Origin of the sequence: Gilliamella sp. B2828 (assembly GCF_026537125.1) — a bacterium.
Lineage (GTDB): Bacteria > Pseudomonadota > Gammaproteobacteria > Enterobacterales > Orbaceae > Gilliamella.
Genome location: NZ_JAFNMU010000017.1, coordinates 1 through 44,712 on the forward strand (window position 1 = coordinate 1; position 44,712 = coordinate 44,712).

Below are 44,712 nucleotides of genomic sequence, written 5' to 3' on the forward strand. Positions count from 1 at the left end.
TGATGAATTGAAAATAGTTGTCTATCATTCAACAAACTTTTACTGGACAGAGACTTCAAATGCAGTCAATTGTATGAACCGTTTTTACCGGATTTTATTTTTACGGGGGGAGGTGGCGAATTTCTAAAAGTTTTGTCACCTAAACCACTCGTAATGGTTTAGTTTCATCATTAATAGAAATCTTCTTATAATAAAAAAGAAAATTCGAATGGAAAGGGCAATCAGAGAATGATGATGGCTATTGTTTGAGCTTAATTTCTCCAATTACAGCTTATTCAAATAACTCACATCTAGAATGGTTATTTGATCCAGATCCTGCGTATAACATCATACCATCCATACTTGAGAAGTTATGTAGTAATGCATCAGAATCTAAAATTGTAAGGTTAGCTGTATCAGTTGTTCCATTTTAGGCTAATGCCAGAGAGATTCGAGTTAATGCAATAGAGCGTAAATTATGATATTTAGCATATGCCGGTAATATTAGCTTTTCTAATTAACACATTCTAACTTAGCTCTAATTTAGACCTTTCGAGAACCTTTGCGTATTTTTAGCACATCTTGCAAGGGTGTTTGGTTGAATAAGTTTTTATATTCTCGATTAAATTGTGTTGCACTTTCGTAACCGACTTTTAAACTCGCTTGAATCGCTGTCATATTCTCGCTGACCATTAAACGCCGACCTTCATGTAATCTAAGTTGTTTTTGAAACTGCAATGGGCTTAAACTTGTTACTTTTTTAAAATGACGATAAAAGCTAGAGAGTGACATATTCGCTTGATTGGCTAATTGTTCCATTTTTATCGGCTCTCTAAAATGTTCTTTTAGCCAATCTATCGTATTCGCAATACGATAACTTCTTGTTTCTGGCATACAAATTGATATTAGCGCTTCACCAAATGGACCGATTAAGAGTAGATAATGAATTTCTTTTATGATTAGTGGTGCTAAAACCGAAATTTGTTCAGGTTTATCCAGCAACTTAAGCAATCGATAAAAAGCATTGATTAGATCATCTTCCGCCTTTGAGATAATAATACCATTAAAACTTTGTTGCGAAGGTTTATTTAATTCCGGGTATTGTATTAATAACTCTTTAATTAAATTATTATCAATCAAAAGTGACAATGAAAGAAATGGGGCGTTTGTCGTCGCATTTTTAATTGTATTTATCGTTGGAATATCAATCGAGGTTATAAGATAATCACCTTCTTTATAATGATAAAGTTTGGTGCCAAGCAGAGAGCTTTTTTCACCTTGTATTATCATTGTGATCATAGGTTGATAAAAACAATTTTCTAAACAAATATCTTTATTTTTGCCAACTTCACGCCTATAAATGCCAAAGTTTTTAATTTGTGTTGGATAGTCACCCACAGTTGGCATTCTTTTTAGCATTATTTTTTTAATTTCTTTTTTTAACATAGAGATTTCTCTATTTATTTAGATTTCTCTATTAGCATATGATTTCTGATAGGATTAGGCAACTTTTTGGCAGGATCGGCTCTATTGGATATTATTATCAGATCTTATAATAATCAAAAACGAAGTGAAATACATTCGTATCAGTATCTAACATTAATAAATTATCTATCATTTTTAGTCGCACTTAATAGTCAAAATCTAGGGTGGTTAGCAAAAGTTTGCAGTATTAACTAATTGTTTAAGGGCAAAGGCTATGAATATTTTAACACCAAAACAAGGATCGATTGTTACTATTTCCGCTTTTATGTCTAAAGGCGATATGATTGGCTTAAAGCAAGCTTTCATTGATGGATTGAATCAAGGATTAACCATCAATGAAATTAAAGAAATTTTAGTTCAACTTTATGCCTATGTAGGTTTTCCAAGAAGTTTAAATGGTTTGAGTGCCTTTAAAGCGCTACTAGAAGAACGTCAAAAAGAAGGCATTACTGACACAGTTGGTTCTACTTCGGCACCATTACCGACTAATTTAAGCGCTTTAGAATTGGGTACAAAAATTCAAACAAAAGTTGTAGGCAAACCGGTTACGGGTGGCATTATGGATTTTTCACCTACTATTGATCAATTTTTAAAAGCCCATCTTTTTGGCGATATTTTTGGTCGAGATATTTTGAGTTATGAAGATAGAGAGATAGCGACATTAGCTGCGCTATCAACCTTGCAAGGTGCCGATAGTCAGATTAAATCTCATGTTCAAATTGCGCAAAATGTCGGGGTATCTTCCACTCAATTAGATGGCATTGCGAATATTTTAAAATCAAAAATTGGTGAAATCGAATTTGAACGATTCAACCGTGCAGTAAAAGGCCAATAAAAAATTACAACCAAATGGATATAGTAAATATATCCATGTTTCACAAAATAAGTTTTATTACACAGATAGCTTTAAATCATTTCCTGACGAGGATAGTTATTATGAAAATAATCAGTCAATCTGAATTTGAAAAACATAATTTATTTGGACAGGGTGAGCCGAATGTAAATTATGCTAAATATTTTATTGGTCAATCTTATCTAAATTTATTAACAGCAAAGTCTCCTTTATTAGTTGCAAATGTCACATTTGAACCTGGCTGTCGAAATAATTGGCATATTCATCATGCATCACAAGGTGGGGGGCAAATTTTATTATGTATAGCTGGTAGCGGTTGGTATCAAAAATATGGGGATAAGCCAATAAGTTTAGAGCCCGGTATGGTTATCACCATTCCTGCGAATGTAAAACATTGGCATGGCGCTAAGATTGACTCATGGTTTAGCCATATCGCTATCGAAGTGCCGGGTGAGGATACCTATAATGAATGGTGTGAAGCGGTATCTGAAGAAGATTTCCAAAAATTATGCTAATTAATTAGATTTAAAACATTAATTTCAATGTGAGATATTGACATGAATGATATACATTCTCAAATTACAGTTCCACCTCAGACAATTCAGTTAGAACAACGTTGGGATAAGATTTTTCTGCAAAGTGATAAAGTTGAGCATTTTAAAGTCACGTTTAAAAATCGTTATGGCATTACGCTTGCCGCAGATCTATATCGCCCAAAAAACAGCCCAGATAAATTATCTGCTATTGTTGTCGCAGGACCATTTGGCGCTGTAAAAGAGCAGGTATCAGGTTTTTATGCGCAAACTCTAGCAGAGCGAGGATTTATTGCTTTGGCATTTGATCCCTCTTTTACTGGTGAAAGCAGTGGGTTACCGCGTAATCAAGCATCAGTTGAAATCAATACCGAAGATTTTAGTGCCGCTATTGATTATCTTGGATCTATAGATTGCGTTGAGCGGGAGCACATTGGCATTTTGGGGATTTGTGGTTGGGGTGGTATGGCTTTAAATGCCTCATCGATTGATACACGAATTAAAGCAGTAGCAACCGTTGTCATGTACGATATGAGTCGAGTTATTTCTAAAGGTTATAATGATAGCATGACAGAAGGGCAACGATTAGCAATGAAACAGTCATTGAATAATAGCCGTTGGGACGATTCACAAAATAGTTATGCCACGTTGAATCCAAGAAACAACATTACCGTTGATCAAATCACGGATGAAACACCACAATTTATTGCAGATTATTCTCTTTTTTATACCACTAAACGTGGTTTTCATATTCGTTCTGTCAATTCAAATCCGAATGGTTCATGGGTGTTAAGTATGCCACTTTCATTTATTAATCAGTCGTTATTGAATCATGCCCATGAAATTGAGTGCCCAACATTAATTATCGCCGGTGAAAAAGCGCATTCTCGTTACTTTTCAGAAGATGCGTTTAAAATGGTTGGCAGTAAAAATAAAGAATTAATGATTATTCCTAATGCGGTGCATACTGATTTATATGATAATACCACCAATAAAATTCCCTTTGATAAATTAGAACATTTTTTTAAAGATAGTTTGATATGAGATTTGTTATAAATGTCTGTATTAAATACTATTTACATTGAAATACAGTAAGTTAACAGTATAATTAATTTATTATTTTAACGGTAAAAAATGAGAGAAATTCATAGATAGTTTTAAGTAAATTATGCTCAAATTCTGCTGATAAAATAAATACATATTTATTGCGGTTTGCTATGGCTTTAAAATACTTGCTCATGATGATATGTTCTTTTTCATTTTAGCGCTATTTTCAAATGTCTTTCAAGGTACCAGTAAAAAATGCAGTACAGGAAAAATGTAATAAACACAAAGTAAAAATTTTAAGTCATATTTTGAAAGTGTTTTCAATTATATTTAAAATCGAATTTGTTTTAAAAATTTGCTAGCCTCAATTTGATAAATCGTAGAAAAAAAGTATAGTGATGTTAATATAACTATATGTAATAACAATGAATGTTTATTCATTTCTTTCAACATATTAATCCTGATTAAATAGAACAAAATTTATACTTTTTACTTAATATACATAATATACATAATTATAAGTGCACATAATCCTAATTTTTAAGTAAATTCTCGAATTTATGAAAATACATTTTCTTTAATCTTCCAAATAATCAGAAACGGAAAAAATACCTCCCAGTTTTTTGTTAAAATCAGTTTAGCTAAATACTTTGAACTGTGACAAATTTATCATCAATTTGATTGTAAATTTACAAAATTATCGATAGTAGCTCCCAATATCATTTTTTTGTCATTATCTTTTACTCTCAGAATGGATTTCGTTATTTATATGATTTATAATGTTTTTATAGAAATACAAAATACTGCATATTTGAATATAGTAATATTAAAATTGAACAAGTCATAGGGTGATTACCATAGGAAAGTTAACTAGTTAACTAGTTAACATAATAAAGGAAATGTAAAATGGCATTGATACTTGAGAATAGTCAACAAAAATTAACCTACGATGATATTATTGAATTTAACCGATTATTTGATGAAAAAATTCCCTCTTCTTTTCTCGATTTTTTCCATGAATTTAATGGCGGTGATTTTCCTAACGTAAATGATCATAATTGTGAATATTTGAGTGGTTTTTATAGCATAAAATATGGCAATTCGACTATCACTAGAATTTATAATGAATTTTTGTTAAATAATCCAGAATTGCAATTCATGTTACCTTTTGCTTATGATCATAATCTTAATAGTTATCTCATCTCATTAAAAGAGGAAGATTATGGAACTATTTATTTATGGTCAAATGAAGCGCAGGGCATAGCTCATGTTTCAGATTCCTTTGATGATTTTATTCAGTTATTTGATCAATTTATCGATGGAGTTAAGATAAAACAAGTCAGTAATAATATAAAAAATCGGTTAATGCAAACCTTTATCATAGTCGGAACCATTTTAATTGCTTGGTTTATTTTTTTGAAAAAATAAACAATTATATTTGTTTACCTTACAGCAGATTTCTTGCAATACCGCAATATCGGGATTACAAATCATTGTTATTTCCCATTGTACGGTATTTTGTATACGGGTAAGGAGTTTGATCTTTATCGGTCATTACTGCGACTTTGAGGGGTTGAAGCGACAGCATTGCTACCTGTAACCAAGGATTAACGTTTTATTGTATTATTATTGCACAAATTTTGTTGGCAATCAGATGATAATTTAAAAAATGGTTCTGTTTGTTCAGCTAGACAAGAATAGATAATTGGAGAGTATTATTAACCGTTGGTACATAATTCACCGTTACTGGTTTTATGGCGGTAAAAGTTATTAATTATTATAATGGATAAATTGTGAACGGCTTCCATAACCAGCATCAATTGATTTAGGTTAACTTATAGAAAATTACTCTTTAATTTATTTGTAAATAAACTATTTTCATAATGCTTAGATAATGAAAATGGACAAAATAAAACCAACTCTTAGCTTGATTTATTGCTGCATCAGCGTTTATATATAGGAGGTGATAAGTGTTGTACTTATCATTCATATAATTTTACTGGAGGAGCTTATAATGGTACAAAAATTTGCTGCATACGGTAGTGATGTGTCAGCGGGCACTTTCAAATGTGCTGATTGTGGCTATGTATATTCAAATCAGAGTAAAAAATCGTTGCCTCCTTGCCCAGATCATAACAAAAAACCTCATAGTAAAAATGGGTGGTATGTTATGTCTGGTCAAGGTGATTCAGTTAAAGATCCTCACCCAAATAAGAAATAACTTTTTTTGTTATAATTTAAGGTAACCAATGTGTTACCTTTTTTATTTTATATGCACGCCATTGCTATAATTCTTAAATACTCTTTTTATTCTTAAATTTTGTGTAATATAATTATCATTTTGTATTTATTTAAGTAAAAACATTAAAATTTGCTAAGAAAAATAAAGCATTACTCTTATTTACCGAAGAATATAGGCATGCACAGGCTGAGAGAAGCATAAACTTCACCGTAATAAGAGGAGTGATAAAGTAGGATTAAAGGATAAAATAATGAGAAATTTGTTTAAATTAATCGTTTTAGGTGCTGGTGTGATGTTTTTTTCATCCGTTTATAGCAATAATGATTTGCCTTTGGTTAATAAAGTAAGTTTAGCAATTGTTGAAAGCGCCAAAAGATCCCTATTAGGTGAAAAAGGAAAATTTCCCTTTAAAACCGAAGATGGAACTGAAATTACTAATATTAGCTACAATAGTAATAATATTTTATTTGAATTTAACATCCCATCTGACAGTCAAACCATACTTGCTCAGCATATCGCTGAAGATCTTAGAATGAGATTTAATCAAGAATTTTGTCATAATGAAGATTTGATTAATGTACTGAATTATTACGATATCCATTTTTTATTCCGCTTTAAATATACTGATCATCGAAATGTACCAGCAATACTTTCGATTAAAGAAATTTGTCAATGAAATGAACTAACTTCAAAATAATCTCTATTAATTCGATGGTTATAAAACTGGTTTGGTAAGTTGATAATGAAAGGTATGGATTAAAATTTAATAAATAAAGTGATTTTATACTCAAACGTATAGTTCACCTCAAACTTTTTTACAAATTTTTCATGATTTTTGAAATAATCCAAATAGCAATAGGGAATATCATTGGTTAGTAAACCTCATTTTCATCTTGTCGAACCTAAAAATCAGTGTTATTCAAATTAATCATTTACCCCCTCATCATTATTATTAGATAAGGGGGACTAAAAGAGGGAGGTTGAGTGACAAACGTTACTTCTTAGCTACAAAAACTGCCCGCATTGGTGCTGGGTAGCCTTCAATGGTTTTACTTGAATCGTTTGGATCTAAGAAATCCGCTAATGAATCTGAAGTCATCCAGTCAGTTTTACGTTGTTCATCCAAACTTGTTACTGATTTATCAACCATCTTAATCTCAGAAAATCCACATTTGTGTAACCAATTCATCATAGTTGGTACCGATGGAATAAAGTAGACATTGCGCATTTGAGCATAACGTTCACCTGGCATTAATGCTTCATGTAGCTCACCATCGATAACTAAAGTTTCAAGTATTAGCTGCCCACCATCAACCAATTGATCTTTCAATTGAAATAGATGATCCAAAGGAGAACGTCTGTGATATAAAACCCCCATTGAAAAAACCGTATCAAAAGCATTGAGTTTAGGCAACTCTTCAATGCCAAGCGGTAATAAATGTGCACGTTGATCATTACCCAACAATTTCCGAATAGCTTCAAATTGACAAAGGTAAAGTGCCACAGGATCAATACCAACCGCTAGTTTTGCGCCTGCGCCAACCATTCGCCATAAATGATAGCCACTATTGCATCCCACATCCAATACAGTTTGTCCTTCAAGATTATTAATATGAGTAATTAACCGTTCCCATTTCCAATCTGAACGCCATTCAGTATCGACATTAATACCGTAAAGATGAAAAGGACCTTTACGCCAAGGCATCATATTCTTAAGCAATTGAGTTATACGTTGTTGGTGACCGTCTGAAATGGGGTGGTTACTTTCGACCGTGACACTGTTTAATAGATCAATTTGATGAGGTTCGATCACAGGTAAATGTTTGACGCTATTGACCCATTGATTAAAACGGTTATCAATATTATTTTTTTGCCAATTGGCAAGTTGTGCTGGTAAGACTTCAAGCCATTTGTTAAGTTTATTTTTTGCGATAATCTGGTAAAAATCACCAAAATCAATCATTCTTTTTCCCTTTTTTATTAAATTAATGCGTTACTTAATGGCAATTATTGAGCCAAAATTGAAACATTGAAACCAAGTGTCAATGTGTTTAAAACCCGCATCGGATAGACGCTTTTTATGGATTTCGATGGTATCAGTTAGCATAACGTTTTCTAGCATATTACGCTTTTGACTAATTTCCAGTTCACTATAACCATTTGCACGTTTAAAATCATGGTGCATATTAAACAGCAATTCATCAACGGTTGAATCATTAAAGCTAAATTTTTCGGACAGCACTAAAACACCGTTAGGTTTCAATGCTTGATAGATTTTATTTAAAACTTGTTGGCGGTTTTCTGGTGTTAAAAATTGTAAAGTAAAATTGAGTACGACCATTGAGGCATTTCGAATTTCAATATTGCAAATATCGTCACAAATCACATCGACAGGAGTATCAGCTTTATAAGATTCGATATGTCTTTTACAACGTTCAACCATTGGCTGTGAATTATCAACAGCAATAATACGACAGTTTTTATTATTGACATTACGACGAATGGATAGGGTTGCTGCTCCTAATGAACAACCTAAATCGTAAACTTTTGAATTAGGCTGAACAAATCTTTCTGCGAGCATACCAATCATGGAAATAATATTTGAATAACCCGGTACTGAACGTTGAACCATATCAGGAAATACTTCAGCCACTTTTTCATCGAATGTCCAATCGCCTAACTTATCAATTGGTGTGGAAAATAATTGGTCTTTTTTAATATCCATAAAACTTATTAGCGCTAATGAAATAAATTCTGTTATCATAACATTTTTTGAGTTCTATTGTTTGGATAATTATGACTATTGCAGATCTCATAGCCATTTCTATCGCTATCATCATGTGTGGCTCAATGGCTGTCTATTTAGGAAAACGATGGCAATTTTGGTTTAACTTTTCTTTAACAAGTTATTATCAAATGGCTTATTGGACAGTTGTTGTTATGGTGGGATTATCTTTAGTTTTATCAAGATTATCTGAAAGCATTTCTACTTATTGGTTACCCCTAATTTTAAATGCCGTTAGTGCGATAATGATTTGCTGTCTTTTAGTTACAATACTATTTGATATTGGGCGCTGGATCAGTAAAAAAAAATTAAAACCTCAATTAACAACTAAATTTGTCTATTTTATCGCTGTGTTTTCATTATGTTATTATGGTCATGAAATGGCGATAGAGCCTAGTATAGTTAACTACCAAGTTAAAATTGATAAAAAGGCAAAGGTTAATAAACTGCGTATTGTGCAACTGAGTGATATACACATTAATGACATGACTTTTCCTGATAGGATTCAACAAATGGTTGATAAGGTAAATCAGCTCAATGCAGATTTTATTGTCATTACAGGCGATACATTGGATAGACAGCTAAAACCCTTTGTAGATAAAGGTTTTAATAAGCAATTTCAAAGGTTTGAGTCAAAATATGGTACGTATATTATTTTTGGTAATCATGAATATTTGAATATTAAACACGAAAGCAATCATGAACAAGATATTATCAATGCTTATGAACAAGCCAATATGAAAGTTTTAAAAGATGATGTAGTTTATCTTGAGGAAGTAGGTATTACATTCATCGGTCGGGATGATTTTTCTTCTTCGCGTTATGATATTAAACGAGCATCATTATCAGACCTTATAATGTTTGCTGATACGAATAAACCAATAATATTGTTGGATCATCAACCACATGATCTAAATGAACCCGCAAATTTAGGTGTCGATTTAATGATTTCCGGACATACTCATGCTGGGCAAATATTTCCTATTAACCTTATTGAAAAATTAATCTATCAAAACAGTTATGGGATATATAAAAATATAAAACAGAATTTTACTAGCATTGTAAGTAGTGGATTTGGCTTTTGGGGACCTCCCATTCGACTAATGACACGTTCCGAAATAGTGGAGATTGAGGTAATTTTTGATAAAAAATCCACTCAATTAATCAATTTTTCTCAATAGGAATTTAAAGTTTGTCTTATCAATATATTGTTAATAATGATCAGTTAATTGATTATTGTTTAAAAATCGAAAACAGTACCGCTTTAGCTTTGGATACTGAGTTTGTTCGTACCCGAACGTTCTATCCTCATTTAGGACTTTTACAAGTTTTTAATGGTCAATACGCAGCACTCATTGATCCGATTAATATTACTGATTGGCAAGCTTTTTTGAACATTTTAACTAATTCTAATATTGAAAAATATTTTCATTCGTGCAGCGAAGATCTTGAAGTTTTTTTTCATCAATTTGGTTCCATTCCAACACCTATTATCGATAGCCAAATATTGGCTTCTTTTTTGGATAATCCATTAAGTAGTGGTTATGCAAACCTAGTTAATAAATATTTACAGGTAGATCTCGATAAAAGTGAAACGAGAACTGATTGGTTAAAAAGACCGTTGACGGATAAACAGTGTGACTATGCGATTAATGATGTGTTGTATTTGTACCCCTTAATCCCTATTTTGAAAGCACAATTAAGTTCAAAAGGGTATTTAGAATCAGCTTATCAAGAGTGCCAAATGGTCATTGCCCGTAAATGTCAAACAACAGATCCAAATGATGCTTATTTAAATATCAAGAACAGCTGGCAATTAAAAGGGCAAAGTCTCGGGCAATTATATAAATTGGCTCGTTGGCGTTATGAATTGGCGAAAGAACAAGATATCGCACTGAATTTTGTTGTACATGAAAAGACATTATGGAACATCGCTCGATATTCACCAACATCATTAGTTCAACTTGGTACTTTGGGTTTAAAAGGTAAAGAAATTCGTTTATATGGTCAAAAAATATTAAATATTTTGTCAGAACCGGTCCCACAATTATCGCCAATTTGTAGGGTAAGCAGTTATCCTGATTATAAAAAAATCAGTGATGAATTAAAACAAGTCGCACAAGATATTTGCACTCATACGGGGCTTAATCAAGATTTATTACTATCACGGCGGTTGATTAATCAATATGTAAAATGGCAAGCGGACAAAAAGGGCAATCAACCAGAATTGTTATCTGGTTGGAGAGGGAACTTATTTAAACAATACGGTTTATAACCTTATTAAATACCGGTTATGAGCATTTAAGCAAGCTCACTTAACATTGATTCAACAATCAATGATGATTGAGTTGCGGCTAATTTTAAAAAAGATTGGAAATCAACTGCAGATTCACTATCTCCATTATCTGAAATCGCACGAACTACAACAAAGGGAATTTTAAATAACCAACAAACGTGTCCAATTGCTGCTGCTTCCATTTCAACCGCAATTGCGTCAGGGAAGGTTTGCTTTATTCTTTCTAAATTGGATTTACCATTAATAAAAGCATCACCACTTCCAATTGATCCTTCAACAGCATTAACACCCTGTTTTTGGATGCAGGTTTTGGCTAATAATTGATATTTTGGATCAGCTTTAAAAGTGACAGGGCAACCGGACATTTGACCTGGTTTATAACTAAAAGCGGTTAAATCAACATCATGGTAAAATACATCTCTCGAAACAATAATATCTCCAATGTTTAGTTCAGAAGAGAGTCCTCCTGCTGATCCAGTATTGATTACAGCATCAACTTGATAATTATTTAATAATAATGTAGTGCCAGAAGCTGCAGCTACTTTACCAATACCCGATTGCAGTAAAACAATTTCACAATTTGCGATTTTTCCAAGATGAAAGTCACATCCTAAATGGCGTTCGACATGGTAATGGGTTATTTTGCTTTTGAGTATAGTAACTTCTTCTTCCATTGCTGCAATAATGGCAATTTTCATCTGATCCTCTTGGCTTACATTGAGTAACTTGAATTTAGATGTGCTATCATAATTGCAATAAACAAACTTGACAATATGTGAATATAATGGAGCAAACAAAATTGCGAACGATTTTTATTACTGGTTGTTCTAGTGGAATTGGCTTAATTTCCGCTACTGCCTTAAAAAAACGTGGATATCGTGTCATTACCTCATGCCGTAAAGAATCCGATCAGAGAAAACTTATTGAGCAAGGTTTTGAATGTATTTTGCTTGATCTAGACAATCCTGAATCAGTTAATCGAGCTGCACAAGAAGTATTGGCATTAACTGAGGGTAAGTTATTTGCCTTATTCAATAACGCTGGTTTTGGGCTTTATGGACGATTAAACACGATGAATCGAGAGCAGTTAGAATCACAATTTTCGACTAATTTTTTTGCAGTGCATCAGTTAACTCAGTTGCTATTGCCAGCCATGTTATCACAAAATACAGGTCGAATTATTCAAACAAGTTCAATTGTTGGCATTATAGCAACACCAGGCCGAGGTGCTTACAGTGCAAGTAAATATGCATTAGAAGCTTGGTCTGATGTGCTACGATTAGAACTGAGTAATACAAATATTAAAGTTTGTTTAATTGAGCCAGGTCCATTAAACACTCATTTTTCTAATAATGTTAACCAAACAGAAAAAGAAAATATTGTGAAAAATCCTCCGATAGCAAAACGTTTTACTTTGCCTCCTGAAGCGATTTTACCTTATCTGTTTCATGCGTTAGAACATCCAAAACCGAAAATTCGTTACAGGGTAACAAAAGTAACCAAAATTGCTGCCATTGCTAAACGTTTGCTTCCTGACAGATTAATGGATAAAATTTTAAAGAACAAATAATAACTCATCATATTCCCAGGACATAATATGCAAAACCAATTCATTTTTGATGTTAATGAGCAAAATATTCAAAAGATCATTGAAAGCTCTTCTAAAAATCCTGTATTATTTTATTTTTGGTCTCCTAGGAGCCCAAATTATGAAGCGATGACAGAAACATTAACGAAATTAGCAAATAAACATCATGGGCAGTTCGTTTTAGCCAGTGTAAACTGTGACGATCAGCAGATGTTAGCTGCACAATTTGGCTTACGCGCTATCCCTACTGTCTATTTATTTCAAAATGGACAACCTGTTGATGGTTTTCAAGGTCCTCAATCAGAGGAAACGATTAGCGCATTTTTAGAGAAAGTCTTACCAAATGAAGATGAACTTAAATTAATTGAAGCACAAACCTTGTTTAATGAAGCCAAATATGAACAGGCTTTACCATTATTAAGACAAGCATGGAAAACCTTGACTGATCATTTAGGTAAACCAAGAACGGATATCGCCTTAATGTTAGTGAAAGCCCAAATAGAACAAAAACAGCTAAGTGAAGCTAAAGAAGTTTTAGCTACAATTCCACTACAAGATCAAGACTCGGATTTTCATGGATTGCAAGCTGAGATTGAATTGCTTGAACAAGCAGCCAACTCACCAGAATTACAACAACTTCAAACTGAATTAATCAATCAGCCTGATAATGTTGAACTGATGATTCAATTATCATCTCAATTAATGCAGGTTGGGCGGCATGAAGAAGCACTTGAGTTATTATTTAAACCATTAACTCAAGATCTCAATGCGGGAGAAGGGCAAGTAAAAAAAACCTTACTTGATTTGCTTGCGGCTTTGGGAACGAGCAATCCTCTAGCAAGTGTTTATCGTCGTAAACTTTATACCCTGTTATATTAATTTTCATTAAATCGAAGCCCAAATGACTTTTTGTTTTTTATGTGGTTACTTTAACTATTTTAACCTTGGTTGTACAATAAATTGACAGTGTCGACCTTTATAAAGATTGTATAAAAGTAAAATATCTAAAAGTAAAGTTAATGGATTAAATAAAACAGGAATGAAATAGATTAAATCTAAGATATTCAGAATAAATTTATTGAAGTGAAGAGATTCAACAATGATAATATTGTTGAATCTTTTTTATTTTAATGTTCAATAATTCGTGGAAAATCCTCATTGCTACGCAATGTTAAAATTTCAACACCGTTATCCGTCACTAAAAGAGTATGTTCATATTGGGCAGAAAGTCCACGGTCTTTCGTTTTTACTGTCCAACCATCTTTCATTGTGCGAGTTCGCCAACCTCCGGTATTCACCATTGGTTCAATTGTAAAGGTCATTCCTGACTTCAAAATCACTCCACCATCATCAGCATCATAATGCAGAACTTGTGGTTCGTCGTGATATACTTCGCCAATGCCATGCCCACAATATTCGCGGACTGATGAAAAACCGAATTTATCAACATATTTTTGAATTGTCTTACCAATTTCTTTTAGACGAATACCAGGTTTGATAATTTTTATCGCTTCATATAAACTTTGTTGAGTTACTTGGCAAAGTTTTTCACCTGCGACCGTGGGTTTACCTGCTATATACATTCTAGAAGTATCACCATGATAACCATCTTTAATGACAGTTACGTCAATATTCAAAATATCCCCATCTTTTAATTTTTTATCAAAGCTTGGAATACCATGACAAACGACATCATTGATTGAAATGCAAGTAGTATGTTGGTAACCACTATAACCAATATTGGCGGGAATAGCTTTTTGAACATTGACAATATATTCGTAACAGATTTTATCAAGCTCACCAGTACTAATACCTGGTTTAACATAAGGTTCAATCATTTCTAAAACTTCAGCAGCAAGCTTACCTGCTACACGCATTTTTTCAATTTCTGCGGGGGTTTTTAACTTAATAGACATTAAAGTGTTCCTGTAATTTTCATGGCAATATCCTATCATATACCGTTGTTTCGTCAAATCATCGCGATTAATAAATTAGTTTAATGAATTAAATACATAATTTTTCTGTAAAGAAGTTTCAGGTTAATGCTGTGTTTTAGTATAAAATTGAAAACTAATATTTATTAGCAAAGTTTAAGTATATAATTATTGATTATAAAAAAAGGTTATATAGTGATGCAATGTAGTTATTATCAACAAAGTAAATGTTCATCTTGTCAGTGGATCAAATATCCATATCTCACTCAACTTAATATGAAACAAAATGAAATTTTAAATCAGTTAATTCCATTCAAACCTTTGGAAGTTCAATCTCCTTTTGCTGGTAGCGAAACAGCTTTCCGTAATAAAGCTAAAATGGCTGTGCTTGGCACGGTAGAAAAACCGATTTTAGGTATTCAAAATGGCGATGAAAACGTTGATTTGTGTGATTGTCCTCTTTACACTCACAGTATGCAAAGCATTCTTAAAATTGTACGCAGTTATATTCGCAAACAAGGCTTAGTACCTTATAATATTAATAAGCGGAAAGGCGAATTAAAATTTATTATTATCAATGAGAGTGTCAGTGATGGCGAGCATAAATATATGCTAAGGTTCGTTGTAAAATCAGATAAATTCGTTCAAAAAATAAAAAATACTTATGAACAATTACAAGATAAAATTAGAAATCTTCTTGTTGTCTCAATCAATATTCAACCTGAACATGCGGCAATTTTAGAAGGCAGTGAAGAAATTATTCTGACTGATAACGCCTTTTTACCTATGATGTTAAATCATATTCCTCTTTATATTAAGCCAAAAAGCTTTTTTCAAACAAATACGTATATTGCAGAAAGTCTCTATAAAACAGCGAGTACATGGGTTGCAAGTTTGCAGATTAATTCAATTTGGGATCTTTTTTGTGGTGTAGGGGGCTTTGGTTTAAGTTGTGTCAATAATGCTACATCAAATGATATCAAATTAACAGGTATTGAAATTAATTCTGATGCAATAGAGTGTGCAACAAAAACAGCAGAAATTTTAGATTTTAAACATTTGACATTCAAATCACTTGATGCAACGCACTACGCCATTGCGACACAAGATATACCCGATTTAGTACTACTTAACCCTCCTCGTCGTGGAGCAGGTAAAGATTTGATGCAATACTTAGAACGTGTTAAACCAAACTATGTTTTATACTCTAGCTGTAATTTGACCTCCTTAACTGAGGATTTAAGACATTTAACCCATTATCAAATATTAAAAGTTCAGTTATTTGATATGTTTCCTCATACATCACATATGGAAATTTTAGTTTTACTAGCGAAAAAAATTTAATTCGATTTTGATTAGTCGGTAATGGCTAATCAATGTTCTTCAAATTTATTTTCCTTATTGATTTTAAAGAATTTAACAGTAATGACACTTTTATTTTAATAATTTAATCATACTTTTGCGCATCTTTATAATTAAACTTTTCTTTGTTAATCCATTTCACATTACAAGTATTTAATACAAACAAAAATGATAATAATTATTATTATCATTGATTGCCATTAAAAAATTTGTTAGATTAATAGAAAAATATGATAAATATCAAAATTTGGACCATTAATTAATATGTTTTATGGTGTCAGGATGAAAGTAAATAATATTTTTTTAACGTTCTTTATAGCTTCAATATCCTTGCCAGTATTTGCGGATACAGATGAATTGGAAACGATTACTGTGACAGCTAGTCGACAAAAAAAAGCAAAATTAACCATTCCTGAAACCGTTGATATCATCAGTAAAAAGACTATTGATGATCATCAAATGACAACAATGGAAGATTTAGTCCGTTATCTTCCTGGTATTTCAGTAAATAGACAGACATCTGGAACAGATCCTTTTGGCAATTTGGGCGGGATCCGAATTCGAGGAATGGCCGGAAATCGGGTACAGTTGCAAGTTGATGGTGCAAGGGTTATCGAAGGGTTACAAGACGGTAATCGGAATTTTATCGATTTATCAACAATTAAAAATGTTGAAATTGTGCGTGGACCTGGTTCTGTTTTATGGGGAGCTGATGCATTGGGTGGAGTAGTTGCATTCAAAACTATTGATCCGATGGATGTATTGAAAAATAAACCTTATGCAGTACAAATTAAAGGTGCTTATGATAGCTTAAATAATCAAAATACGAAAACAAGCATGCTCGCATTAGAATTGATGCAAAATTTAGAAGCACTTATCCATTTCAGTCGGCGTGACTACCAAGAAATAACGCTAAAAAAAGCTAAAGCGAATGGCGGTATTTGGGGATGTCCTCGAGGTGAAGAGGCAATCAGATGTAATAAACTGAATCCATTAGATGCTAAAACTGAAAATTTGTTATCAAAATTGGTCTTTCATAATGATAATCATGAAACGAAATTGACTTTTGAAAATTTCCGTTCTAACTCTTTAGTTAAACAATTATACGATTATGGTCTACAATTATCCGGTACCTTTAATGGCGATTTTAAGAGAACACAAATACAGTTAAGAAAGCGTTATGCGATAGAAGACTCCTGGTCTCCAGTTTTTCCTTTTGTAGATCAAATTAAAACGATGATCTCTTTTTCTCCTCAAGAGCGTTACCTAAAATCTCGCCATCAACAAATCGATAGAAAGGGTAATTCCATTTATACTTATATCACTAATGATTATAAAGAGAAATTTTGGCAAATTGATTTACAATTCAGTTCTAATTTTGATCTCTTCGGTACAGAACATGATTTAGTTTATGGATTCCAGGGAGATATTACCCACAGTGATTATCGTAATGAAAATTCAAAAAATGGTATAACAACCATCGGAGGTGGATTTAATTTTGCTAATTCTAAAACTCGACGAGCAGACGTTTATTTGCAAGATGAGTTTTATATAATTACTGAGCGTTTTCAAGTTAAACCTGGCTTACGTTATGCAACCTATAAAATTAAGCCTGAAATTGATAACTATTATTCTATTATTCCAGGAAAAGAGCCACATATATTAACTTCTTATCGCTTGATTCCTCAATTAGGAACAATATTTAACATCACAAATCAATACTCTGTTTATGCCCGCTATGCAGAAGGCTTTAAAATGCCAACTGCTCAACAGTTATATACTTCTTTACCTTCAGTATCGATGAATTTGATCCCTAATCCAAATTTAAAACCCGAAAAAGTTAAATCCTACGAAGTAGGGGTAAGGGGTGATTATTCCAATGGTTGGTTTAGCTTTGGTGCTTTTAAGGCTGACTATAGTAACTTTATTAAAAACTTTATTCGTGTAGGACCTAAAGATTATATGTATAAAAATTTATCAAAAGTAAATCTTTGGGGATTGGAATCATCTACCGAATGGCGGCTTTCAAGTAACTGGACATTAAATACTTCTGCATCTTATCAATATGGTAATAAGCTTGAAAATTTCGGAAAAAAGAAATCCTATTTTAATGAGGCAATGCCTTTACAAGGTACAGTAGAGATTAAATGGCATATTCCTGAATACAATATTGAGACTGAAATACTTGGAACGTTTGCGAAAGCTGTGACACGCGTATCAAAAGATAATTTTGCAAGCGATGAAGTATTTAAACCTAAAGGTTATGCTGTTTATGATGCTTACCTGAATTGGCATTCCAGTAAAACTATCACTTTTAGGGTGTCTGTATTAAATATTTTCGATCGACGTTATTTTAAGTGGCCAATGTTTAGTACTTATTATAAAAATCCACAAGATAATATAAAAGTAACCAATCCGATTGAGCTACAAACTGCACCTGGTAGAAACTTTACTGTTGATGTGGTAATGAATTTTTAACCGAACTTTGGAACAACAAGGGAGCCACCAGTTCAGATTGAAAAGTAAAATAGGTCGCTCAAATTATTTTCTTATTTCCAGAGATTGCACAAAAGTTACTTGATTAAGATTTCAATAGATTCTCTAAAGGCAAAAAACAGCGCTTAATTTTTGCATGGATTGTATTACCTAAACCTGATTGTATATTAATGAATGGAACGGCAAATGCATTAGATAAATATTCAAAACATCGATCACTTAAATTGTTACAAACTAACTCATTAACGAGCAATTTTATTATAATTTCTCATTCAGATAACATTTTATTTCAAATTATGTAAACAATTAATATTATAAAATATGGTGTAATAAGCTAAATAAAATATACAATTAAATCAGATAAGGAGCTTTTATGGCAGAATCCAAAACTAATAACGTTCAAGATACAATAGATAGCTTACATGAAACAGTATTAACAGTTATCCTGTCGACTATAAATAAAGATGGAGAAGTGGAAACCAGCTATTCACCTTATTTTTTTGATGGAAATGATTATTATGTACTTATTTCTAATTTAGCACCACATGCTCAAAATATGAAAACAAATCCTCATATTTCTTTTATTATTATTGATGATGAAGCTAAAACAAAAAATATTTATGCTCGTAAGCGTTTAACTTCTCAAGCAATAGCTGAAATTGTTGATAAAGATTCTAATGTTTTTGAGAAGGTCATCGATCAAATGGCGAAACGAGTCAGTAAAATGGTTTATATGCTTTGTGAAATGAATGATTTTAACTTATTTAAAATTAAACCAATAAAAGGTCGCGTTGTTATTGGTTTCGGTAAAACCTATCTTATCGATCATCAAAACAAAATGATAACGCCTGTCGATGAAACTTATGTTGCTAACCAAAAAAAGCAAAGCGATAATTAGCACATCACAAATTATTTTAAACAATAGAGTCGGTAAATTATCGACTCTATTGACGCTCATTATATTTTTGAAAAGCAGATGAATGTTCATTTGTCGTGTTTATCATTAACAAATCTAATATTATGGAAAAATAGATGAATTGATCTTTTTTGATGAAAATAAACATTAATTTATTGGTTATGTACTGTCAAAATAGCCTATGGAAGGCTGTAATTTATGTTAATATGGCAAAAATCAATCTTATCTAAGGAAACGCAACATTATGATACCTGATGTTTCTAAAGCACTTAGCTGGTTAGAAAAACACTATACTATTTTACAAGGCATTCAACGCGGTGTTGAGCGAGAAACTTTACGTATTTTACCTGATGGTTCCATATCAAAAACACCTTTCCCAACCAATATTGGCTCGGCACTTACTCACCCTTGGATCACAACTGATTTTGCCGAATCACTGCTTGAATTCATTACACCAGTGAATACCAATATTGATTACATGTTAACGTTTTTGCGTGACTTGCATCGCTACGCTAGTATTAATATTGGAGAAGAGTTGATGTGGCCCTTAAGTATGCCATGTTTTGTAGCAACTGAAGATGACATTATTTTGGCACAATATGGATCATCGAATGAAGGGCGTTTCAAAACGGTTTATCGTGAAGGTTTAAAAAATCGTTATGGCGCAATGATGCAAACCATTTCAGGTGTTCATTATAATTTTTCATTACCCATGGCATTTTGGCAAGCTAGAGATGGAGTAAAAAATACTGAAGAAGGTAAAGCTGTAATTTCTGAAGGCTATTTTACTTTGATTCGAAACTATTATCGCTTTGGGTGGGTTATTCCTTATTTATTTGGTGCCTCTCCATCTTTGTGTTCATCATTTATTCAAGATCCAGAAAAAGCAAAATCTTTTATTGAACAAACAAATGGAAATTGTTATCTGCCTTATGCGACATCGTTAAGATTAAGTGATATTGGCTATACAAATAATGCTCAAAAGCAGTTAGGTATTACATTCAATCATTTAGATACTTATGTTGAGGGTCTTAAACGAGCTACACATACCAAATCACCTCACTTTAGTAAATTAGGTATTAAGGTAGATGGTCATTATCGTCAATTGAATGATAATGTCTTGCAGATTGAGAATGAGTTTTATGCACCAATTCGCCCTAAAAGAGTTCCAAGATCTGGAGAATCACCTTCTGATGCTCTTATGCGTGGGGGTATTGAGTATATTGAAGTGCGAGCTTTGGATATTAATCCTTTTTCACCTATTGGTATTACCGAAGAACAAATTCGTTTCATCGATCTATTTTTAATTTGGTGTGCACTAGCGCCAGCTCCAGAAATGAGTAGTGAGGAACTTGAGTGTTCAAAAATAAATTGGAATCGAGTCATCATGGAAGGGCGTAAACCAGGATTGGAAATAGGTATGGGCTGTGGCAGTTATCGAGAACCATTATCAAAAGTAGGGCATAATTTATTTAAAGATCTGCTTAGAGTTGCGGATGTTTTGGATCATAATGATAAACACCAACAATATCGAAAGGTTTGTGAAAAGTTAGATGTCATGTTTGACCAACCTGAATTAACTTTATCTGCTAGAACCCTTGAAGCTATCAGTGATTTAGGCACTTCAAAATTTGGGTTAGTGCTCGCATCTCAATATAAAAAACAACTTTCAGCAGAGCCTTTAGCAATATTGACTGATAGCGACTTTGTTCAACAGCGCATTTTGTCTATTAAAAAACAACAAGATAAAGAGAAGAATGACACCTTATCTTTTGATGAATATGTGAAACAAAAAACAAATATTTAATATGTTCAAAAAACGCAATTATACATTAAGATATCAGGGAAATAGCGATGTTGAATTGATATTACCTAAAAATCACATAGTGGTTACTAAGCCACTGATTGATAGAGAGTATTTTTCAATTTTGGTTTGGAATATTTTTAAACAAAAAAGGGCGGAATGTATTAATATTTTGGAACTTTATGCCGATAAAGCTAAAATAATTTTACTACAAGAAGCCCAAACTACTACTCAATTATTGAATTTTATTTCACGACATAACAAAATAGCCGATCATGTTCCAGCTTATTGTTTAAACGATATTTATGCAGGTGTTATGACTATAACCGACAGTTTACCTACATCGATTTTGTCATTTAAGGAGAAAGAACCACTGATTCGGGTTCCTAAATCGGCGTTAATAACAATCTACCCTATTCAACATTCTACCCAACAATTATTGGTTGCAAACATTCATGCTGTCAATTTTAGTATTGGAGTTAAAGTTTATCGCCAACAAATGCATATTTTATTAAATCGTATCAGTGAGCATCATGGACCGGTGATATTGGCAGGGGATTTTAATGCGTGGAGTAAACAGCGACTAGATTTATTATTTTATTTAGTGAGTTCAATTGGTCTTAAATCAGTAAATTTTAGCATTGATATTCGAAAAACATTTATGGGAAGACCTTTAGATTTTGTCTTTTATCGAGGATTACAGCTTGATGCAGCGCAGATAATTAGTACAAATGCATCAGATCATAATCCTCTATATGTAAATTTTAAATTGGATTTGCATTCACAAGGTTAATTGTTAAAACATCTCCTTCTTTGACTCTTTGATTTTTTAGTTTGTTCCATAACAGCAGATCGGTAATTTTAACTCGATAATTTTGCGCAATACTATAGAGGTTATCACCCGCTTTCACCTGATAGGTTATTTGTGTATTGTTGCTGTTATTCTCTACAATTGAACTCACGGTTTTATTACTTAAATCACTATGCTGAATTGCTGATGATTTAACTTCAAACGGCATCGGAGCATGTGGTATATCTTGCAAAAGTTCAGTTATTTCGTTTGCTACAAGATTCTCGGCTTGTAATTTTTGATATAAACTTTTCGCATGAGTATGTGGAACAAGCAAATGGAAAGGACCATTTAGGGTTTGTTGTACATAGCCCGCATTATAGGTCGTTAACTCATTGAGTGACAGCCCTGTATATTTAGCAATTTTAGCTAAGGAAATGTTTTTAGTTATATCAATTCTGACAAGTGAATTCTCATAATTACAATCAGGTAATTTAACTCCATATCGAGCATTATTTTTAACAATATCAACTATTGCTAAAATTTTAGGGACATAGTGCATTGTTTCGTTTGGTAATTCTAAAGACCAATAGTCAGTTGATAATCCTCTCGCTTGGTTTTTTTCAATAGCTTTTCTTACACGTCCTTCACCAGCGTTATAAGCAGCAAGAGTTAATAGCCAATCGCCATTAAAGCGTTCATTTAGGTTTTGCAATAATGAAATGGCTGAACTTGTTGAAGCAATTAAATCACGGCGAGCATCAAAATAATGACTTTGTTTTAAGCCGTACTCTTTTGCTGTTATAGGTACAAATTGCCATAAACCAGCAGCTTGAGCGGATGAAGTCGCTAATGGATCATAAGCACTTTCAATTAATGGCACTAAAGCTAACTCAACAGGTAAATTATTTTTACGTAATTGATTAATTATATAATAAACATATGGCTCTGATCGCAATGCGATAGTTTCAAATCCTTGAGGATCACGTAATAATCGCTCTCTTTCAGCTTTAATGCGACTATTCTCTGGAACATTAACATTAATCTGATTGTTCATATACTGCCATGGATTCTGAGTGATAGATACATAATTACTATTACTGACAGTTTGTCTATTATTAGCTACGGTATTTTTTGAGTACTTTATTCTAACAACTGCATTATGGCGTGGTCCACTATACTGCTGACATGCACCTAAAAAAGAGCATAACATTGTAAATATTAATAATTTTTTCATTAGACAGACTAAATTCTATATTGTTTAAGATTACTATTATACCTAAAAATTATCTTTTAGGCTCCTAAAAAAAACAAACAACTCTAATTCATTGTTGAAATTAAATTTATCTTGTAAAGATTTTTCTTCGCATCGTAAAAATAAATTAATTCGTTTTTCGTTATTTAATGTAGAAGGTAACGTCACTGATCGATTACTCATACTATTAAAATAATGATTTATTTCCTTGTCATCAGGAACCATACTCTTAGCAAAATTTAAATTCGCTAAAGTAAGTTCATGTCCTGCACAAATAAAAGTATCATCAGGGAACTGTTTTAATTTTTTAAGCGAACACAACATTTGTTGATAAGTTCCTTCAAAAATTCTTCCACATCCAGCAGAAAATAATGTATCACCACAAAACAGATAAGGATGACAATAATATGCTAAATGCCCTAAAGTATGTCCAGGTAAAGGAATCACTTTAAAATAGAAATCACCAATACTAACTTCATGTTGATTAGTTAGATTGGTGATTGGTAACTTAATTTCACTGGGACCATAGATAGTTGCATTGGGATATTTGTTTTTTAGCTCGCTCACACCTCCAACGTGGTCTATATGGTGATGAGTAAGTAAAATTGCAAGTGGCAATAATTCATTTTGATTAAGATAATTAATCACAGGTTCGGCAGTACCTGGGTCAACGATGATGACCTGTTTACATGAATTTTCTAATAACCATATATAGTTATCTTTTAATGCCCGAATGGTATGTAAGTGAAACATTGATGATTGACTCCGTAAACATTACTGATTGCAATTGATTAAAAATTTACACTTATTATCAGTACTCTAATAAAACATACAAATTTAATACTCTCATTGTTTACTTTTTATCAGATAACGATTGCTCAAATACAACATCGGATAAGTTCGGTGTTTCTGCCATGGATTTTGCAATAATATCACAACGTTCATTCTCGATATGTCCAGCATGGCCTTTTACCCAAATCCATTCAATTTTTTGAGTTTGGACCAGTTCGTCTAATCGAATCCACAAATCTACATTTTTAACCGGTTTATTATTGGATGTTTTCCAGCCGTTTTTTTTCCATCCATGGATCCAATTGGTAATCCCGTTGCGAACATATTGACTATCGGAATAGAGTTTTATTTGGCAAGTTTGTTTTAATTGCTCTAAGGCAACAATAGTGGCTAATAACTCCATGCGATTGTTTGTTGTTTTAAAAAAACCTTGAGATAAGATTTTTTCGTTTTGCTTATATTTTAATATTGCGGCATATCCACCTGGACCAGGATTACCAAGGCAAGAGCCATCTGTGTATATTTCAATTTGTTTTAACATTTTAATAATCTTTTAAAATAATCAACTAAAAGTTTGAATATGGATTTGATATAAAATAGTAAAGTATTTGTACTAATTTGATTAAATTATTCACTTCAATTTTTGAAGATATCAACATCAAAGAATTTTAGTGCTAGACTATATCACTATTTTGTTTTTCCCAACATTGATTAATACATAAAAAGAGAATAATGTGATAACTAATTGTAACCGCCAAATTGTATTAGATACAGAAACCACAGGTATGAATCAAGATGGCAATAATCATTATGAAGGACATAAAATTATTGAAATCGGCGCTGTTGAAGTGGTTAACCGTCGATTAACTGGCAATCATTTTCATGTTTATATTAATCCTGAGCGCTTAATTGATGAAGAGGCGTTTCGAGTTCATGGTATCAGTGACCAATTTGTGAAAGATAAACCGATTTTCAAAAATATAGCTCATGATTTTATTAAATTCATTGATGGTGCTGAGCTCGTGATTCATAACGCTTCATTTGATGTGGGATTTATGGATTACGAATTTCGTCTTTGTGGACTAGATTTTAAAACTGCCGAGCATTGTATCATAACTGATACTTTGGCTATGGCAAGACGCATGTTTCCGGGTAAACGGAATAATTTAGATGTGCTTTGTGAACGCTATCAAATCGATAATTCTCATCGAACCCTTCATGGCGCTTTACTTGATGCCGAGATCTTAGCTGAAGTCTATTTAGCCATGACTGGTGGGCAAACAACTTTATCTTTTAGTTCGGATGAACATCTTTCAAGTTTAACAGAAGGCAGTGCTATTAAAAGAATAGAACGTACAAATAATCCATTAAAGATCATCAGAGCCACCCAAGATGAGCTTTCTGAACATGAGTTAATTATAAAGAAAATCGAAAAGAAAAGTGGTAAGGCCATGTGGAAAATACATTAATGATGTTTTTATATGCAATTAAACCATGATTTAAAAAATATGATTGACGAATAAGAAAATAATCTTTAATATCACGCCTACTTTAATGTTGTTCATTAAAGGAATCAAAAAGCGGAGCGGTAGTTCAGTTGGTTAGAATACCTGCCTGTCACGCAGGGGGTCGCGGGTTCGAGCCCCGTCCGTTCCGCCAATTCTTAATCTCATCTATTCTTTTCATTCTAAAACAATTAAGCAGTAAATTTCTTTATAGCTTCTGTATATGCATTTTTATTAATCATTTTTGGTCGTACAAATATACCTTCATAAACTTTAATGTTTTATATGCTATAGCTTATGTTTGATAAGATCAAAACAGTGAATTTTGTGTTAAGATCAATAATAAGCATAATATTGAAATATTATGATATTATTCTAACTCTAATTAAGTATATTTTACCTATTTTTAAATCGTTTTGATTCTAACAAAATACAAAACAATTTAAATACGTTTTTTATCTACAATAAAAAGACAAAAAAGATGAAACTTCTAATGGCTATAGTCAGTTCAGAAGAGGGATGATGAGGCTAATAGATGCATTAGAAAGTAGAGTATGAAAATGTTACTTTAGATTCAACGCCAATCGAATATTCAATTTACTCAGAGCTAAAATTTATAATGTTAAAAAAAAGTTTATTTATATTTTTAGGAAGTCTTTCTTTTGTTTTAGGAACAGTTGGCATTTTTGTGCCAATTTTACCTACAGTACCCTTCTATTTATTAACGGCTTATCTTTGGCTTAATAGTTCGGATCGCCTTTATGCTTATTTTACTAAAAGTAAATATTATCAAATTTATATACAAAAAATGTTTATTGAGAAAAAAGCAACACAATCAAGTTTATTTAAAATGCTGTTAATGGTGTTTGTTGCATTATTCATACCTTTTGTTATCTTTAACTCTTTACATGTTAGAATCATTCTTGTTATTGTTTTTTTAGCACACCTAATATTTGGTTATGTTATTTTTAACAAAAAATAAATAAAGGTAATCGGGTTAGGAATAAGATTAAATTACGTTAAAAAGTTAAAGGGCATATAAGTTACCCTGTAACTTTTTTAATGAATGCCTTTATTATTGTTTTAGACTTTTTTTAATTTCTATCGCAAGTAAAGGATTCCACATTGCGCCTGTGGCACTCATTACCGCAGTAGCGCCAGCTTTTATAAATTCATTATAATGTTCGCTTGAACTTACACCACCAACACCAACAATTGCAAATTTTAATTCCATTTGTTGACGATATTTAGCTAAACGAGTCACCATATCTAAACCAGCCCAACGAATAGCATCGCCACAGATTCCACCTTCTTTTCTATTCTCACCTAATGCAGGATAACCATTTGTATCAACTGGTTTGGCAGAAAGGGTATTAATAGTACTTAAACCATCAATAATTGAGCCAACTCGTTTTAATAATGACACTATTTTTTCATCATCAGGAAAATAGGCTAATTTTAGAATAAGAGGGCGATCAGGTACCGCTATTTTTATTTCATTAACAATGCGTTCAACACTATCCACATCGAAGCAAAGTAGCTTACTTGCGCCTTCGTTAGGGCAACTGAGATTCGCCTCAAGAATGGGTGAACCCGTTTCTCTGACTAATTTTGCTGCTAAGGCATAGTCTTTTTCAATAGCACCATTGCCTTGAGTACCTTGAAAGCTTCCGATAACACATTGACCAGTTCCCGCAGCTTTAACTGCTTCAGCCATATCTGGTTGCCAAACGTCTGGCGCAAAAGATGGAACGCCAAAAGAGTTAGTAATTGACAATGGTTGACTATAATTGGTATCAGCTAAGACTGTGTCAAGATTACAAGATAATTTACCTTTAGGGTGTACGGACAAAACATTGGGTAAAGGATGGCATTTATGCATCTTTGTTCTTACTGTTTTGTACACACATAAATCAAATCCATATACGAAAGCTGCTTTGATATAATTTGCATTTAATAATGGACCAGCAGGCATTCCAAAAGGTAAGTTTACATCAATATTTAGAAATTTAGTCCGCTGAGTTGGTACTTGTTCTGCCTTATCTAATTGATTGAAAAGTCCAAAAGGTCCTTGAGCATAATTATCTTCATAACTAATACTTGGATTATAAAAAGGGATCAAAGATTTCATGCTTGCTCCTGTTGTTTTTATACATAAATTGAATTTGTTTGATAATCTGAGATGAAAAGGAAAAAAAGAGAGGGTTAAAATAAAAAATCCTCCGAAATGGAGGATCATTAATTACAATAGAAAAAGAGTGATGTTTTAAAATTGCTTTCATTTTGTGTGTCTGTACCACAATCATCTACCGTCCCTTTCTACGTAAATTGTCAGGCATTTTAACCGATTAGAATTAAAGTTCAAGAATTAAGTAATAATAAAATTACAAGTAAATGAAATACTTACAGTGTTATTTTTTAGACTAATAATTCATATTTATTAATAAGAAATGGAAAACTGGTATAAAATGAACAACATTTAATTTTTTAAAAAGTAAATAATTTTATAATTTTTTAATAAATTTGAAATAATTTCTGTCGAAAAAATGATACAAAACTTACAAATGAAGCTATTGTCTGTAGAGGATGATGATTAATAATGTTATTATTGCCGTTATAAATAAATTTTAGTAATTATCAGGTACATAAAATGACAAAAAAAAATGCTTTTGAACCATTAACCTTACCTAATGGCATTGAATTAAAAAATCGCATAATTATGGCACCAATGACTACTTGTTCTGGATTTTATGAAGGTTCTGTAACTTCTGATTTAATTGAATATTACCAAGCAAGATCTGGAGAAATTGGTACCATTATTGTTGAATGTGGCTTTGTCGATAAAAAAGGTTTAGCTTTTCCTGGCGCTATTGGATTAGATAGCGATGATAAAATTGAAGGATTAGCAAAAATAGCTCAAGCAATCAAAGAAAAAGGTTCTAAAGCAATCATTCAGGTTTATCATGGTGGTAGGATGGTGGAGCCTAAGCTTATCGGTGGGCTTTCTCCTATAGGGCCTAGTTCAATTGCCGCACCAAGACCTGAAGCTGCTACACCAATAGAATTAACCGAGAACGAAGTAGATGAAATGATCGAGAAATTTGGACAAGCTGTTAGACGAGCTATCCAAGCAGGTTTTGATGGTGTAGAAATTCACGGAGCGAATACCTATTTAATTCAACAATTTTATTCACCTAATTCCAATCAACGCAATGACAAATGGGGGGGTAGTCGCGATAATCGTTCAAGATTCCCTTTGGCCGTTTTAGACATTACTCACAATATTGTTAAGCAGTTTGCGAACTCTGAGTTCATTATCGGTTATCGCTTTTCACCAGAAGAGTTAGAAATACCAGGCATTCGATTTGATGATACAATGTATTTGCTTGAGAAATTAGCCGAAAAAGGACTAGATTATGTTCATTTTTCAATGGGGGCTATTTTAAGATCATCCATTGTCGATATTGAGGATCCAACACCATTAATAAAAAAATATGTTGCAATGCGTTCTAAGACATTAGCTAAGATCCCCGTTGTAGGTGTGGGAAATGTAATAAACCAAATCGATTTAGAAACTGCCTTAGAAAATGGTTACGATTTAGTGGCAGTTGGCCGAGCCTGCATTGCCTATCCTGACTGGACTAGTAGAATTAAAAACGGTGAAAAACTTGAGTTATTTATTAATAGTGATAAGCGAGAAGAACTCAACATTCCTGTTCCTTTATGGAGTTTTTCATTAGTTGAAAGTTTAATTCGAGATGTAAACTTGAATAACAAAAAATTCAAACCAGGTAATTATCAAGAAAAAGTCAATGATGAGTCCTTTGAATTTACGATCAATGTTGAACTAGCAAAAGACTATATTAAAGATATGCAATTGGTTAATGCCAATAATTTTGATAATGATGTGTTGAGCAATTTTAATGAAATAAAAGAAAGAATCATTACTTCAAATAGTCCTCATGTCGATATCATTTCTGGTGCTACAACTCAATGTGAAGCTTTCAAAAAAGCGGTAACTAAAGCTATGGTTCAATCCAATAAAGATGCCATTCTAGCCGAAGGTGGTGATCCGAATGATAAATCCTATGATATTGTTGTTGTTGGAAGTGGAGGAGCAGGTTTAGCTGCAGCAATTCGTGCGCATGACTTAGGTGCAAATGTCGTAATTATTGAAAAAATGTCAGTAATTGGTGGAAATACTAATAAAGCTTCGGCCGGTATGAATGCAGCTGAAACAAAATTCCAGAAACTAAAAGGAATTAAAGATAGTAAAGATCTTTTCTATAAAGAAACAATGACTGGAGGAAAAAACAAAAATAACCCTGACTTATTAAGGTATTTTGTCGAAAATGCACCAGATGCTATCGATTGGTTAGATACAAATGGTATTACTTTAAGTGGTATTACTACAACTGGAGGAATGAGTATTGATCGAACTCATCGACCAGAAAGTGGAGCAGCGGTAGGTGGTTTTTTAATTAGTGGATTAGTTAAAAATATTAACAACCGTGGTATTGAAGTCATGCTTGATACAAATGTTACCGAAATTGTAACAGAAAATCATAAAGTAACCGGGGTAAAAGTTATTCAAGAAGATGGTTCAATTTATACAATTAAAACAAAAGCTGTTGTTATTGCTACGGGAGGATTTGGAGCAAATCTAGAGATGATTGAAAAATATCGACCAGATCTTAAAGGTTTTGTAACAACTAACCATAAAGGTGCAACAGGATCGGGAATTACAATCCTTGAAAAGCTTGGTGCTGGTACAGTGGATATGAAAGAAATTCAAATTCATCCAACTGTTGAACAAACTACCTCTTATCTTATTTCCGAATCGATTCGTGGTGGAGGAGCAATATTAATATCACAAAATGGAAAACGTTTTGTTAATGAACTCGATACGCGTGATAAAGTATCCAATCATATCAATAATCTAACTGAACATTACGCTTATATCTTATTCGATCAACAGGTTCGCGATGAGAATAAATCAGTGGAGGAGTATATTTCACGTAATTTAGTAATTCAAGCCAATACTCTTGATGATTTAGCAAAACAATTAAGCATTGATTCTAATACATTAACCGAAACAATAAAACGTTATGATAATTTTGTTATAAATAAACATGATGAAGATTTTGAACGAACAACAGGTATGCGTCACCCTATCAATAAAGCTCCATATTATGCGATAAAAATTGCACCCGGCATACATCATACAATGGGAGGAGTAACAATTAATGCGGAAACACAGGTTTTGGATACTCAAAATCATGTTATTGAAGGCATCTTTGCTGCTGGAGAAGTAGTTGGAGGCGTTCATGGCGCTAATCGTATTGGTGGAAATGCTGTTGCAGATATTATTATCTTCGGTTTACAGGCTGGCACAAAAGCTACAGATTATATTCATCATTATTAAATTAGTAATTTGAATATATCCCTATTTTGATAGAAGAGATGGTTCTATTGAAGCTTAACTATTTTTAAATAAGAAGGAAAATTCAATGCACACAATAAAAAAGCCACCTGTTAAATGGCTACCATTTATTATTATTGCTGCTATTTCGATCATTTTATGGTTATTTGTATTGCCTCCTGATGGGATTAGTACAGAAGGATGGCGAACAAGTATTATATTTGTAGCAACTATTGCCTGTATTGTTGCTGAAATTATGCCTATTGGCGCAATTGGTTTACTGGCAATTACCGTATTTGCAGTATTAAGACCATCTGGCGCAACTTCTGCTACAGAATCAATTAAAATCGCCTTAAGTGAATTAAATAGTACATTAATATGGCTTATTGTTATCGCTTTTATGATTGCTCGTGGTTTTATTAAAACTGGATTAAGCAAAAGGATTGCTTATTACCTTGTTAAAATTCTTGGCCGAAATACTTTAGGCTTAGCCTATGGTTTATCTGTTACCGATATTGCTTTAGCTCCGGCTATTCCAAGTACCACTGCTCGAGCCGGAGGGGTTATTTATCCAATTGCGGAAGCCTTATCCATTAACTTTAATTCGAATCCAAAAGATAACTCAAGAAACCGTATTGGCACTTTTTTAATGCTAACTATTAGCCATATTAATGATATTACTTCGGCTATGTTTTTAACGGCATTTACTGGAAATTTGCTCGCAGCTAAATTAGTGACATCTTCGCTTGGCATAACATTAGGTTGGGGTCAATGGTTTATTGCTGCTCTTGTTCCCTGTTTAGCCTCTTTTATTGTTATTCCTTTAGTTATCTATTTTTTAACTAATCCAGAGCTTAAGAAAACACCTGAAGCACCAAAATTAGCTTCTGAAGAACTCAAAAAAATGGGTGCAATAACAGGTAAAGAAATCATAATGGGAAGTACTGTAATACTGCTTTTAGGCTTTTGGATTTTTGGTGATAAGTTAAATATAGACTCAACCACGACAGCTTTTATTGGTTTAACCCTCTTAATTTTAACAGGTGTATTGAATTGGGAGGATATTAAAAGTGAAAAAGCAGCTTGGGATACCTTAATTTGGTTTGCCGCTTTACTTATGATGGCAGGACAAGTTAACAAACTTGGTGTAACAAAGTGGTTAGGTGATACAATAGGTAATGCAATAAAAGGGCATTTAGGTGAAAGTAGTTGGGTACTGGTTATTATTCTATTATGTACCGCGTATGTTTATTTACACTACTTTTTTGCCAGTGGTAATGCACATATTGCTGCTTTATTTCCTGTTTTTTTATCTGTTGCAATTGCACTTGGTGTACCGCAAATGATAGCCATCTTTGCGTTAGTTATTTGTACAAATTATTTTGGTTCAATTACACAATTTGCTAATGCTAGAAATCCATTATTATTCGCTGAAGGTTTTGTTCCAGTAAAAACATGGTGGAAAGTTGGTTTTATATGCAGTATTGTGAATTTAATTATTGTTTTCACCATTGGTTTATTATGGTGGAAGATGATTGGATTAGGCTAATCAAGAAAGATTTTTAATATAAAGAAATGTTTTTACGGCTAGTTTAACTAGCGGTAAAAACATATTAATCGAATTTAGTTAAATAGTTCTATTGATAACTTCCAGTCATTAACTGCATTCCAATATTTTTGTTCTTGTTCTAAATCAAGCAAAATAAGTTTATTATTTCCAATAAATGTCTCATCAATTTCTAAAGTAATATTTGTTATTTTATCTTCATCTAATTTCAAACGAAACGCATTTAAATTCAGGTCATTATTACGCTGATTATTGATTAATATTGATAATCTCAATATCTGCAATAATGGGATAATATGTTTATAGTCAAAAAGACTAAAATACGGCAAATTATCAATATTTATTGATTTCCTATGATAACGAACAAGAGAAGATAAAAGAAGTTGTTGTTCCTCATTAAATCCTGGAAGATTACTGTTTTGTAGAATATAACTTGAATGTTTATGTATAGAAGAAAAATTAATTTTTAATCCTACTTCGTGTAATTGCGCTGCCCAGTATAATATTGATTCTAAATGAATTGGAACAGTAACAGAAGACTGCCTTTTCCATTGTGAAAATAAATAGTTAGTGGTTCTTACAACCTGTTTTGCATGTCGCTCATCTATATTATAATGTTGAGAGAGAGACTCAGCTGTTGATTCTCTTATATCTCGAAAATTGATGCCATCAATGAGTTCATACAATACCCCTTCACGTAAGGCACCAGGACAATATTGTAAAGCTCGTAACTCTAATGCATCAAAAACACCACTGAAAATAGCCAGGCCGCTGACAAAAACATTTTTTCTTTCATCAGAAAGAGAAGGGTATTGAATATCAAGGAAAGATTCAAATTCTAAAATATAACTAATTAAATCATTTAATCGTTTTTGAGTTATAATTCCGTCACTGACACCCAAATCCAATAGTATTTTGTAAATGGATTTGATCGTACCAGATGTACCAAAAGCAACCCTAATATTCTGTTTTTTTATGGTATTAATAATACTTTCTATTTGTTGTGTTGCTGCAAGTTTGGCTCGTTGAAAAGATATTTTATCGATCTTTTTTTGAGAAAAAAATTGCTTCGTATAAGTGACACATCCCATTGGACGACTTGCAACGATGTAAGGTTTAAGATTATTACCTTTACCAATTGCTATCTCGGTCGATCCACCACCTATATCTATAACAAAGTTGGTACTGGTTTTGCTTGTCGATTCTGTAGTCATCATGCCAAGATAAATTAAGCGAGCTTCCTCTTGACCTGAAATAATTTCGACAGGATAGGGTATTATTTTAGCCGAAGCCGTTAAAAATGCCTGTTTATTTTTAGCAATGCGCAATGTGTGTGTTGCGACAATCCGAACATTTTCAATAGGAAAACCCTTTAATCGCTCAGCAAACAAAGCAAGGCATTCTACACCACGTTTAATACTTGACTCGCTTAATTCATTGTTATCATTTAATCCAGTAGCTAAATGAATATTTTTTTTACATTTATAAATGATTTGTGAAATGCCATTTACACTACGAGCGATGACCATATGAAAACTGTTTGACCCCAAATCAATAACCGCATATTCATTTAATTTAGTCACTTTCCTAATTCCTTACACAAGCGTTTCTAATTGCTTTAAATAATCATAAATAGCATGTTGCGCCCTAATTTTTTTCTTATTACCTCTTAATACATAATTATTAGTATTATCTTTATCAATAATTCTGGCTTTTACATTATCATTACATTGGATACTAAAAATATCATGAATTGTAGATTTTAAAATGGGATCAAAAATTTTAACGCCAACTTCAATACGATTATCAAGATTTCTGGGCATCCAATCTGCTGAAGAGATATAGGTATCTTTTTTTCCTTCATTTTCAAAAATATAAACACGAGCATGCTCTAAATATTGATCGACAATGCTTGTTATAAAGATATTTTCACTTAAATCCGGTATTTGCGGGACTAGTACGCATGTTCCTCGAACAATCATTCTAATTTTGACTCCTGCACACGATGCACGATAAAGTGCATCAATCATTTCTTTATCCGTTATTGCATTAAGTTTTAGATAAATACCTGCAGATTTTCCTGCTTTAGCATTGGTTATTTCTCGCTCAATGAATTCATGGAAACGTAAACGTGTATTTTGTGGAGAAACCAGTAAGTAATTAAAAGATACAGGTTTAAATGGATTTTCAATAAAATTGAAAACTTTTTTTACTTCGTCTGTTATAACAGGATCTGCTGTTAATAATGAAAAATCGGTATAAATTTTAGCGGTTCTTTCATTAAAATTACCCGAACCAATATGAGCATAGCGAACAATTTTATCATTTTCCTTACGATCAATTAAAAATAACTTGGCGTGAATTTTTAATTTTGGTTGTGAGTAAATAACTTTAATACCACTGCTGATCAATCTTTTAGCCCATTTTATATTTGCTTCTTCATCAAAACGGGCTTGTAATTCAACAACCACAGTGACTTTTTTTCCATTGTTAGCGGCATTTATTGCAGCATGAATAAAACGAGAATCTTTTGCAACTCGGTAAATATTCATTCTTATGTGTGTCACGGCTGGATCGAAAGATGCTTGTCGCATGATTTCTAATACATGTCCAAATGAATAATAAGGATAATATAGTAATACATCACGATCTTTGATTGCTGCAAATGCATTTCTAAATTGTTTGAATCTATTATAAACAAGATTTGGGACTTGTTTATTCAACAAATTTTTAATGCCTAAATCAGGAAATTTCACCAAATCTTTAAAATTCGGATATCTTCCTCCTGGCATTGCATCTTGCTCCGTCAATCTTAATTTGTTAATGAGCAATTCAAATAATGCTTTTGGCATGTCTTTTTGATAGGTAAATCGGACAGGTTGTGCTGTTAATCGTTGTTTTAATCCTTGAGACATCAGTTCCAGTAAACTATCTAATTCTGTATTCAATTCATATTCAGCATCCCGATTGATATTAATAGAATAAGCATTTAGTTCTAATGCATCAAAAAAAACTTTAAATATGTCTGGTAGGCAATAGCGTAAAATATTATCCAAAAATATAATTGATTTATTTTTAGTAGACACTTCAGATGGCAATAAAACAAAACGCGAAACATTATCCGTAGGTAGTTCAAGTAAAGCATAACTTATATTATTTTCACAAATTATTTCAACTGCTAAATATGCATGATCGTCTTTTAAGAATTGTATCAGTTCAGTATGACTATCAAGAAGGATAGGTGTTATATATTGTCTTAGGTTTTTTTTGTAATAATTTTTTATCCAATTTTCTTGATAAGAGGATAATTGTCTTTCATTAATCAGAAAAATCTGATTTCTGGCCATTTCAAGTAATAATTCGTTATAAAGCTGATCAAACTGAAGTTCCAATTGAATGACTTTTTGATTAACTTGGCGTAAAAGTTGTTTTGAATTTGATGAACCTTGAGATTGTTCTTGTTCAATCAATACATACTTTTTTAGATTAGCAAATTGCACTTTATAAAATTCATCAAGATTGCTTGAGTATATTCCTAAAAATCGAATACGCTCAATAAGCGGATTACTTTTATCGGCGGCTTCTTGTAGAACACGTTGATTGAAAGACAACCAACTCAGTTCTTTGGGAAAATATACTTTTTCTGATAGCATTTTTATCTCTTACAATTTATTAATACTGTATATTTACAGGATAACTTAAGTAAAAAAAAAAGCTAGCATATAGCTAGCTTTTTATATTTAATTAACGATATGAAAATTGCTTAAATTCTATGAACTGAAGTAGTGTTGGTTGTCCCACTAGGAACTAACGCACCTGACACCATCACAATTGTATCGCCTTGATTTAAACCACAATATTTAACTGCCATTTCCTTACCTAAACGGTAAAAATCATCAGTCGAGTTAATTGCATCAATTAAAATAGGCTCTACACCTTTAGATAAAGCTAATTGATTAACTGTTTTTTGACTGGATGATAATGCTAAAATACGTGCTTTAGGGAAATAATGACGTACTTCACGTGCTGATTTACCACTACGAGTTGCAACAACAATCAAAGGAACATTAAGTCGTTCCGCAATTTCAACAGCACCACAACACACAGCAGCGGTAATTCGTAATTTTTCTTCTTTATCGCTAAGTTCTAAAGAAGCTGGAATAGTACCATCAGTACGTTTACAAATAGTCGCCATTACATTTACTGTTTCAAGTGGATATTTACCTTTAGCACTTTCGCCTGATAACATTACTGCATCAGTGCCATCAATGATTGCGTTAGCAACATCACCTGCTTCAGCACGAGTAGGGCGAGGGTTTTTTATCATTGAGTCAAGCATTTGTGTTGCGGTAATAACGGGTTTTGAAGCTCGATTACATTTTTTAATCATCATTTTTTGAGCAAAGATAACTTCCTCAACTGCAATCTCGACACCTAAATCACCACGAGCAACCATAATACCATCAGATGCTTCTAGAATTTCGTCAAAATTATCAAGACCTTCTTGGTTCTCAATTTTAGAAATTATTTTGATATCCTCACCGCCATGAGTTTTTAAGTGAGCACGAATATCTTCAACATCTGAACGTTTACGAATAAATGAAGCTGCAATAAAGTCAACGCCTTGCTCACAACCAAAGATTAGATCATTTTTATCTTTTTCAGCTAAAGCGGGTAATTTAATAGAAACGCCAGGTAAGTTAATGCCTTTATTTTCGCCCAAATCACCATTATTTAGAACTGTACAGATAACCTCATTACCTTTAACTTCTTTAACATCCATAGCAATTAAGCCATCATCAACTAGCACGCGATTACCTGGTTTTAGATCATGCGCAAAGCCGTCATAGGTTACCGCAACACGTTCAGAATTACCAATAACATTTTTATCAGTGGTAAAGGTGAACGTTTGGCCAGCAACTAACGAAACATCATTCCCACCTTCTAATTTAATAGTACGGATTTCAGGTCCTTTAGTATCTAGCATGATTGCAGCTTTTAAGCCAGTTTCTTGCATGACTTCTCGTAAATTCTTTATTCGATTACCATGCTCTTCATAATCACCATGAGAAAAATTCAAACGCATAACATTCATTCCTGCGTTTAATAATTTGGCTAGCATCTCTTTTGATTCAGATTTAGGGCCTATGGTACAAACTATTTTTGTCTTTTTCATAATATTTTCTACTAGTTGTTAAGGTTAATGTTTAAAATTTAAATAAACTTTTTTCGCAAAAAAAATCAATGTTTGAGAATTGATTAGATTGGTGTATAAAGGGAGATGGGCAACTAAAAGAATAGTTACTTAACTTAAATAAAATATTTGAAGAATTAGTCATTTTCATTAAAGCTTGGACATCTACAAAACTGGAGTCATTATATTCTTAACTACATTTAAAATAAAGCTTTTTATAATGAAATTGTCTTTATAAATCAGCGAAAAACATACTGATTATATAAATATTTGTCAAAATGTTTGATGAAACGCCTACGTTTTAATCACATCAACTCTTTAACCTTATAAGTAAGTTCATTATCTTCATTCTTTAATATTAATTGATCCTTTGTTAATTCAATCTTTGCACCGTTAACAATTAATTCTTCGATGACTGCGTCTAATTTACTCAGTTCGCTATCAGGACAAACCATTTTAGTCATGGATAAACCAGCCCCTCTGATAACATTATTATCTAATGCTACTTTCCCAGAAAATAGATTGCACATTTTTCCTGTTATTGTCATATTTTCACCAAATTCTAATTCAGCATACTCATCTGACGTAAGTTCTTGACCATTAGCTTTTACTAGGACAAAGTGGTGATGCATAAGATCGGTATCTTTGACATTACTTGATTTATTACAACCAGAAATAGCAAATGCTGTAGCAATTAACGGTAAAATAAAAATCGTTTTTTTCATTTGAACTCCTATTGAAAGGTTTAATTTGCTATAATTGACCCCAATTTTGATTATCAATAAAACATTTTACTCTCTATGTTATCTCAACAGCAAGAAAAATATTTAGAATCAATGACTTTCTTAGATAAATACAAGCTTTTAAAACTATCAAAGAAAGATCACAATGAGACTGATATTAATTCGGCAATACAAGCGGCAAATCTACATTACCAAGCTAGAAGGTCGTCCTTACCGAATAAAATCAATTATCCGGATAATTTACCTGTAGCTGAAAAAAAACAGGCAATTTATGATGCTATAAAAAATCATCAAATTGTTATTATTGCTGGTGAAACAGGTTCAGGTAAAACAACGCAAATTCCCAAAATTTGTTTAGAGCTAGGTTTAGGAATAAAAGGATACATTGGCCATACTCAACCTAGACGATTAGCTGCTCGCTCTGTTGCCAATCGTATTGCAGAAGAATTGAAAACAGAAATAGGTCAGTTAGTTGGGTATAAAGTTAGATTTTCAGACCAGGTAAGCGAAACAACATTAATAAAATTAATGACTGATGGTATATTACTTGCTGAAATCCAAAAAGATAAGCTACTATTACAATATGACACTATTATTATTGATGAAGCTCATGAACGTAGTTTAAATATTGATTTTATCTTAGGTTATCTAAAACAATTACTACCTAAACGCCCCGATTTAAAAGTAATAATCACATCAGCAACTATTGATGTAGAACGATTTTCTAATCACTTTAATCAAGCCCCAATAATTGAAGTTTCTGGGCGAACTTATCCTGTTGAAGTAAGATATCGTCCGCCAATATTAAATGAAGAAGATGATACAAATAATGATTTCCAACCTATTATTGACGCTATTGAAGAACTCTCAGCAGAAAGCTTTGGCGATATTCTGATTTTTCTGACGGGTGAACGGGAGATTCGAGATGTTGCTGATATACTGAATAAATTAGATTTGCGTCATACCGACATTTTACCTTTATATGCAAGATTATCTGCAACAGAACAAAATCGCATCTTTCAGTTACACTCAAAACGACGAATTGTTCTTGCAACCAATGTTGCAGAAACATCATTAACCGTACCGGGAATTAAGTATGTAATCGATCCTGGTTTAGCTAGAATTAGTCGCTACAGCTATCGAACTAAAGTCCAACGATTGCCAATTGAACGAATATCTCAAGCTTCAGCAAACCAACGAAAAGGTCGTTGTGGTCGTACATCGGATGGTATTTGTATCCGTCTATATGATGAAAATGATTTTTTATCACGACCAGAATTTACCGACCCCGAAATATTACGTACTAATTTAGCTTCGGTAATTTTACAAATGACTTCATTAGGCTTAGGCAATATTGCCGCTTTTCCTTTTGTAGAGGCGCCTGATTCCAGATATATTCGTGATGGTATTCGATTATTAGAAGAACTCGGTGCTATTTACACCAAGCATCATCACTATCATTTAACTGAAAGTGGTAGAATTTTAGCTCAATTACCTATTGATCCAAGATTGGCCAAAATGCTTGTAGAGGCACGAAGGTTAGGGTGTACGAAAGAAATCATGATCATTACAGCTGCCTTGTCTATTCAAGATCCTAGAGAAAGGCCATTTGATAAGCAACAAGCTTCTGATGAAAAACACAGACGTTTTGCACATAAAGAATCAGACTTTCTATCTTTTATTCATTTATGGGATTACATTAAAGAACAGCAAAATCTATTATCTGGCAATCAATTTAGACGATTATGTCAAAAAGAGTTTTTAAACTATCTTCGTATTCGCGAATGGCAAGATGTTTATACGCAAATCAGACAAACTATTAAACAATTAGCTTTTCCAATAAACAGCAAAGCTGCTGATTACATTTCATTACATACTTCCTTATTGAGCGGTTTATTATCTCATATTGGAATGAAAGAAAGTGAAAAACGTGAATATATCGGTGCTCGTAATATTAAGTTTTCAATTTTTCCCAATTCTGCACTTTTTAAAAGTCAGCCGAAATGGTGTATTGTGAGCGAATTGGTTGAAACAAGTAGATTATGGGGGAGAACCGCTGCCAAAATTGAAGCTGAATGGATTGAGCCAATAGCCAAACATTTGGTTAAATATAGTTACAGTGAATTAAGATGGTCTAAAAAGCAGGGTACCACAATAGCCAATGAAAAAGTTACTTTGTTTGGTTTACCAATTGTTGCTAGTAGGATTGTCAATTATAGCAAAATTGATCCAGTTTTGAGTCGTGCTTTATTTATTAGGCATGCACTAGTTGAAGGTGATTGGTTAACTAATCACAAGTTTTATAAACAAAATCAGCAATTAATCAGGGAAGTTGAAGATCTCGAACATAAATCTCGTCGACAAGATATTTTAATTGATGACGATGAGCTTTACGATTTTTATGATAAACGTATTGATAACTCGGTGATTTCAGCAAAATATTTTGATAATTGGTGGAAACAAAAACAAAAATCACAACCTAATTATCTTAATATAGAAAGGGATATGCTGATTAAGCAAACAGCACAATTGGTTAATCTAAATGATTTCCCTGATTTCTGGTATCAAGATAATTTTAAATTTGCACTAAGTTATCAATTTGATATTGGTCATAATCGTGACGGTGTCACAATTAAAATTCCTCTTGATCTACTAAATCAAATAAAAAATAGAGGATTTGATTGGCAAGTTCCTGGATTTAGAAAAGATCTAATTATTGCCTTAATTAAATCATTACCTAAATCATTACGTCGTAATCTTGTTCCTGCACCAAATTATGCTGAAGCGTTTTTGGAAAGAATAAAGACGACGGACCAACCGCTTCTTGAACGTTTAGAAAATGAATTTCGTAAAATGACTGGGGTAAAAATCACATCTGAAGATTGGCATTTGGATCAGGTTCCGGATTATTTAAAAATGACATTTAGCATTATTCATGATAATGAAGAAATTGCATCCGGTAAAAATTTAGTTTTATTGAAAGAACAGCTAAAAAATGATGTTCAAAAAGCTTTAACTTCTTTAACAACCAAAAAAATAGTACCTATTGAGCAAAGTGGTATCACTGATTGGAATTTTGGTACATTGCCTTCAATTTATGAAGAAAAACAGAAAAATTATACAGTCAAAGCCTATCCGGCAATTATTGATCATCAAAATTCCGTCAGTATCGAATTGATTGATAATCAAGAAGAACAGCAAAAATTAAATCAATTGGGACTCAGACGGTTGCTAATGTTAAATATTCCATCACCAATCAAATATCTACATGAAAAATTACCCAATAAATCTAAATTAGGACTTTACTTCAACTCATTTGGTAGCGTATTAATGTTGATTGACGATTGTATTGCTTGTGCGGTTGATGAATTGATAGATAAATATAATCAAAATATTCAAAATCAACAACAGTATCAAAAATTGCTTAATTATACTAAGACGAATATCAATGAAATGGTTATAGATATTGCTAAACAAGTAGAAGGCATTTTGACTTTATACTATAACGTTAATAAAAAATTGAAAGGTCGTGTTGATCTATCATTAGCTTTTGCATTATCCGACATAAAAAAACAACTTAGTAAATTAGTTTATAAAGGATTTGTCGCAGATTCAGGTTATAAACGAATCGCCGATATTTATCGTTATTTACTGGCAATTGAAAAAAGAATTGAAAAATTAATGGTTAATGTAACGAAAGATAGACAGTCGATGAATATTATTGAGGAAGTTGAAAATCAATATGAAAAATGGGTTAACAGTTTGCCACAAATTTCCAGATCTAAAGATAGTGTCATCAATATACGTTGGATGATTGAAGAGTTAAGAGTAAATTTATTCGCTCAACAATTAGGCACACCGTATCCAATATCTCCTAAACGCGTAAAACAGCAGATCGAAATTATAAAATCTGAATTATGAGTTTCAGAATATTTATTTAAGATTTGAAAACTCAATGAGGAGAAAAAAAGGAAGTAGGGCGTATATAAATACGCCCATCTTAAAAACTCTACTTATAAAGATCTATAAATACAGTGATATTAGGTCCTTTTGCATCATGAGCTATTCGAGCAATATGATAAAATTTAGCTCCATTTTCAATCGCTTTTTTACCTGCTTGATAAGAAATTTCCTGATCTGTTACATAATATCCGCGGAATTTAATGGTATCAAAAGCAACCATTTTTGCAGCAGTAGCATCATTCAATTCTTGAATTTTTCTTCCATCAGGAAGTGTTACGGTGTAACGTTTCACACGTTGTGGCTCAGCTTCAACTTCAGGATTTACAGTAACAGGTACTTTTGTTTGTGTAATTTTTGTAGTGGATTGATCGATTACTTTAACTTTGTTATTAAATTTGTTTGCATAAAATTTTTCATTAAATGCAGAGGGTGAGTAATAACCCGGTTTTTCAACTTGCATCGCAGTTTCACCGCCTTGAGCGAGTGCAATTTGACCAGCTTCAGAATCATAAGGAATGGCATTTTCTGGTTGAAGTTTACGTTCTGGGGCATCTTTTTTAAACAAATAAGCAGCAACTTGAATGTTGCTTCCTAATTCAGAACGTGAATCAATATAAAAAGCATAGGCACCTTTTACTAACGCTTCTTTTGCAACAGCTTGATTTACATCAATTTCGCTGGGAAAGTACCCACGTATACGAACGATATTAAAAGGTTCTAAACGAATAGCCTTCGATTTTGGATATTCATATACACCTTCAAATTTACGAAAGCTTTCAGTTGTCTCAGTAGCCTTAGGCGCATTTGATTTATATAATTTAGCGTAAACAATTCGTAGTGTATCATTTGAAGGACTGATATTAGTGGTAGTTATATAAAATGCAGAAGCACCTTCTTTATCAGCTGCTTTTGACATAGCTATAACATAATCATTGTCGGTATAAAAAGCACCGCGTACAGTAATTTGTTTAAAAGATTGAAGGTTCTTGGCTTGTTCTTCATTTAATTGTTGAGCTGCAAATGAACTCATTGGACATGCAACGATAGCTGCAACAATAAGAGTTTTCTTGAAACTTATCATATTTGATTAACCTTAGAATTAACTTTATTGATATTTTATCACGAAATAAATTACTTTCCCAAAACAATTAAAGCATTTAAATTTTTGATAAAAATATATTTTCCTTTTACAGATAAAACATCAAGCTCCTGAAATTTTGTTAAAATTCGGCTAACTGTTTCAATGGTTAATCCCAAATAATTGGCAATATCGGTTCTGCTCATAGATAACTTTATATTCAATGACGTGTGACCACGTTTTTCATAACGTTTATAAAGAGAATAAATAAAATAAGCTAGACGTTCATCAGCCTTTTTTTGCGAATAACATAAAACTAATTTTTGATAATTGTAAATATCATTGCTTAGTAATTTAAAAATCATATCTCTTACAGTTTTATTTGTATCAACTAAAGACATTAATTCATCATAATGCAGTTCGCATATTGCAACATTATTTAATGCTTTAACCGTATAGTTATAAACTCTTGTTGCTATAGAATCTAATCCGACAATATCTCCTGGTAGATAGAAACCATTAATTTGTTCATTACCATTTGAAGTAGTGATGTAGGTTTTTAATGCACCTGAATGAATGATGAAAAATTTTTTGAAGGATGTATTTTCGTGAATCAAGATCTCATCTTTTATATAAGACTTTTTACGATCTAAAACTGTATGCAGAGTATTATTGAGTAACATTGGGATACAGAGTGACCCGGTACTGCACAATTCACATGGAACAGAATAACTTTTTGATCGTAATGACTTATATTTATTTTGCATTTTTTCTAAAAGTGTTAATCCATTAGTTGATAAGAACAATGTATTCTATAATAAAAAAACATAGAGTGGTTAGACATTATTTTCTTATTTACAAAAATAATCTAATATCTTTTAGAAATATAAAAAACTTTTATATTTCATATAATTTTATCATAACCCTTTCGAAGGTAATATGCTAATAATGATTTGTAAATCCCATAAATAACTATATCAATTCGACATAAATAACAAGCAGACACCCCGATATATTAGCCATAGATTCGCCCAAATACCTGGGAGAGCAAATTGGCGAAATCACGAAAGTGACCTCAAAAAC

The 44,712-nt window shown here is 32.4% G+C and carries 35 protein-coding genes and 1 tRNA gene; 21 read left to right on the forward strand and 15 right to left on the reverse strand.

Annotated elements, in window-relative coordinates:
* Positions 1–522: 522 nt before the first annotated feature.
* Entirely contained in the window at positions 523–1,425 is a 903-nt protein-coding gene (locus J3U19_RS10995) for an AraC family transcriptional regulator (protein ID WP_267346318.1), read from the reverse strand.
* Between the two features lie 253 nt (positions 1,426–1,678).
* Between J3U19_RS10995 and J3U19_RS11000 the strand changes: the two genes are divergently transcribed.
* The 6 genes from J3U19_RS11000 to J3U19_RS11025 all read left to right on the forward strand — a co-directional run bounded on the left by J3U19_RS11000 (position 1,679) and on the right by J3U19_RS11025 (position 6,815).
* On the forward strand, positions 1,679–2,299 hold the full coding sequence (locus J3U19_RS11000; RefSeq protein ID WP_267346320.1) for a carboxymuconolactone decarboxylase family protein: 621 nt from the start codon (positions 1,679–1,681) through the stop codon (positions 2,297–2,299).
* Positions 2,300–2,400: 101 nt separating this feature from the next.
* Entirely contained in the window at positions 2,401–2,832 is a 432-nt protein-coding gene (locus J3U19_RS11005; RefSeq protein WP_267346321.1) for a cupin domain-containing protein, read from the forward strand.
* A gap of 42 nt (positions 2,833–2,874) precedes the next feature.
* Positions 2,875–3,894 carry an alpha/beta hydrolase gene (locus tag J3U19_RS11010; RefSeq protein WP_267346322.1) on the forward strand — a complete coding sequence of 340 codons (1,020 nt, stop codon included), beginning with the start codon at positions 2,875–2,877 and terminating at the stop codon, positions 3,892–3,894.
* Between the two features lie 909 nt (positions 3,895–4,803).
* Complete coding sequence (locus tag J3U19_RS11015; protein WP_267342050.1) at positions 4,804–5,325, forward strand: SMI1/KNR4 family protein; 522 nt, start codon at positions 4,804–4,806, stop codon at positions 5,323–5,325.
* A gap of 586 nt (positions 5,326–5,911) precedes the next feature.
* On the forward strand, positions 5,912–6,118 hold the full coding sequence (locus tag J3U19_RS11020) for a hypothetical protein (RefSeq protein ID WP_267342049.1): 207 nt from the start codon (positions 5,912–5,914) through the stop codon (positions 6,116–6,118).
* Positions 6,119–6,389: 271 nt separating this feature from the next.
* On the forward strand, positions 6,390–6,815 hold the full coding sequence (locus tag J3U19_RS11025; RefSeq protein WP_267342047.1) for a hypothetical protein: 426 nt from the start codon (positions 6,390–6,392) through the stop codon (positions 6,813–6,815).
* Positions 6,816–7,133: 318 nt separating this feature from the next.
* Here J3U19_RS11025 and cmoB read toward each other — a convergent pair whose 3' ends face one another.
* Together cmoB and cmoA are read right to left on the reverse strand one after the other, a co-directional pair.
* Positions 7,134–8,102, reverse strand: a complete 969-nt coding sequence (gene cmoB, locus J3U19_RS11030; protein ID WP_267342046.1) for a tRNA 5-methoxyuridine(34)/uridine 5-oxyacetic acid(34) synthase CmoB — start codon at positions 8,100–8,102, stop codon at positions 7,134–7,136.
* 30 nt (positions 8,103–8,132) lie between these two features.
* A complete protein-coding gene (gene cmoA / locus J3U19_RS11035; protein WP_267342045.1) occupies positions 8,133–8,903 on the reverse strand; it encodes a carboxy-S-adenosyl-L-methionine synthase CmoA in 771 nt (256 codons plus the stop codon).
* Positions 8,904–8,935: 32 nt separating this feature from the next.
* On the opposite strand from cmoA, the gene J3U19_RS11040 reads away from it, so the two are divergent.
* A complete protein-coding gene (locus tag J3U19_RS11040) occupies positions 8,936–10,105 on the forward strand; it encodes a metallophosphoesterase (protein ID WP_267346324.1) in 1,170 nt (389 codons plus the stop codon).
* Positions 10,106–10,116: 11 nt separating this feature from the next.
* A complete protein-coding gene (rnd, locus tag J3U19_RS11045) occupies positions 10,117–11,199 on the forward strand; it encodes a ribonuclease D (protein ID WP_267342042.1) in 1,083 nt (360 codons plus the stop codon).
* Between the two features lie 26 nt (positions 11,200–11,225).
* On the opposite strand, the gene J3U19_RS11050 is transcribed toward rnd, so the two are convergent.
* Complete coding sequence (locus tag J3U19_RS11050) at positions 11,226–11,918, reverse strand: 5'-methylthioadenosine/adenosylhomocysteine nucleosidase (RefSeq protein ID WP_267342041.1); 693 nt, start codon at positions 11,916–11,918, stop codon at positions 11,226–11,228.
* Between the two features lie 86 nt (positions 11,919–12,004).
* On the opposite strand from J3U19_RS11050, the gene J3U19_RS11055 reads away from it, so the two are divergent.
* Together J3U19_RS11055 and J3U19_RS11060 are read left to right on the forward strand one after the other, a co-directional pair.
* The gene (locus J3U19_RS11055) at positions 12,005–12,790 is read left to right on the forward strand and encodes an SDR family oxidoreductase (RefSeq protein WP_267346326.1); all 786 of its coding nucleotides are present in this window, start codon (positions 12,005–12,007) and stop codon (positions 12,788–12,790) included.
* Between the two features lie 27 nt (positions 12,791–12,817).
* A complete protein-coding gene (locus J3U19_RS11060) occupies positions 12,818–13,687 on the forward strand; it encodes a co-chaperone YbbN (RefSeq protein ID WP_267346327.1) in 870 nt (289 codons plus the stop codon).
* A gap of 248 nt (positions 13,688–13,935) precedes the next feature.
* Here J3U19_RS11060 and map read toward each other — a convergent pair whose 3' ends face one another.
* Complete coding sequence (gene map, locus J3U19_RS11065; protein ID WP_267342038.1) at positions 13,936–14,724, reverse strand: type I methionyl aminopeptidase; 789 nt, start codon at positions 14,722–14,724, stop codon at positions 13,936–13,938.
* A 216-nt stretch (positions 14,725–14,940) separates the two neighbouring features.
* On the opposite strand from map, the gene rlmC reads away from it, so the two are divergent.
* From rlmC to J3U19_RS11090, 5 genes are all read left to right on the forward strand, one after another.
* On the forward strand, positions 14,941–16,086 hold the full coding sequence (rlmC, locus tag J3U19_RS11070) for a 23S rRNA (uracil(747)-C(5))-methyltransferase RlmC (protein WP_267346328.1): 1,146 nt from the start codon (positions 14,941–14,943) through the stop codon (positions 16,084–16,086).
* A 300-nt stretch (positions 16,087–16,386) separates the two neighbouring features.
* Entirely contained in the window at positions 16,387–18,582 is a 2,196-nt protein-coding gene (locus tag J3U19_RS11075) for a TonB-dependent hemoglobin/transferrin/lactoferrin family receptor (RefSeq protein WP_267342035.1), read from the forward strand.
* A 391-nt stretch (positions 18,583–18,973) separates the two neighbouring features.
* Complete coding sequence (locus J3U19_RS11080; RefSeq protein WP_267346329.1) at positions 18,974–19,498, forward strand: HugZ family protein; 525 nt, start codon at positions 18,974–18,976, stop codon at positions 19,496–19,498.
* 262 nt (positions 19,499–19,760) lie between these two features.
* On the forward strand, positions 19,761–21,323 hold the full coding sequence (gene gshA, locus J3U19_RS11085; protein ID WP_267342032.1) for a glutamate--cysteine ligase: 1,563 nt from the start codon (positions 19,761–19,763) through the stop codon (positions 21,321–21,323).
* Position 21,324: 1 nt separating this feature from the next.
* Entirely contained in the window at positions 21,325–22,113 is a 789-nt protein-coding gene (locus J3U19_RS11090; RefSeq protein ID WP_267342031.1) for an endonuclease/exonuclease/phosphatase family protein, read from the forward strand.
* Here the strand turns inward: J3U19_RS11090 and J3U19_RS11095 are convergent.
* From J3U19_RS11095 to rnhA, 3 genes are all read right to left on the reverse strand, one after another.
* Positions 22,085–23,347, reverse strand: coding sequence for a transglycosylase SLT domain-containing protein (locus tag J3U19_RS11095; protein ID WP_267342029.1), 1,263 nt, complete (start codon positions 23,345–23,347; stop codon positions 22,085–22,087). The genes J3U19_RS11090 and J3U19_RS11095 overlap by 29 nt on opposite strands.
* Before the next feature lie 42 nt (positions 23,348–23,389).
* Positions 23,390–24,118: a hydroxyacylglutathione hydrolase gene (gene gloB / locus J3U19_RS11100; RefSeq protein ID WP_267342028.1), complete on the reverse strand. Its 729-nt coding sequence runs from the start codon at positions 24,116–24,118 to the stop codon at positions 23,390–23,392.
* Positions 24,119–24,218: 100 nt separating this feature from the next.
* Complete coding sequence (rnhA, locus tag J3U19_RS11105; protein ID WP_267346331.1) at positions 24,219–24,698, reverse strand: ribonuclease HI; 480 nt, start codon at positions 24,696–24,698, stop codon at positions 24,219–24,221.
* 193 nt (positions 24,699–24,891) lie between these two features.
* Between rnhA and dnaQ the strand changes: the two genes are divergently transcribed.
* From dnaQ to J3U19_RS11120, 3 genes are all read left to right on the forward strand, one after another.
* Positions 24,892–25,626, forward strand: a complete 735-nt coding sequence (gene dnaQ / locus J3U19_RS11110; RefSeq protein ID WP_267342026.1) for a DNA polymerase III subunit epsilon — start codon at positions 24,892–24,894, stop codon at positions 25,624–25,626.
* Positions 25,627–25,739: 113 nt separating this feature from the next.
* Positions 25,740–25,816: transfer RNA gene (locus J3U19_RS11115), tRNA-Asp, on the forward strand.
* Positions 25,817–26,281: 465 nt separating this feature from the next.
* Positions 26,282–26,644: a YbaN family protein gene (locus J3U19_RS11120; protein WP_267342025.1), complete on the forward strand. Its 363-nt coding sequence runs from the start codon at positions 26,282–26,284 to the stop codon at positions 26,642–26,644.
* 93 nt (positions 26,645–26,737) lie between these two features.
* Here the strand turns inward: J3U19_RS11120 and J3U19_RS11125 are convergent, their stop codons facing one another.
* Positions 26,738–27,793, reverse strand: coding sequence for a hypothetical protein (locus J3U19_RS11125; protein WP_267342024.1), 1,056 nt, complete (start codon positions 27,791–27,793; stop codon positions 26,738–26,740).
* A gap of 519 nt (positions 27,794–28,312) precedes the next feature.
* Between J3U19_RS11125 and J3U19_RS11130 the strand changes: the two genes are divergently transcribed.
* Together J3U19_RS11130 and J3U19_RS11135 are read left to right on the forward strand one after the other, a co-directional pair.
* Positions 28,313–31,087: a flavocytochrome c gene (locus J3U19_RS11130; RefSeq protein WP_267346333.1), complete on the forward strand. Its 2,775-nt coding sequence runs from the start codon at positions 28,313–28,315 to the stop codon at positions 31,085–31,087.
* A gap of 85 nt (positions 31,088–31,172) precedes the next feature.
* Positions 31,173–32,633, forward strand: a complete 1,461-nt coding sequence (locus tag J3U19_RS11135; RefSeq protein ID WP_267346334.1) for a DASS family sodium-coupled anion symporter — start codon at positions 31,173–31,175, stop codon at positions 32,631–32,633.
* Positions 32,634–32,707: 74 nt separating this feature from the next.
* On the opposite strand, the gene J3U19_RS11140 is transcribed toward J3U19_RS11135, so the two are convergent.
* The 4 genes from J3U19_RS11140 to J3U19_RS11155 all read right to left on the reverse strand — a co-directional run bounded on the left by J3U19_RS11140 (position 32,708) and on the right by J3U19_RS11155 (position 38,570).
* The gene (locus J3U19_RS11140; RefSeq protein WP_267342021.1) at positions 32,708–34,234 is read right to left on the reverse strand and encodes an exopolyphosphatase; all 1,527 of its coding nucleotides are present in this window, start codon (positions 34,232–34,234) and stop codon (positions 32,708–32,710) included.
* 12 nt (positions 34,235–34,246) lie between these two features.
* Entirely contained in the window at positions 34,247–36,304 is a 2,058-nt protein-coding gene (gene ppk1, locus J3U19_RS11145) for a polyphosphate kinase 1 (protein ID WP_267342020.1), read from the reverse strand.
* Between the two features lie 110 nt (positions 36,305–36,414).
* Positions 36,415–37,827 (reverse strand): pyruvate kinase PykF, encoded by a 1,413-nt coding sequence (gene pykF, locus J3U19_RS11150; RefSeq protein WP_267342019.1) that lies wholly within the window; start codon positions 37,825–37,827, stop codon positions 36,415–36,417.
* A gap of 323 nt (positions 37,828–38,150) precedes the next feature.
* Positions 38,151–38,570, reverse strand: coding sequence for an META domain-containing protein (locus J3U19_RS11155; RefSeq protein WP_267342018.1), 420 nt, complete (start codon positions 38,568–38,570; stop codon positions 38,151–38,153).
* Positions 38,571–38,645: 75 nt separating this feature from the next.
* Here J3U19_RS11155 and hrpA point away from each other — a divergent pair, with 75 nt between their 5' ends.
* On the forward strand, positions 38,646–42,509 hold the full coding sequence (gene hrpA / locus J3U19_RS11160; protein WP_267346335.1) for an ATP-dependent RNA helicase HrpA: 3,864 nt from the start codon (positions 38,646–38,648) through the stop codon (positions 42,507–42,509).
* Positions 42,510–42,597: 88 nt separating this feature from the next.
* Here hrpA and J3U19_RS11165 read toward each other — a convergent pair whose 3' ends face one another.
* Together J3U19_RS11165 and J3U19_RS11170 are read right to left on the reverse strand one after the other, a co-directional pair.
* Entirely contained in the window at positions 42,598–43,632 is a 1,035-nt protein-coding gene (locus tag J3U19_RS11165; RefSeq protein WP_267346337.1) for a YdgH/BhsA/McbA-like domain containing protein, read from the reverse strand.
* A 50-nt stretch (positions 43,633–43,682) separates the two neighbouring features.
* Positions 43,683–44,396 (reverse strand): helix-turn-helix domain-containing protein, encoded by a 714-nt coding sequence (locus tag J3U19_RS11170; RefSeq protein WP_267342013.1) that lies wholly within the window; start codon positions 44,394–44,396, stop codon positions 43,683–43,685.
* Positions 44,397–44,712 lie beyond the last annotated feature (316 nt).

What these genes read in the sequence shown, in the direction of transcription:
- J3U19_RS10995 (WP_267346318.1), bottom strand. Translation starts at nt 1,425, where the DNA reads ATGTTAAAAAAAGAAATTAAAAAAATAATGCTAAAAAGAATGCCAACT.
- J3U19_RS11000 (WP_267346320.1), top strand. Translation starts at nt 1,679, where the DNA reads ATGAATATTTTAACACCAAAACAAGGATCGATTGTTACTATTTCCGCT.
- J3U19_RS11005 (WP_267346321.1), top strand. Translation starts at nt 2,401, where the DNA reads ATGAAAATAATCAGTCAATCTGAATTTGAAAAACATAATTTATTTGGA.
- J3U19_RS11010 (WP_267346322.1), top strand. Translation starts at nt 2,875, where the DNA reads ATGAATGATATACATTCTCAAATTACAGTTCCACCTCAGACAATTCAG.
- J3U19_RS11015 (WP_267342050.1), top strand. Translation starts at nt 4,804, where the DNA reads ATGGCATTGATACTTGAGAATAGTCAACAAAAATTAACCTACGATGAT.
- J3U19_RS11020 (WP_267342049.1), top strand. Translation starts at nt 5,912, where the DNA reads ATGGTACAAAAATTTGCTGCATACGGTAGTGATGTGTCAGCGGGCACT.
- J3U19_RS11025 (WP_267342047.1), top strand. Translation starts at nt 6,390, where the DNA reads ATGAGAAATTTGTTTAAATTAATCGTTTTAGGTGCTGGTGTGATGTTT.
- cmoB (WP_267342046.1), bottom strand. Translation starts at nt 8,102, where the DNA reads ATGATTGATTTTGGTGATTTTTACCAGATTATCGCAAAAAATAAACTT.
- cmoA (WP_267342045.1), bottom strand. Translation starts at nt 8,903, where the DNA reads ATGATAACAGAATTTATTTCATTAGCGCTAATAAGTTTTATGGATATT.
- J3U19_RS11040 (WP_267346324.1), top strand. Translation starts at nt 8,936, where the DNA reads ATGACTATTGCAGATCTCATAGCCATTTCTATCGCTATCATCATGTGT.
- J3U19_RS11050 (WP_267342041.1), bottom strand. Translation starts at nt 11,918, where the DNA reads ATGAAAATTGCCATTATTGCAGCAATGGAAGAAGAAGTTACTATACTC.
- J3U19_RS11055 (WP_267346326.1), top strand. Translation starts at nt 12,005, where the DNA reads ATGGAGCAAACAAAATTGCGAACGATTTTTATTACTGGTTGTTCTAGT.
- J3U19_RS11060 (WP_267346327.1), top strand. Translation starts at nt 12,818, where the DNA reads ATGCAAAACCAATTCATTTTTGATGTTAATGAGCAAAATATTCAAAAG.
- map (WP_267342038.1), bottom strand. Translation starts at nt 14,724, where the DNA reads ATGTCTATTAAGTTAAAAACCCCCGCAGAAATTGAAAAAATGCGTGTA.
- rlmC (WP_267346328.1), top strand. Translation starts at nt 14,941, where the DNA reads ATGCAATGTAGTTATTATCAACAAAGTAAATGTTCATCTTGTCAGTGG.
- J3U19_RS11075 (WP_267342035.1), top strand. Translation starts at nt 16,387, where the DNA reads ATGAAAGTAAATAATATTTTTTTAACGTTCTTTATAGCTTCAATATCC.
- J3U19_RS11080 (WP_267346329.1), top strand. Translation starts at nt 18,974, where the DNA reads ATGGCAGAATCCAAAACTAATAACGTTCAAGATACAATAGATAGCTTA.
- gshA (WP_267342032.1), top strand. Translation starts at nt 19,761, where the DNA reads ATGATACCTGATGTTTCTAAAGCACTTAGCTGGTTAGAAAAACACTAT.
- J3U19_RS11090 (WP_267342031.1), top strand. Translation starts at nt 21,325, where the DNA reads ATGTTCAAAAAACGCAATTATACATTAAGATATCAGGGAAATAGCGAT.
- J3U19_RS11095 (WP_267342029.1), bottom strand. Translation starts at nt 23,347, where the DNA reads ATGAAAAAATTATTAATATTTACAATGTTATGCTCTTTTTTAGGTGCA.
- gloB (WP_267342028.1), bottom strand. Translation starts at nt 24,118, where the DNA reads ATGTTTCACTTACATACCATTCGGGCATTAAAAGATAACTATATATGG.
- rnhA (WP_267346331.1), bottom strand. Translation starts at nt 24,698, where the DNA reads ATGTTAAAACAAATTGAAATATACACAGATGGCTCTTGCCTTGGTAAT.
- J3U19_RS11120 (WP_267342025.1), top strand. Translation starts at nt 26,282, where the DNA reads ATGTTAAAAAAAAGTTTATTTATATTTTTAGGAAGTCTTTCTTTTGTT.
- J3U19_RS11125 (WP_267342024.1), bottom strand. Translation starts at nt 27,793, where the DNA reads ATGAAATCTTTGATCCCTTTTTATAATCCAAGTATTAGTTATGAAGAT.
- J3U19_RS11130 (WP_267346333.1), top strand. Translation starts at nt 28,313, where the DNA reads ATGACAAAAAAAAATGCTTTTGAACCATTAACCTTACCTAATGGCATT.
- J3U19_RS11135 (WP_267346334.1), top strand. Translation starts at nt 31,173, where the DNA reads ATGCACACAATAAAAAAGCCACCTGTTAAATGGCTACCATTTATTATT.
- ppk1 (WP_267342020.1), bottom strand. Translation starts at nt 36,304, where the DNA reads ATGCTATCAGAAAAAGTATATTTTCCCAAAGAACTGAGTTGGTTGTCT.
- pykF (WP_267342019.1), bottom strand. Translation starts at nt 37,827, where the DNA reads ATGAAAAAGACAAAAATAGTTTGTACCATAGGCCCTAAATCTGAATCA.
- J3U19_RS11155 (WP_267342018.1), bottom strand. Translation starts at nt 38,570, where the DNA reads ATGAAAAAAACGATTTTTATTTTACCGTTAATTGCTACAGCATTTGCT.
- hrpA (WP_267346335.1), top strand. Translation starts at nt 38,646, where the DNA reads ATGTTATCTCAACAGCAAGAAAAATATTTAGAATCAATGACTTTCTTA.
- J3U19_RS11165 (WP_267346337.1), bottom strand. Translation starts at nt 43,632, where the DNA reads ATGATAAGTTTCAAGAAAACTCTTATTGTTGCAGCTATCGTTGCATGT.
- J3U19_RS11170 (WP_267342013.1), bottom strand. Translation starts at nt 44,396, where the DNA reads ATGCAAAATAAATATAAGTCATTACGATCAAAAAGTTATTCTGTTCCA.